Consider the following 45,297-nt stretch of genomic DNA (forward strand, 5'->3'; position numbering starts at 1 on the left):
CTTGCGTGGAATGACCACGCGGCGTCGGCCACGCCTAGCCCTGCGGCCCGGCAACAGCCTTCGCGCCCCTTCCTCATTCTGAAATGGGTTCCAAGTGAAGATTGCCGCGCGTGTTGTCGCAACAAGCCGGCCCCGCAGTTGAACATTTTCTGGCTCTGTATTTTACGATCGTATAATATAAACTCCGTGGCTAGCGGTTGGGGGCGAAGCTCCCCCGCAGTACCCTGGAGACAAGTATGACGATGCAGCTGGAGACGTCCCGGCATGAGACTGGAGCGACCTTGCCCGCCAACGGGCTGTCCTATGCGAAGGGAGACACTTCGCCGCCGCTGAGCGAGCAGACCATCCCCGCACTGCTCGCGGAGACGGTAAAGCGGTTCGGCTTGCGGCCCGCGGTCATCTTTCGCGAGCAGGGCATTCGCTGGAACTGGCAGGAATTCTCCGACGCCGTGAATGCGATGGCCGCAGGCCTTCACGCACTCGGCCTGCGCCGGGGCGACCGCATCGGTATCTGGTCGCCCAATCGCTTCGAGTGGACCGTGACACAGTTCGCCACGGCCCGCCTTGGCCTGGTACTGGTCAATATCAATCCGGCCTATCAGCTTGCCGAGGTCGAGTACGCACTGAACAAGGTGGGCTGCAAGGCGATCATCGCGCCCGAGTCCTTCAAGACGTCGCGCTACCTGGAGATGCTGCAGACGCTGGCTCCGGAACTGCAGCACTGCGAGCCCGGCGCGCTGCAGGCGGCGAGACTGCCGGCACTGCGCTGGGTCATTCGCATGGAGAACGTGGCCACGCCCGGCATGCTGACCTGCCTGGACGTGGTGGCGCGCGGCGCCGGCGTGGACGTCAGCGAGCTTGACGCGATTTCGGCCGGACTCGATCCGCGCGATCCCATCAACATCCAGTTCACAAGCGGCACGACCGGCGCGCCCAAGGGCGCGACCCTCACGCACCGGAACATCGTCAACAATGCCCGCTACGTCGGCATGGCGATGAATCTGCGGGACGATGACCGGCTATGCATTCCCGTGCCGCTATACCATTGCTTCGGCATGGTCATGTCTGTCCTGGTGTGTACCTTCACCGGTGCCTGCATGGTCTTCCCGGGCGAAGCGTTCGACCCGGTGGCGACAATGGCAGCGATCAGCGAAGAGCGTTGCACCGCCCTCCACGGCGTGCCTACCATGTTCATCGCCCAGCTCGATCACCCGGGTTTCGCGAGCTACGATTTTTCGAGCCTGCGTACCGGCATCATGGCCGGCGCTCCCTGTCCGATCGAAGTGATGAAGCGGGTGGTCGCCGACATGCACATGACGGAGATCACCATTGCCTACGGCATGACCGAGACGAGTCCTGTCTCGTTCCAGAGCGCGACGGATGACCCGCTCGACCGGCGCGTCTCCACCGTGGGCCGGGTGCAGCCACATCTGGAGTGCAGGGTGGTCGATGCGGACGGTCAGACCGTAGCGGTTGGCGTCACGGGAGAGCTGTGTACGAGAGGCTACTCGGTCATGCCCGGCTACTGGGACGACGAGCCACGCACGCGCGAATCCATCCGCGACGGCTGGATGCATACGGGAGACCTGGCCACGATCGATGCCGAGGGATACTGCAATATCGTCGGCCGCGTCAAGGACATGCTGATCCGCGGCGGCGAGAACGTCTATCCGCGCGAGATCGAGGAGTTCCTGTTCCGCCATCCCAAGGTGCAATCCGTCCAGGTTTTCGGGGTGCCCGACCCCAGGTATGGGGAGGAGATCTGTGCGTGGATCGCACTCCGGCAGGGTCAGGGCGCGACCGAGGAGGAGATCCGCGAGTTCTGCCGGGGCCAGATCGCCCACTACAAGATTCCGCGCTATATCCGGTTTGTTGACGAGATGCCCATGACGGTCACCGGCAAGGTGCAGAAGTTCGTCATGCGCGACAGCATGATTCGAGAGCTCAACCTGAGCGAAGGAAAGACTGCCTGACCCGGCTGGAAGTCACTGAGTACCGTTGGTCGCCCGGAGAACGCCCGGGCGTACCAACGGTGCCAACTGTCTGCATCGACTAGGCGTTGTCCGTTGCCGCACGGAGGAAACCGGCCACCTGCTGCTGGGCGGTGGCGGCGGCATCGATGAGGCCGCGCATGCTGTAGAACGTATGCAGCATGCCCTGGTAGCGGACGCATGTGGCCGGAACACCCGCCTCGGCCAGCCTGGCCGCATAGGCTTCGCCGTCGTCGCGGACAGCGTCGCACTCTGCGCTGATGACGAGCGCAGGCGGCAGGCCGGCATGGCTTGCTGCGAGCAGGGGTGAAAGCTTCCATGCCGACGGCAATACGCCATGCCGGAGTGCATAGGTATGGAAGGCATATTCGACATCGGCCTTGCGCTGCATGAAGCCTTCCGCGTAGGTGTTCAGTGAATCTGCCTGAAGACGCGCATCCGTAGCGGGATAGACGAGCGCCTGCGCCAGGATGCGGGGGTGCGCCTGGTCCCGTGCAAGCAGGCAGACGACCGCAGCGAGATTGCCCCCGGCAGATTCGCCGAACACCGTCATCCGTCCTGTCGGGAGCCCGAGTTCGGCGCCGTGGGAAGCGATCCAGCGGGTCGCGTCCCACGCGTCGTCCACGGCCGCAGGAAAGCGGTGCTCGGGCGCCAGTCGATAGTCGACGCTCACGACGGCAAGCCCGGAATCGTTGGCGAGGTGCCGGCATACGGCGTCGAAGCTGTCGATGCCGCCCATCAGCCACCCGCCACCATGGAACGCCACGACAACGCCGTTAGCCTCGCTGGGTTGGTAGATGCGCAGGGGAATTTCGCCTCCGGCGCCCGGGATGCGGAGATCGAAGACCTTGTCGATGTGGGGACCACGCGGACGGGCATTGGTCCGTTCGGCAATGCCCGCACGTGCTTCCTCGGGACTCACTTCTGCCATGCTCGGCCTTGCCGCGGCCGCGGCGGCAAGAGGCCGAAGGGAAGGGTGAATCCCGTCTTGAGGGTGAGAGGCTTTCATCGTACTCAGGGGGTCGGCGTCGCCGAGGGAGCGAACGTGATCTTCGGCACAGCGGCCATGACGCCCAGGCCACCATCGACATTGACGATCTCCCCGGTCATGTGGGCGCTCAGGTCCGAGGTCAGGAATAACAGGTGCCCCGCAATTTCCGCCGGCGTGGCTGCGCGTCCGAGGGGTATGGCGTTGCCGACGTTCGCCCACGTCGCTTCGTCCAGCCGCTGGTTCAGCCGCGGCGTGCGAACGAAGCCCGGCGAGACGGCATTGATGCGGATGTTGTGCCGCCCATACTCCACCCCTGCGGAGCGGACGAAATGGTGCAATGCTGCCTTCGATGCGGCGTAGGCGACTTCATTCGGCACCACGCGCTCACCCGCAAGCGAGCCGACAAACGCAAAGGTGCCGCCGCCATCGGCCTTCATCATCTCGCCGGCGATCTGCACTGCCAGGAAGGCGTGGCGCACGACCACGTCGAACTGCAGGTTCCACGCCTCGTCGTCAAACTCGGCCAGCGGCTTGACACCCGCGATGCCGATGATATCGACCACGCCGTGGATGCGGCCGAAGTGTCGGCGTGCCGTGTCGAACACGCGCTGCATATCGGAGCGCGAGGTCGCATCGGCCGTGCAGGGGATGCCGCCGGTCTTGTCGGCAATGCTCCTGGCAAGGTCTTCGTCCCGATCGACGCACAGCACGCGGGCACCGGCCTGGGCCAGTGCGCGGACGGTCTGTTCGCCAATTCCCTGGCCGGCGCCGAGGACCACGATCCCTCGTCCATCGAGTCGCAGGAGGGACAAGTAGTCCGGGGTGTGGTCGTGGTTCTGGTTGGTGTCAGTGTTCACGGCATGCTCTCCTTATGCGGCTTCGGTCCGGCGATGCGACGGCAAGAGGTCTTGCCACGCCGCTCCCTCTTCCAGTTGCGAATCACAGGCGCCCACGCCGCTCAGGTCGAGTCCGAGTGCGGCCGGTTGCTGGTTCTGCATGGCGCGCCGGACCGATTCCAGCAACACGCGACGCACGCGCACGACCGCCTGGTCCGCCGGGACGAGGTGTTCGCGCGAACGGTCATAGAGGGGGCCCTGCGACAGGGCGATCGTCGCATCCTCCACCTCGACGCCTCGCAAGCCGGTCCAGCTTTCCCGCATCAGCTCCCGGTTCTGGCCGAACGAGTCCGCCCAGCTTGCCGTAAAAGCGCAGTTCTTGCGATCGTAGTAGCGCTGGTCGTTCAGGCCCAGCAATCCAATGATCGTCTCTTCGGTCACAGGAGCGTTACCGTGCACAACGATGTAGGTGCTGGTGTGGGTGTCGTCTTCGGGCACTTCGAGGACGGTAAAGAGAAACTCCGGTGCGGGAATGATGCGGCCGTACGGGACGATGAACGGGACCACGCGGGCATTGCGGATGCGCGGATCATCCGTCTTGCGCAGCGCGACATACTGGAAGCCGAAAGCCGTCTCTTCGATCTTCAGCGCGGGCTCCAGGTCGTTCGAGGCGAGCGCGGCGGGGTTGACCACGTCGGGATTGCGCGAGAACTCATTGTCCTTCCAGCCCGGTCGCGCCATGTTGGTGTGCAGCACACCAACATGGGAGCTGTCCTCGCCACCTTCCACCAGCTGCAGGTAGTTGCACGCCACGTTGATGCGCAGGACTACGCGGTGCGCGGGTTCGGCATCCATGAATGCGTAGCGCGAGAACGCGGGCTGCAATTCCCTGGGGCCGACGTAAGCCCAGATGATTCCGCCTTCCTCGCGAACGGGAAAGGCCGGTGCCTTCATCCGTGCGGCGTACTTCGGGTCTGCATGGTTGGGCGTCTCCATGACCGCGCCTGACGCGTTGAATTTCCAGCCGTGATAGAGGCAGCGGATGCCGCCTTCCTCGACACGGCCAAGCGCCAGCGAGGCGCCCCGGTGCATGCAGAGCTCTTCCATAAAGCCGACCTGCCCATGCGTGTCGCGAAAGGCGACATAGTCCTCGCCGAGCAGGCGCACGCGCAGCGGGGCGCAGTCCGGGTGCGGCAACTGGGCGGACGTACATACCGGGTGCCAGAAGCGGCGCATGAGGGTGCCGCCCGGCGTGCCCGGGCCGACATGGCAAAGCATGTCGTTGTCTTGGTGGGTCAACATATCAGTACTCCTGCTGTTCAGATTTCGCGATTGGGCTTACTCGGCGCGCACGCGCACGGGTGAAACGATCCGGTGATGGGGGACCAGCTGGCGCCAGTCCTCATCGGCGCCAATCTCGGCGGACACGCCGATAGCGCGACCCGCCTCGGCACGCAGCGCCGGAATTTCCTTGTGATCCCGCGCGGCGCGGGCGCACGCGAGCAGCGTGCGTTGAAGACGGCTGATCGCGATGTCGGCGGTGGACAGCAGTTCGCGGGAACGGTCGCGGATCGTGCCGCTGGAAATGCTGCACGCGGCGTCCTCCTGGGTAATGCTGTCGAGTCCGGTGAAATGGCCGTTGCGCTGGCGGGCGCGGTCCTGGCCGAATCCGTTGGCGAGGGACATGGCGGCCGGCGAGTCGCACGTGTCGGCGGTCATGCCATATTTGCGCAGCGTCGGCTCGTCCAGGCCGACGAAGGTCAATTGATGACTGCGCAACGGCTCTTCTCCAACGGGCTTGTCGGCGTCCCACCATACGTGGAAGAACCGGCAACGCTCATCATTGATCGGGACGATGGCGAGCCAGACGTCTCCGTTCGCATTGGCGATGAAGCACGGGGTGGCGAACGAGGTGACGCGCGCCATGCGCGCGCCGTCGGTCTCGCGGATGGCGACATAGTGGAAACCGAAGTCCGTCTCGTCCGCTTCGATCGTCGGCGATGCATCGAACTGCATATGCGAGATGTTCTTCGCATAGTCCAGGTCGGAGTCGTTGGTTTGCGCGAGGGCCGATCCGTGCAGTACGGTCAGGTGCGACGAATCGACGAGCCCTTCCATGACCTGGACGAAGTTGCAGTTGACGATCGCGCAGGCATTGATGCGGTGCGCGTCCGGTTGATCCATGAACGCCCAGTGAGGAAAGGGCGGCTCTTCGTCCTCCGGTCCCAGATAAGCCCAGACGAGCCCGCCCGCCTCGCGTACCGGATAGGTGCGACCCTTGATGCGCGCCTTGAATCCCGGGTCGCTGACATTGGGCGTTTCGAGCACCGTGCCATCGACCGCGAATTTCCAGCCGTGATAAATGCAGCGCAGGCCATCCCCCTCGGCGCGGGCCAACTGCATGGACGCACCCCGATGCAGGCACCCCTGCGCATAGAGTCCCGGGCGTCCCTGTCCATCACGCCACACGACAAAGTTCTCTCCAAGCACTTCGATGGTCTGCGGGTCCCCGTTTGGCAGCGGCATCTCGGCAGACTGCGCCACGGGGAGCCAGAACCTGCGCATGGCATCGCCCATGGCGGTGTCCCGGCCGGTTCTGCACATCAGTTCGTTATCCTGCCTTGTCAGCATGTTGGTTTCCTCATCCTTCAGAAATGGCGGCTGGCGGATTCAAAGATCGACGACCAGTCTTGGAGTCTTTGCGCGGGAGCAGCAGGGCATGAAGCTGTCGTTGCGTTCATGCTCATCGCTGGTGAGATAGAGATCCCGGTGGTCCGGCGTGCCGGACAACACCCTGGTCGCACAGGTGCCGCAGACGCCTTGCTCGCAGGAAAGCGGCAGATCGAATCCGGCCTCCAGGAGTGCGTGGGCGGCGCTCTGCTGTGCGGCAACCTGGATAACCCGGCCGCTGCTCCCGATCTCGATCTCGAAGGGCTGGTCGCCCGTATGGTCGATCGGGCCTGCGGCGAAGTACTCGCGATGCAGGTGTTCTTCATCCCAGCCCAGCTCGCTTGCCGTCTCGAGGATGTGGTTCATGAAACCCGCGGGTCCGCAAACGTAGAGATGCCTGTCCGGGGATGGGAGGCCTATTGCGGCGCGGGCATCCAGTTGCTGCTCCGGGGCGCCGTCATCGACATGCACGTGCGCCCGGTCGCCAAAGCCCTCTTCCCGCAGGCGGTCTGCAAATGCCATGCGCGACAGGGTGCGGCCGCAGTAGTGCAATTCAAACGGTCGGTCGTCGCGTGCAAGCTGCTGCGCCATGCAAAGAATCGGCGTAATGCCGATGCCGCCAGCGAACAGGACGGTGTCGACGTTCCCGCCGTGGAGGGGGAAGTGATTCCCGGGGGCGCTGATCGAAAGCGTGTCGCCGTCACGAATCGTATCGACAAGTGTGCTGGAGCCACCGCGGGATTCCGGTTCACGCAGCACACCGATTCGATAGCAGGTCTGTCCGGGTGACAGCTCGTAGAGCGAATACTGCCGGACCAGGCCTCCGGGCAGATGCACATCGATGTGCGATCCCGCTTCGAATGCCGGCAGGGTGTATCCCGCTTCGGGTCGTAACTCGAAACCCGCAATGCCGTCGGCCAGCGTCGTCCTCGCGGCAACTCTCACTTGCAATAGCGTTTCCATCATCGTTCCAAAAATATCTTCCGTGGAAGATTGATAGGCAAAAAAATTAGCGGGTCGCGGGAATCCTGCGCTGGAGTACGACCGGCGAGCCTCCCAACTGTTGCTGGACCAGCCAGCGTGCAAGACCCTGGTCCATCACGCGCACGTGTTCCGGAAACCAGCCGGCCAGCGCGCGTGCGAACTCGCGAACCACGTGAGTCTGCCCTTGCGCAAGCAGTGCGCGCACTTCTGAGGCCGACTTTAGGACTGCCGCATGTTCATCGATGTGGCATCCGGCCGATCCGTAGGCGGTGTCGCGCATTGCGGCGTCTTCCTCGCCAAAGTGGCGATGCGCATGCTCGGTGAAGCCATCCAGCGCCAGCGCGAGTTGAGTGTCGTCGGCTGTCAACAACGCCTGCACGCATTCGACAAATTCCCGATGGGTTTCGTCCATCGCGTGATGGTTGAGCGAGAAATCGTCATGCCACGTAAATCCGGGGAACTCCGTCATATGCATCCTTTATCACAACTGCTGTGTCATCAGCGCTTCATCGGGCGCTTGCCGTCGTCCGACAAAAAAATACTTCCACGGAAGAATAGTAAGAGGTCGAAGGCATGTCGAGGTAGGGAAAATACCGAGCATGGCGCTGATAGGTCGATCCACTGTTGACTTCAAGCGTAGCCATCAACTATCTTCCACGGAAGATTAAAGGTAGATGGCAAAAGGAGGAGAGAAGGAGATGGAACAATGGTCAACCCGGCGCAATCGCTGGCGAGGATGGACGGCGCGCAGCGCTCTGGCGCTAGGGGTCATGTTCGTCAGCGCAGGTGCGCAGGCCTATGACGGGGGCGCGCTGACACCCGGCCTCACGTTGTACGGCCTGATCGACACAGGCATCGAGTACGTGAACAACATCGGTGCGAAGAAGTCCAGCGTGGTACGCATGCCGTCTCTCACAGCGTCATATCCGTCGCGGTGGGGGTTGCGGGGCGTCGAGGATCTGGGGGGCGGCTACAAGTCGATCGTCGTGCTGGAATCAGGCATTGCGCCGGACCAGGGGACAACGAACCAGAATGGCCGGCTGTTCGGAAGGCAGGCCTACGTAGGCCTGATCGGGCCTTGGGGGACCGTCTCGCTTGGGCGCCTGTATTCGCAGATCTACTACTCGCTGATCGGCGATACCCTGGGCCCGAACATCTTCGCCGCAGGCCTGCTGGATCCCTATCTGTCGACCGCGCGCGTGGACAATGCGATCGACTACACCCTGACCTTTGCCGGCTTCACGGTGGCTGCTACGTACTCCCTTGGCCGGGATGCCGTGGCGCCCGCGGTTGCTGGAGGATGTGCGGGCGAGTCCCCCACGGACCATCGGGCGTGCAAGGCGATTTCGGTCTTGCTGAAGTACGAAGCGGCGAGCTGGGGCGTAGCAGGCGCGTTCGATCGAAACTATGGCGGAGGAGGGACGGGCTCGCCGCTGCCGGGCAGTTCGCAGACCGACACGCGCAGTCTTGTCAACGGCTACGTGAAGTTTGGCGGAGCCACGGTTGGCGCGGGTTATCTTCGCCGGGACAACCGTGGCCTTGTAGCGCCCGGCGTGACGGACAAGACCAGCGACTACTGGTGGATTGGCGGCACCTATTTCCCGGTTCCGCAAGTCTCTCTCGATCTGCAGTATGGTCATCTGGACGTGAGGGGAACGGAGCTGGGTGCGTCGGTTATCGCTGCGCGCGTGTCGTACCTTTTCTCGAAGCGGACAACGGCGTACGTCACCGCAGGGCGTGTGTTCAATCAGCGGGACGCTTCGATCACCGTCGATGGGGGTTCCCTGCCGCCGGCCTCCAACCCGTTGCCCGGCGTAGACCAGACAGGGGTGATGGTCGGCCTTCGTCATAAGTTCTGAAGCCGGGTCGCGCGTCGTTGCTCGCCGGAACTGTGACTGGCCGAACCGTCAGTTCGCAGTTCCGGCTGGCAGGCTCGGCCGCTTAGTCGGCCGCTTAGTCGGCCGTTCAGCTCGCCTTCAGATCTGCCGTGCGGGAGGCGGACTGTGAGGAACGGGCATCCAGGCTCCATGGGCCCGCGCCGAAGTAGGCGATCTGAAGGAGACCGCCAGCCATCATCACGTTCTTCAGGAAGTGAATCATCTGGTTCTGGTCGGCGAAGTTGTGGTGGAAGAAGATCGCCGTGGCCAGGGAAAATGCGGCCATTACCAGCGACGCCCAGCGGACCTTGTACCCGCCCAGCAGCATCAGGCCACCGCCCACCTCGATCGCTACGGCAAGGATGTACGCGAGCGGGGCCGCAGGCAGGCCGACGGCGGAGATGTAGCCGACCGTGCCGCCGTAGGCTGCCAGCTTGCCCAGTCCGCTCATGACAAAGGGCGCTCCGAGCAGGATGCGGCCCAACAGGGGAAGATATTTGTTGCTTTCCATGACGATCTCCTTTGAACGAAAAAATGAAAGCGCATTGGTGGATAGAGACATAGAGGCTCAGCCGGTTTCCACCATCACCAGCTCAGATTCTTCGAGGGCGCATACGTCGAGCGCCGCTGCGTTGGTGAGCGCGGCGCCGTCGCGCGGGCCCATGGGCTCACCGTCGACCGTGATCCGGCCCGAGGCAACGACGAGGTACGCGCTGCGGGATGGGGCAAGCTGGTGCCGGATGCTGTCGCCAGCCTTCAGCGTGGCACCGAGCACGCGCGCATTCGCGCGGATCTGCAATGCGTCCGGGTCGCCGGCAAAACCGCTGGCGAGCACGGCGAATCGTCCGGAGCGGTCGATCCTTGGAAACGACCTGGTGGCCCACTGCGGCTTTGCCCCGGTCTCGCGGGGCAGCAGCCAGATCTGGTAGACCTTGAGCGGCACGTCGCCCTGGTTGAATTCGGCGTGGCGGATGCCGGTGCCGGCGCTCATCACCTGGATATCGCCCGCGTGGATCGTGCCTTCCCAGCCCAGGGTGTCCCGGTGACCGAGAACACCTTGCCGGACGTAGGTAATGATCTCGATGTCGCGGTGCCCGTGCATGGGAAATCCGCCGCCAACGGCGATCTCATCGTCGTTCCAGACGACCAGGGAGTCGAGCGGTCGATGCGCGGGGTTGCCGGCGGCATTGACCCGGAAATGGAATTTCGCGCGGAGCCAGCCGTTATCAGCCTGGTCCAGTGAATTCCAGCGCCTGTGCACGAGCATCCCAATCTCCTGGTTCGGCCGCCTGATACGAGGCGGCGGCTATAGCGACCGATCGAAGGCCGATACGCTGTCTTGTCAGGGCGGATGCTATTGGGGCAACAATTCCTTGCATAGCTCCGGATATGGAATCTATCTTTGCTTCAGATAGAACGATAGGGTCGGCCTGGAGCACGAAGCCATGAACCAGATCTCGGACCTCAACGATCTTCGGCTGTTTGCCGAGGTGGTCGAGCGCGGCAGCTTTACGGCGGCCGCCCGCAGTCTGGGCCTGCAGACCTCCAGGCTCAGCCGGCGCGTCCGTGCGCTGGAGGAGGAGATCGGGGTTCGCCTGCTCAATCGCACCAGCCGCAGCCTGTCCCTGACGGAAATCGGGCGGCAGTTCCATCAGCATTGCCTTGCGCTGGTCGCGGAATCCAGGGCGGCCAAGGAGATCGTCGACCAGACACGGAGCCAGCCACAGGGCACCGTTCGCATCAGTTGCCCGGTGGCACTGTTGAATTCCGGCATCGCGGAGATCATCTCCCGGTACATCCGGGACAATCCCCAGGTCCAGATCCTGGTCGATGCCACCAACCGCCAGGTGGATGTCATCGAGGAAGGACTGGACTTCGCCATCCGGGTCAGGTTTCCGCCGCTGGAGGACACCGACCTCGCGGTCCGGCAGTTGGGATCTTCGACGTTCGTTCTGGTTGCCAGCCCGGCCCTGGTGAAGCGATACGCGACGCCCGCATCGCTGGACTCCCTGAAAGACTGGCCGACCCTTGCCATGGCCAACAAGAGCGAGCGGTATATCTGGAATCTGGTCGACGCGCGCGGGCAAGTCGCGTCACTCGTACACCGGCCCCGATTCGCGACGGACGACATCGCCAGCCTGCGCATGGCAGCGACATCAGGCATCGGCGTAGCCATGCTGCCCAGGGAATTCGTGGAACGTGACCTGCAATCGGGGCGGCTGCAGCACTTGCTGCCGGACCTTGGATCAAAGCCCGGCCTGGTGCACGCCATCTTCCCGACGCGACGGGGGATGGTGCCGGCCGTGCGCCATCTCCTCGACGCGCTTGCCGCCGGCTACGAAGAGCTGGACTGAGCGTAGGCCGCCCCGGGTAAAGCGACCAACCTATTGGCTGGCAGCGTCCTGCGCGGCCTTGGCCATCGCTTCGCCGAGGCTCTCCGATAGAAATTCGGCGACGGCCGCCACGGCGGGCGGCACCGGCGGGCGGCTCGTGTAGACGAGCTGCAGGCCGAGGTCGGCGCTCGCGCGGCGATAGGTCGGCAGCACGCGTACCAGCTTGCCCTGCGCCATGTCTGGCTGAACCATCAGCTGCGGCAGCAGCGCGATACCGAGTCCGGCTATGCAGGCCTGCGCCAGCACTCGCATGTCGTTGACCGCGAACCGGCTGTTGACCGACACCTCCTGACTTCCGCGCGGGCCCTGCAGACGCCACGTATTGCGGCCCTGCCGACTGGAAATCGCCAGGCAGTGGTGTTCGGGCAGTTCACGCAGCGTGCGAGGTGCCGGGTGCCGTTCCAGATAGGCCGGACTCGCCGCGAGGATCATCGCGCTCGGCCCCAGCCGGCGTACCTTGAAGCCACTGCCGGTCTCGATGCCCATGCGCAAGGCCAGGTCGACGCGCTCGGCGATCAGATCGGTCGGCGTATCGTCGAGCAGGAAATCGATCCTGATGTGCGGGTGGCGCCCATAGAACTCGACCAGCCATTCCATGCCGATGAGTTCGAACAGGCCCGCCATCGCGGTGACGCGAACCGAGCCGGACAGTGCGTGTTCGTCCGCATGGAGCCGGCCGATCTCGAGAAGCTGGTCAAGCGCGGGCGCATAGCGCTCGAACAGTGCCTGGCCTTCCGTGCTCGGCGCGAGCTTGCGGGTCGAACGATGCAGCAGGCGTGTGCCGAGCTGCACTTCGAGTTGGTCGATGCGCCGGCTCAGCGTATTGGCGGGCATCCGCAGACGCCGTGCCGCCTCGGAGAAGCTGCCGGCGCGGACCACCTGGACGAACATCGCCAGATCATTCAGGTCGAGCATGGGATTTCTCCAAAAATGGATGAATCAAATCCTATTTTACCGCCTAGTGTGAGGCGGCTCCAATCTCCATACTTGAGGTGTCTCTACCGCCAGAGGACTTCCCTGGCATCACGGATATCAACTTCATTCGCACGCACCGCGTGGCGATGAGCCAGGAGATACGCGGTGTGGTCATAGCCTCGCGAAGCATGCGAGCGCCGCGCGAAGTCACTCCGCTTCCACCCATGCTCGCAGGAGAACAACCATGTCGGATATCAGGAAACTCATTGCCGTCGTCGGCGCAACCGGTCAGCAAGGCGGCGCCGTCGTGCGTGCGCTGCAGGCGAGTGGTCAATTCAAGGTGCGCGCACTGACGCGCAACCCTGCCGCGCATCCGAAGCTTGGTGACGAGGTCGTTCTGGCGGATTTCAATCGCCCCGAAACGCTCAAAACCGCGTTTGCCGGAGCACATGGGGCATTCCTGGTGACCAATGCCTGGGAAGCCGGCGCGGACGAGTCGAAGCAGGCAATCGCCGCTGTCAATGCCGCGAAGGACGCCGGCGTGCAGCACCTCATCTGGTCGACGCTCCCGAACGTGGAGACGATCAGCCGCGGCAAGATCGATGTCCACCATTTCACGGCCAAGGCAAAGCTCGAGCCTGTCGTGCGCGACGCGGGCTTTGCCCACCACACGTTCGTGATTGCGCCTTTCTACTATCAAAACCTGCTCGGCGCCATGGCCGCGCAGAAGCAGGTGGATGGCACCGTGGGTTGGGCGCTGCCGATCGATCCCGCGCGGCGGGTCTTCCATATGGGGGACATCACTGAACTCGGCCGCATCGTGGCCGGCGCGTTCGCGCAACCGGACCTCGCGGGTCACGGTGAACACCTGCCGCTGGTCGGCGATTTCCTGAGCTTCAACGAGATCATCGCCACGGTGAATGCCCAAGGAAACAACTTCACGTTCCGGCAAGTCCCGCGCGAGGTATTTGCCGGATGGTTTCCGGGCGCCGCAGGCATCGCGGCGATGCTCTCCTACTTCGAGGCGCACACCTATCTGGGCTCGGATTCGCGCGACGCGATCGCGCTGGCCAACAAAGTCTCCGGCCAGCAGCCGACGAGGTTTGCAGCCTGGGCCAAGGCCAACTTCGCACTTCACGCTGCCGCCTGAGAACGCAGCCGTCAGATCGCGAGGGAGTGCGTTCAGGAAACCACGAATAAGGTGATACCGATGAGTCGAATCCCCACCCATACCGTCGAGGACGCACCCGTTGCGTCGCGTCCGCTTCTGCATGGCATTGCCCAGTCTTCCCCGACCGGGCGCCCGCTGAACCTGCACGCCCAGATGGCGCATTCTCCTGCGGTGCTGGCGGCATACGCGTCGCTGCGCGCCGTAACGGCCGAGCATGGAACCCTCGGTCCGAAGGTGAGTTGGGCATTGAACCTTGCCACTGCCGCTGCGGTTGGCAATGGCTACATGATCGGTCTCGCCAGTCGGTTCGCCCGCATGAGCGGATGGACCGTGGCGCAGGTTGCCGCCCTGGAGGCAGGTGCCAGGACGAACGACCCCAGGACCGACGCGCTGGCCAGCCTGGTCAGGGAAGCCGCTGCCAATGCGGGAAAGGTTCAGGACGCCACGTGGAAGTCTGCCCAACAGGCAGGCTGGAGCGATGAGCAACTGGTTGAGGCGTTCGCATTCCTGGGGCTGACGGTGTTCGCAGGGTACTTCCTCAACTACGCGCAAACCGATACAGACCTCTGACCAGGCACCTCATCTTTCGCCATTCAAATACTGGAGAGCGCCCCATGAATTCCGTCATCGAAACGCCGCCCACCCCCGTCGCCAGCGTGGGCCGTACCGTAGTCTTGCGCACGCACGGCCATGCGCACGGGACGATCGTTCGCATGGCCAGTCCCGGGGACGTCGGCAAGCTGATCAAGCCGTTCGTCTTCCTCGATCTCATCGATACGCAGGAGGCGATCGGCCAACAGGGTATCGGCTGGCATCCGCATTCCGGCATCGCCACCTTGACCCTGGCAATAGAGGGGCAAGGCGGCTATGTCGAGTCGACCGGCCACGAAGGAACGATGACGGCGGGCGATATCGAATGGATGAGCGCCGGTCGCGGCGTCTGGCATTCCGGCTTCGCCGAGCCCCCGATCAAGGCCTTCCAGCTATGGGTGGCCCTGCCGCCCGAGCGCGAACTGGCTCCCGCCTTCAGCCAGCATCTGTCGGTCAATGAAATCCCGTCGGACGGCCCGGCGCGCGTGCTGCTCGGCCGCAGCGGCGAGGCCGTCAGCCCGATCGATGCCCCGGCGGGCATCAACTATCTCGTGGTACAGCTCAAGGCCGGCCAGCGCTGGACCTGCCAGCCGCCGCAGGGTCACCGGGTCGGCTGGATCGCCGTGATGGACGGCAGCCTGCGCACGCCCGACCCGGTCGGCAAAGGCGAGCTGGCCGTATTCGACCATTCCGATGCGGCAATCGGGTTCGAAGCCGTGACCGATGCGCGTTTCGTGCTCGGTACGGCGATCCCGCATCCGCACGATCTCCATCTTGGCTACTACTCGGTGCACACCAGCGCCGCAGCGCTGATCGAAGGCGAGCACGAAATCGCCCGCATTGGTCGCGAGCTGCGCGCCAGGGGCCTGGTGCGTTGAGCGTTGATGCGCACTAGAACCGAGACCATCTACTTATCCGGAGCACATCATGACCGTTATTTCCGTCATCATCGGAAGCGTCCGTCAGGGACGTTTCGCCGAGAAGCCTGCACGCTGGATTCTCGACCATCTGAAGAAGCGCGAAGGCATTGACGCGCGCCTGCTCGACCTCGAAGCCTTTCCGATGCCGTTCTTCGACGCGCCGATCCCGCCGGCGATGCCGGGCCGGCCGGCGTACGAGGACGACGTTGTGAAGCGCTGGACCGAGGCGATCGCGGCATCCGACGGCTTCATCATCGTTTCACCCGAGTACAACCACGGACCGTCAGCGGTGCTGAAGAACGCGATCGACTGGGTCTACCCGGAATGGAGCCGCAAGGCGGTCACCTTTGTCGGCTACGGCAGCGTCGGCGGCGCGCGCGCCATCGAGCAGTTGCGCGAGATCGCGATCGAGATACAGCTTGCACCGATCCGATCGGCGATCCACGTTCCGGCTGCAGCGATCTATGCGCATTTTCAAGGCCAGGACGTCACTGCGCACCTGGCTGAACTGGATGCCGCCGCCGGACAGACGATCGACGACCTGCTGTGGTGGACCAACGCGCTGAAGACCGCGCGGGAAAGATGACGAGGCTCGAATGATTCATGCGAGTCGGCCTGGCCATCAGCGGTGAAGCCGGCTCTTCATACCGAACGCTGCGCAATCTCCAACAGCAAGCATCCGGCCGGCCACCTACCTCGCTCTGGCCCGCAGCGCCCGTATGGCCGCCGGTGCGCCGTTCAGGAACATGTCGACCTTCTGCCGGACCACGGCTTCCATGTCGGCCGGTACCTTGAGCCCATAGATCCACTTGCGCACGCCGAGATAGAAAATGGCGGCGTGCAGGCCCCAGATCATCTCGATCTCGGCTTCGGTTTCCGCCGCATCGCGTGGTGCGGGAATGCCGAACTCTTCCCTGACCTCGGCCAGCACGGGCAGGAACACCTTGCTGCGCAGCTTGCCCAGGTACTTCTTGTTGATGCCTTCGTGCGTGAGTCCGGCGAAGATGAACAGCCGGATCCATTCTTCGCGAAGGATCACCGACGAATAGTCGAGGTAGAACGCGTAGAGCCGGTCTGTCAGCGACATTGAGCGGTCGGCGATCTGCCGGTCCCAATCCGGGCGCCACTGGAAGACCTCGTTGTAGACGCGTTCGATCAGTGCATCCTTGCTCTCGAAATAGCGATACAGCAGTGGCTGCGTGACGCCGATCTGCCGTGCCAGCTCGCGCGTGCTGCCGCCGAAGCCATTGCGGGTGAAGTGTTCGATGGCCTTTTCGACGATCTGCTGCTCGCGTTCCTCCGGCAACAGCCGCCTGGTGCCCTTGGCGGCGGCGTCTTCCATGTCGGGTACGTGGCTTGTCTCCATGACGTCTCTTTCGCCATTGCGATGCGGATGATGTCCGGATTGTACCAACCGCCCGATCCATGAGAAGCGGGGCGGGCGCGGTCGCCCGCGACCGCCCGGCGGCCCGGCGAGCGCGCGGGCCTAGCTCGCGGACTGGTTTCCCATGCCCAGTTCGCAGGCGACGCGCTGGTTCTGATAGGCGGCTCGCTCCCAGGCGCCGCGCGCCGAGCGGTCGGTCACCGAGAACACGTAGATCCCGGCGAAGGCCGCAAGCATCGAGAACAGCGCGGGGTACTCGTACGGATAGACCGGCGCAGCATGGCCCAGCACCTGCACCCAGACGGTGGGGCTGAGGATCGTCAGGACGACCGCCGTCACAAGTCCCATCATGCCGCCAAGGACGGCGCCGCGCGTAGTCAGGCCGCGCCAGTAGATCGACAGCAGCAGCACGGGGAAGTTGGAGCTGGCGGCAATCGAGAATGTCAGGCTGACGATGAAGGCAATGGTCTGCTTCTCGAACAGGATCCCGAGGAGGATCGACAGCACGCCCAGCACCAGCGTGGTGATGCGCGACACGCGCATCTCGTCCTTGTCGGAGGCCTGGCCCTGGCGGATGACCGTCGCATACAGGTCGTGCGAGATGGCCGACGATCCCGCCAGCGTCAGCCCCGCCACGACGGCGAGAATGGTCGAGAATGCGACGGCGCAGATGAAGCCGAGGAAGACGTTGCCGCCGACCGCATGGGCAAGGTGCACGGCCACCATATTGACGCCGCCGATCACCGCGCCTGCGCCGGTGTGATAGAGCGGATCCGGTGCGACCAGCGCGATCGTGCCGAAGCCGATCACGATGATCATGGCATAGCCCGCGCCGACGATGCCGGTGGCATAGAGCACGCTCTTGCGCGCGGCCTTGACGTCGGCGACGGTGAAGAAGCGCATCAGGATGTGCGGCAGGCCCGCGGTGCCGAAGATCAGCGCCAGTCCCAGCGACACGGCGGAAACCGGATCGGAGACCAGGCCGCCGGGCCGCATGATGGCGTCATGCTTGCCGTGCGCCGCGATGGCGTGCTCGAACAAGGTGTCCAGGCTGAAGCCGAAACGGCTCAGCACCATGAATGCCATGAACGCGCACCCGGCCAGCAGCATGACCGCCTTGATGATCTGGATCCACGTGGTGGCCAGCATGCCGCCGAAGAACACGTAGACCACCATCAGGACACCGACCAGCACGACCGCGGACGTGTAGTTGAATCCGAACAGCAGTTCGACCAGCTTGCCGGCGCCCACCATCTGCGAGACCAGGTACAGCAGCACGATCACGATCGAGCTCGATGCCGAGAATGCGCGGATCGGGCGCTGCCTGAGACGGTAGGAGAGCACGTCGGCCAGCGTGTAGCGACCCAGGTTGCGCAGCGGCTCGGCGATCAGGAACAGGATGATCGGCCAGCTTGCGAGGAAGCCGATCGAATAGATCAGGCCGTCGTAGCCGCTGGTGAAGACCAGTGCCGAGATCCCCAGCAGCGACGCGGCCGACATGTAGTCCCCCGCAATGGCCCAGCCATTCTGCATGGCCGTGATCTTGCCGCCGGCGGCGTAGTGGTCGGCCACGCTGTGGTTGCGCCCGGCGGCCCAGCGCGTAATGGCAAGCGTCGCCGCGACGAATGCCAGGAACATGGCGATCGCGATCAGGTTCAGGCCCTGGCCGACGGGCGGCGTGGCCGCCCAGGCCGGGGTGGCCGCCGCAAGCGCGGCAACCGTTGTCAGCAGGCGCTTCATGATTGCTCTCCGTTGCGGATGTCCGCGATCATCCGGTCGTAGACGGTGTTGCTGCGGTATACGTAGATCGCTACCAGCGCGAAGGTGAAGGCGAACATGCCGAAGCCGATCGGGATGCCGACGCTCATCGGCCGGCCCGCCACCAGAGGCAGGGCGAGCAGGTCCGGCCGGAAGGCCAGCGTCAGGATGAAGCCGAAGTAGACCAGCAGCATGGCAGCGGTGAGCGACCATGAGAAGCGCCGGCGCATGCGGTGCAGGCGTTCAAAGGCAGGCTCGCTCAGCATCGGGTGCGGCACGACCGGCGTGTCGGTCCCGGCAAGGCCGAGGCCAGTCGGGCAGGGGGCAGCTTGGGGCATGATGTTGTCTCCCAGTGGTTGTGGTTCCGGATGGTTTCAGAACCGCCGCGATACGGCGGTGTCGCGCATGACGGCCTCCGGGGTGCGATAGCGTTCGGCCATTTCGCGGTCCTGCTCGCTCCTGAGCTGTGCCTGCATATAGGCGCCAAGTTGGCGCGCATGCTCGACGACCGCCTGGCCGACCTGCACGCGCTCGGCGCTGTAGGCTTCGAGCGCGGTTTCGACCGACGCGTGGCCAGCGAGCGCGCGGACCAGCGCAATGGCGTCGCCGGCCGCCTTTGTGACCCCCATGCCGCAATGCGGACGCGCCACAAAGGCGGCATCGCCGAGCAGCGCGATCCGGCCGAAGGCCATGCGCGGCACGGTCAGGTCGTAGATCGGCTGGAACAGCGGCTGAGGCGTCCTGGCGACGACTTCGGCGAACTGCGGCGCCAGCAGATCGCTGGCGGCGCTTTCCATGTCGGCCAGCACATCGGGACGGATCAGGCCCGGCGGGATGCCATTGGCCCAGACCTTGCCCGTGGCGTCGGTCAGCAAGTCCGGAAGCTGATCGTCTTCCCGCGTCGCGCGGTACCACACAAAGTTGTAGCGGCGCCGGCCCGGTTCGGTGCTGTTGCCGTCGCCCGCCACCGGGTAGCCGAGGATCTGCTCGTGCGGTGGCAGGCAGAACGCAAACTTGCCGAAGATGGCCGCATGCGTGTCCGGAGACAGCCGTGCTTCGTCAACCAGGCCGCGCCAGGCAATGTAGCCCGCATACTCCAGGCCCGCCGATGGCAGCAGGCGCTCGCGCACGGCGGAGCGGAAGCCGTCCGCCGCGACGACGACATCGGCGCGGTGCGTCGACCCGTCCTGCAGCGTGACCACGGCGTGGTCGGCATGCGAATCGACCGCGGTCACCATGGCCGCCGTGCGATAGGCGCCGGAGAAAGCCTTGCCCAGCACGTCGTACATCTTGCCCCAGGCGGTCAGCGTCTGCGGCATCTCGCGTTCGGAGACGGCGGCGCCGTCGCGCGAAAGCGTGACGCGGGTATCGACGCGAACGCCGATGCTGTCGTCGACCACCACGCCGGCGGCGGCAAGCGCATCGAACAGTTCCGGGTGGGTGACGATGCCGGCGCCGCGGCCCGTCAGGGCCTCGGGCGTACGCTCGAAGATCTCGACGTCCCAGCCATTGCGCTGGAGCATGTTGGCGGCAAACAGCCCGCCGAGCGAGCCGCCGACGACGATTGCCCTGGGTTTCTGGTGCGGTGCGGTGTTCATGCCATGACTCCGGTTGTTGCCTGTGCCGCGTGCGGCAGTTCCAGGCCGGCGACTTCGTCGGCCGGATAGTTCAGTTCGATCGTCACGCCCGAAGGGTCTTCGATGAAGACCTGGTGCAGGCCGAGACTCGGCACCGTACGGTCGCGCCAGGGAATGCCTTCGGCGCGCAACGTTGTCCACATCTGCTGCACGCCGGTGGCCAGGAACGCGATGTGGTCCAGCGTGCCGGTGCCCGACGCGGGCAGCGACTTGTCGCCGAGATAGGCCGATAGTCCCGCGGCGTTGTCCGGATCCACGCCAATGATGTGCACGGTGCCGTAGTCGCGCTCGTCGTCGCCCATATAGAGCCACGCGCCGGGGAAGTCGAACGGCGGACGGTAGCCGCGGCGGAAACCCAGGATGCGTTCGTAGAACGCGCAGGACCGCTCCAGGTCGGTGGTGCGGATCGAGAAATGTGCCAGCCTGGTCAGTGCCATCGTTGCCTCCTTAAATTATCAGACGATCAATGATCGTGTGATAAATAATAGAGCGGAAGGTCGAATCGGCCAAGGGTGGAGAGGGTGGTATTAACCCTGATCCCGGGGCGGTGCCGTGGAGGGCGGCGGGGCCGCTGCAACGCCGCTAAGGCGTGCCGCCGGCGGCGCTGAGGCATCGCGGGCCAGGACATGGCATCATCCGGCGACGTGCAACGTGCGGGACGGACCGCATGGACCCATCCATCCGGACAGAGGCAAAGATGGACAAGCTGCTTGCTTTGAAGATGTTCGTGGAGACGGTGGATGCCAAAGGCTTTTCCGCCGCGGCGCGCCGCTTGAACCTGGCCACATCGTCGGTCACGCGCGCGCTGGATGGCCTGGAGGATGCGCTTGGAGCGGTCCTGCTGAACCGCTCGACGCGGCAGATTACGGTCACCGAAGCCGGCGCCGCTTACTATCAGCGGGCCCGCAGGATCCTGGATGCGGTCGAGGAGGCCGACGCACTGATCGCTGACCGGGGTGAGGAGCCTGTCGGGCACCTGCGTGTGTCGCTACCGGTCGCTTTCGGGCGCCGATGCATCGCGCCTTATCTCGGCGGCTGGCTGGCGAAGTACCCGCAGCTCGAAGTTGAAGTGACGCTGACCGATGACATCGTCGACCTGCTGGGCGAACGGATAGACCTGTCCGTGAGGCTGGGCAGTCCGGCATCCTATGACAATGTGGTCGCACGGGAGATTGGCGCCTTCCGCCGCCGCGTCGTGGCCAGCCCCGCCTATCTGGAAGGCCACGGCATGCCGGTCGAACCGGTCGACCTGGTCAATCATCGCTGCATCCGTTTCAGCTATGGGTCGCGGGACCAGGTCTGGACCTTCCGGCAAGGAGAGAGCGAGACCCGGGTCCCGGTCAGCGGCCACTTCCGCAGCAACAACGCCGAGGTATTGCGCGAGATCGCGCTGGCGGGCGGCGGCATTGGCCTGCTGCCCGACTGGCTGGTCGACGACGACATCGACAGCCAGCGGCTGACGGTGCTGTTCGACGCCTGGTCGGTCAATCCGGATCAGGCGAGTTCCACGATCTCCGCGCTGTATCTGCCGAACCAGCGCGGTTCGCGAAGAATCGGCGCATTCCTGGAGTTCCTGGCCGCGCTGCCCGGGCCGACCCGCCGCCGCGAGTGACGCGGACCCGGGTCCCTGCCGGTGTGCGCAATCACGCCACGGGTTGCCCGGTGGCCAGCAACTCCGCCAGCGCCTCGCGGAAGCGCTCCGGTTTTCCGAAGTATCTGCCGGTCGGCGCTGACGGCGCCGGGTAGTTCACGCGATCGTTCACACGGACGGCGGCCTGCCTTCGAAGGCGTCTTGCAGCAATTGCCGGATGCCGTCACGCTCGAGCGGCCGCGGATTCGGATACTGGTCGCGCAGCGCCAGGTCGCACGCGCGTTCGAGGTCCGCTTCGGACAGCCCCAGGTCGCGCAACGATGTGGGCGCCCCCAGCTTCACCGCCAGTTCGAATACGGCGCGCGGGCCGCTGCCGTGGCTGGCGTCCAGCGCTTGCGCAATGGCGGCCATTGCCTCTGGCGCAGCCGGGGCGTTGTAGGCCAGCGCATGGGGCAGCACCACCGTGTGGACGTCGGCATGGGGCAGGTTGAACGTGCCGCCCAGCGTGTGGCAAAGCTTGTGATGCAGTCCCGCCGTCACGCTGCCGAGCACGGCGCCGCACAGCCAGGCGCCGTAGAGTGCGTCGCTGCGTGCGTTGCGCAGCGTGTCGTCGGCGCGGTCCGCCGTCGCCGCGGCAATGACCGGGAGTGCCCGGCCAAACGCGGCGATGCCCTCGCGCGCCATCCACTGGCTCACCGGGTTACGGTCGGCGGCATAGAGCCCTTCGGCCGCATGGGCGATGGCGTTCATGCCGCTGGTCACGCTGACCATGGCGGGCAGCGCCAGCGAGAGGTCCGGATCGTAGAGGATCGTCCGCGGGAGCACGCGCGGGTCGCGTCCCGTGCGCTTCAGGCCGGCATCGGTGAGCCCGTAGATCGGCGTCATTTCCGAACCGGCGTAGGTCGTCGGCACGGCGATGATCGGCAGGCCGGACTCCAGCGCGATGGCCTTCGCCAGCCCGATGGTCGAGCCACCGCCGATCGCGAGGGTACAGTCGGCGCCTAGCCGCTGGGCCTGTTCGCGCGCAAGCCGTGCCTGCTCGATCGGCACATGCATCACGGCGCCGTCGAAGATGCCGGCACTGTGTGCGCCCAGCGCGGCCGCCGCGCGCTCGGCAAGTGCGCGCTGGCCCGGCGTGCACAGCACAAGGACGCTGCGCACGCCTAGCGCTTCGGCTTCTTGGCCAAGCCGTGCCAGGCTGCCGGAGCCAAAGACGATGCGTTGCGGTTGAGTCTGGTAGGCAAAGGGGACCATTGCTGAATGTCTCTCGGGGAAGTATGAGGACTGGCAGAATCCAGTGCGCGCACGGTCAGTCGACCGCGATATGGCGGGCCTTGATCAGCCGTCCCCAGCGGGCCGATTCGTCCTGGATCAGCTTGTTGGTCTGTTGCGCGTCGCCGGCCACCACTTCGAAACCGCCGTCCGTCAGCTGCTTCGTAATCGCCGGGTCGCGCAGCGTCGCGGTCATTGCCGCGGCGAGCTTGCCCAGCACTTCCGGCGGTGTCTTTGCCGGCGCGATCATCGCGACCCAGGAATAGGCCTCGAAGCCCTTGTACGCTTCGGATACCGCCGGCACGGCGGGCAGCCTGGTGTCGCGCTGGCGGGAAGTCACGGCCAGCGCCCGCAGCTTGCCGGCCTGCACATAGGGCAGTACCAGCGGCAGGCTGGCGATCATCGAGTCGACATGGCCGCCGAGCAGGTCATTGATGGCCGGGCCGCCACCCTTGTATGGGGTATGGATGCCAGTGGTGCCGGCCGCTTCATGGAACGCTTCGGCCACGAGCTGATTCGAGCTGCCGTTGCCGACGGATGCATACGACACCTTGTTCGGCACGCGCGCCGCTGCCACGTAGTCCTGCACGGTCTTGTACGGCGACGCGGCAGGGACCACGAGCACCATCGGCGAGCGCACCAGGTAGGAAACGCCGGTCAGGTCGCGATGCGACGCATAGGGCAGCCTGGGGTAAAAGTGCGGTTCGGTGGCAAAGCTGTCGAACACCATGCCGACGGTGTAGCCGTCGGCCGTGCTGCGGGCGATTTGCCCCGTGCCGATCGTTCCGCCTGCACCGGCCCGGTTGTCGATCACCACCGTCTGCGCCAGTCGCGTGCGCAGGCCTTCCTGGACTTGGCGCGCGACCTTGTCGACCGTGCCGCCGGCGGCGTAGGGGACGATGATCGTGACCGGCTTCGCCGGCCACCTGTCCGCGCGGGCCAGGCCCGGCGCCAGTGCGCAGGCAAGCGCCAGCAGCACGGCTGACTTCCGGGTGCGTCCGCGCATCGCACGGATTAGAGGGGCGAAAGCCGTAGTCATTGCGGAACTTGTCTCCATGGATGGCACCTTCCGATCGGTTCGTGTCCGTTCTGCAGACAGCGGGCGCCTGCTTCTTTGCATCTTCCGCAAAAAGGCTTGCGACGCGGTCCGTCGTGTCGATACTATGTCCTAGTCGCAGTAACGGGAAGCCTTTGCTTCCGCGCAATGCTTTTGCGGGAAACGCACAAATGGACTTTATCCGTTTTGCCGAGAACCTGGCCATCTTCGTCGATGTGGCACGCGCCGGCAGCTTTTCGGCGGTGGCCCGGCGCAGGGGCCAGGTGGCCTCGTCGGTGGCTCGCCAGATCGACGCGCTGGAGCGGGAAATGGGCGTGGCCTTGTTCACGCGTTCCACGCGCGCCCTGGTGCGCACCGGCGCCGGAGACCTGCTGTTCGACCGCGCCACGCGCATCCTGCAGGAGCTGGCCGAGACACGCGACGCCGTGACCGCGCTGGAGCAGGGCGTCAGCGGCAGGCTGCGCATTGCCTGCCTGCCGGCCTTCGCGCGGCGCCACGTGGTGCCCCAGCTTGGCAGTCTCTATGCGCAGTATCCGGGGCTCGCCGTAGAGCTGGAACTCACCGACCGCGTCGTCGACCCGGTACTGGAGCGCTTCGACCTGGTCATCCGCGTGGGGCAGCAGGCCGACAGCAAGCTGATCGCCCGGAGTATCGCCAGCCAGCGCTACATCATCTGTGCGACGCCCGCCTATCTTCAGGCCCACGGGCGTCCGGTGCATGCTCAGGAACTGGCGCACCACCGGCTGATCGACCGCGGCCACAGCACCAGCATGCGCGGCTGGCGGGAACTGCTGACTCCCGTCCATGCCGCCGGGGCGGTCTTTGCGCTCGAATGTGATGACTGCGATACGCGCCGTCTCGCGGTGCTGCAAGGGCTGGGCATCGCCCTGATGCCCGACTGGTCCGTCGGCGAAGATATCGGCGCCGGCCGCCTGGTGGAATTGCTGCTGGACGGCGTATTGCCGCAGGCGCAGGGCGGAATCTACCTGGTGCGGGCCGCGCCGCGCGCTTCGGCCAAGCTGAGGGCATTTTCCGCGCACTTGCTCGACAGCATCGGGACCCCGCCCGGCTGGCAGGTCGCGATGACGCGTGCCGGTGGTCCCGCCGGGCGCGATGCCGCCTGAGAGCCATGGCGGACCGCAGGGGCCCGCGCGGATCGGGCGTGCCCGCCAGCCATCCCGCTCACGCCAGCGCCGGATAGTCGGTGTAGCCGATCGCGCTGCCGCCGAAGAACGTGGACGGGTCCGGCGCGTTCAGTGCGGCCCGGGTCCGGAGGCGGTGCGGCAGGTCGGGGTTGGCAAGGAAGGGCCGGCCGAACGCGATGAGATCGGCGCGCCCGTCGGCGATCGCCTGTTCCGCCGAACTGGCGTCGTAGCCGCCGGCGAGCATCAGCACGCCGCGGTACGCGGCGCGCATGGCGAGGATCATGCGGTCCCAGCGCGGATCGGCGACCTCGTCCCTGACGGTGCCGACCATCGCCGGCTCGACCAGGTGCAGATAGGCCAGTGGCCAGTCGTTGAGGCGGCGCGCGATATAGCCGAACGTGGCTTCGGGCGTCGCATCGCCCATCCCCATGAAGCGACCCATCGGCGTCAGCCGTACCCCCACGCGTTCGGCGCCCACCTCGGCGGTCACGGCTTGCACCACTTCGAGCAGGAAGCGGACGCGGTTCTCGCTGCTGCCGCCATAGGCGTCGGTGCGCTGGTTGCTTTCCGAGTTGATGAACTGGTCCAGCAGGTAGCCGTTGCCGGCGTGGATCTCGACGCCGTCCATGCCCGCATCGATGGCATTGCGCGCGGCCTGCCGGTAATCCTGCACGATTGCCGCAATCCCCTCCGCGGTCAGGGCCTGCGGTGTCGGGATTTCGCTCCACACACCGCTGCCGTCCGCGTCGACGATGAACGTCTTGCCGGGGACCGGCAATGCGCTCGGGGCGACGGGCAGGGCGCCGCCGGGCTGGAAAGAGGGGTGGGACACGCGCCCGACATGCCAGAGCTGCAGGAAGATGCGACCGCCGTCGGCATGCACGGCGTCGGCCACGGCGCGCCAGCCATCGACCTGCTCGGCGGTGTGGATGCCGGGCGTCCAGGCATAGCCTTGCCCCTGCTGGGAAATCTGCGCGGCCTCGGTGATGATGAGCGCGGCCGACGCGCGCTGCCGGTAGTACTCCACGTTGAGGGCGCCGGGCACATTGCCTGGCTGGTCGGCGCGCGAGCGCGTCAGCGGTGCCATCGCCACGCGGTGGTTCAGGGCCAGCGTACCGATGGTGATGGGTGCAAACAGTCGGGATGTCATGATGGGAACTCCTGTTGAAGCGATTCGAAAGAGCGCTTTCTCAGCGCCGCGAGGCAAGTGCAAGCGCAGCCAGCGAGAGCAGCGCCAGGCCGCTGCCGGCAACGACGACGCCGGTCCAGCCGAGGTGCGTGTAGAGCGTGCTGGCCAGCGCGGATCCGACCGCGCCGCCGGCAAAGATTGCGGTCATGTACAGCGCATTCAGGCGTCCGCGGCTGGCGGCATCGAGCGCATAGATGGCGCGCTGGCCCAGCACCATGTTCATCTGCACGGCGAAGTCGAGCACGACGCCGGTCAGCGCGAGCCAGTACACGCCGCCTGCGCCGCCGGCAATGCCGGGGATAAAGCTGAGCGCCGCCGCGACCATCGCAAGGTATGAGGCGATGCGGGTGTAGCCCGCGTCGGCCAGGCGCCCGGCCACCGGCGCCGCGATCGCGCCCAGTGCGCCGACCAGGGCGAAGATGCCGATCTGCGATTGCGACAGTCCGTAGCGGCCGGCCAGTTCCAGCGGCGCGGCGGTCCAGAACAGGCTGAATGCCGCGAACAGCAGTCCCTGGTACAGCGAGCGCTGGCGCAGCACCGCGTGGCGCGTGAACAGGTGCCACAGCGAGGCGATCAGGCCCGCATACGTGGCGCGATGCTCGGGCGTGCGGCGCGGCAGGGTCGTGACGATGATCGCGACCGTGACCAGCGTCATCGCGGCGGCGATATAGAAGACGGCCCGCCAGCCGAAGTACTGTGCCAGCATGCTCGACAGCGGACGCGACAGCAGGATGCCGGAAAGCAGGCCGCCCATGATCGTGCCGACGGTGCGGCCGCGCAGCGCTTCGGGCGCCAGGTGCGCAGCCAGGGGAATCAGGATCTGCACGCTGACCGAGCTCAGGCCGAGCAGCAGCGATACCAGCAGGAACATGCCCGGCTGCGAAGCCGTGGCAGCCCCCACCAGGCTGACTGCCGCCGCCACGCCGCTGATGGTCAGCAGGCGCCGGTTCTCGAGCAGGTCGGCCAGCGGCACCAGGAAAAACAGGCCGATGGCGTAGCCGATCTGGGTCAGCGACACGATCACGCTGGCGCTCTGGGCGGACAGGCCCACGGCCGGCGCAATCATTTCGATGATGGGCTGGGCGTAATACAGGTTGGCGACCAGCACGCCGGCGCACAGCGAGAACAGGGCGACCAGCGCGCCGGACATCGGTGCGGCCGCCGGGCGAGCGCCGTTCATGCCAGGGGAATTTGTGGAGTTCATGATTTCGGTATCGAGTGCCGGGTTGCAATGCCCAAAGCTTAGGGGGCGGCAAGGGCAAGTTGAATCACAACGGGAAGCAAGTCAGCGTTGCGCGGCGCGCAACGCCTGCAGTCCCGGCAGGCGCGAAATGGTCACTCGATAAATGAACGGCGTGTGCGGGCACACGTCGGCCGGCTTCGTGCGGCGCCGGGGGGCGTGCCGCCAAGCATCAGAGGCCCCCGGCTAACGCCAGGGGCGGTACGGAAGGGCGTGCGTCGTGAGGCAGGCTAGCCGCGACGCTTTTGCGTATCGCTCGGCAATTCGCTGAAGCGTGCGGCGTAGTAGCCGGCAAAGCGGCCCAGGTGGCCGAAGCCGTACTCGAGCGCGGTTTCGGTGATGCTGGCCGCGGGGTCGAGCAGCAGCCGGCAGCGCACCGCGTCAAGGCGCGCGTTGCGCAGCAGCTCCATCGGGGACAGGCCGAAATGGCGCTGGCACAGCGCATTCAACGTGCGGCTGCTGACGCCGGCGGCCCGCGCAAGGTCTTCGAGCGAGACTGGCGCACTCAGGCGCGAATCGATGTAGGCCGCCACCGCATCCATCTGGCGCAGGCCGCGGCTCGCGGCCTCGGGGGCCGCCGGGTCATGCAGGGCGTCCTGCAGCGGAGCGGGCAGTGGGGAGGGACTCACGGGCTGGTGCAGCAGGAGGAATAGCGCCAGGTTTCTTTCGACATGCCCGACCCAGTTGGCATGGACGGGAGAACTGTCCGCGCACGAGAGCAGATTCAGCAAGGAATGGGCGATGAGCTCCCATTGCGTTTCCAGTGCGCGCGGCAGCAGGAAGCCGGGTGCGAGCATGGCGGGGGAATCGGCGGGAATGCCGCCAGCCTCGCGGATCAGGCTGTGCGGGACCCGGACGATGAGCTGCTGGTTGCCCGGGCTCCAGCGCAGGCGGATACGTGTCTTGGGGGAAAGGACTGCCGTGCGGCCTTCCGCCACCCACAGCCGTTCACCGTCGCAGTCGATTTCCGCGCCGGCGCCGATCGAGGTGTGCACGAGAGAGAAATCGTCGAACGGTCGTGCGGATACTTCGACTTCGGGGCCATAGCGCAGGGCATAGACCTTCAGTCGATCGAACTCGCCCTTGAACATCGCGGCATCGGGTGCGCCGGACTTCCAGCGAAGCGCATGGTCTGTCAGTTCGCGGGCGACATGGTCATGCGCTTCCACGCGCACATCCGATTGAAACAGCGGATGGCTGTACAGCGTGGCGAGCGCGGGGGTCCGTGGTGAAAGCGGCATGTCTTGTCCCCGATGTCTTGTGCCCGTATTCCGGCTTATTCGGCGGTTTCCGGCCATGGCGCGGCAGGCTGAATCCGCCGTGAAGACCCCTGTTCATCCGCAGGGGTCGCAGGCCCCTTTTCCATTTCGCCGATCTTGCCACAGTGCCCTCGCCATGGATAGCACACCACGGCCGGACCGGGCCGGCCATGCCTGAACCGGATAGCCGGCGACTGGCGGCCTGCCATTTCCGGATAGTGCGGCCCGTGGCTGCCAGAACCGGATTCCCGCTGCGCGAAAGTTCACGGATTCCGGCTAGTCCCGCGCGGGGGCGCCTTCCTACACTGCGTCCATTCCCACACCAACAACCCAGCGGAGACAGCGATGTCAGACTCCCCACAGATGGCCGGGCGCACCAGCAGCCGGCAGGTGTCCTTCCCACAGCCGGATGGCTCCTGTGTTCCCTACAGTGTGTTCAGTTCGCAGGATGTCTATGAGCGCGAACAGGAGCGGATCTATCGCGGACCTCACTGGAGCTTCGTGGCCCTGGCCTGCGAAATCCCGAATCTCAACGACTTCAAAAGCACCTTCGTCGGCGACACGCCCGTGGTCGTGACGCGCACGGCGAACGGGTTTTCCTGCTGGGTCAATCGCTGTGCGCACCGCGGTGCCATGGTATGCCGCGAGAAGCATGGCAACGCCGCTTCGCATACCTGCGTCTACCACCAGTGGAACTACTCATGCGAGGGCGATCTCCAGGGCGTGCCGTTCCGCCGCGGACAGAAGCAGGGCACGATCGCGCTTGCCGGCATGGCAAAGGCGTTCGACCCGTCCCGGCACGGCCTGCAGAAGCTGCGCGTGGAGGAGTACCGCGGCCTGCTGTTCGCCACGTTCAGCAGCGAGGCACCGCCGCTGGCCGACTACATCGGCCCGGAGATGCGGCCGTGGGTGGACCGCGTCTTTCACAAGCCCATCGTTTACCTGGGATGCACGCGCCAGTATTCGAAGTCGAACTGGAAGCTCTACTTCGAGAATGTCAAGGACCCGTACCACGCGAGCCTGCTGCATCTGTTCCACACCACCTTCAATATCTTCCGCGTCGGCATGAGCGCGCGCTCGGTTCCCGATGCCACGCATGGCCTGCACAGCCTCATCACGGTGACCAAGCCCAAGGCGGACACCAATACCGCGGCGGCCTACACCGACCAGAAGATCCGCTCGATGCAGGACGGCTTCGCGCTGGAGGATCCGTACGTGCTGGGCCAGGTTTCGGAGTTCGAGGAAGACTGCACCAACCACATCCAGCCGATCTTCCCGCAACTGGTCATCCAGCAGATCCACAACACGCTCGTGGCCCGCCAGTTGCTGCCCAAGGGCCCGAACAATTTCGAGCTGGTGTTCCACTTCTTCGGCTACGAGGACGACACGCCCGAACTGCGCGAGCTTCGCCTGTTGCAGGCGAACCTGGTCGGACCTGCCGGCTATATCTCGATGGAGGACACCGAGGCCACCGAACTGGTGCAGCGCGGAACCGTGCGCGATGGCGACAAGACCTCCTACATGGGCATGGGCCTGGATGCGCCCGAACAGACCAACAGCAACATCACGGAAAACCTGATCCGCCGCTTCTGGGCCGGCTATCAGCGTGCAATGGGGTACTGAGATGGAAACCAACCTGCAGCTCTGGATGGAACTGAGCGCGCTGCAAAGCCGCTATGTCCACGCCATCGACAACGACCTGCTCGAGACCTGGCCGGGCTTCTTCACGGAGGATGGCACGTACACCATCATCTCGCGCGAGAACGCCGACCGTGGCCTGCCGGTCCCCATCATCCATTGCCGCAACCAGAAGATGATGCGCGACCGCATCGTCGCACTGCGCCACGCCAATATCTTCGAGGCACACGGCTACCGGCATGCGCTTGGCGGGCTGGTGATCGAATCGGCGACAGACGATGAGATTCGCACCGTGTCGAGCTACATCGTCGTCAACACCGGCGCCGCGGGCGATTCGGTGGTCTACCAGGCGGGCGTCTACCGCGACACCGTCGTCCGCCAGGACGGCGGGTGGCGCTACCGCGAGAAGCGGGTCATCTATGACACCTCGCGCGTCCAGACCCTGCTGGCCACGCCGATCTGAGGAGAGCATCACCATGAGCACCTGGCACGATGTCGGCGCGGCCGACGAATTCGTTGAAGACGAACCGCGCGCCGTCGAGGCGGCGGGATTGTCGATCGCGGTATTCCGCGTCGGCGAGGAGTTGTTCGCGTTGCACGACCTGTGCACGCACGAGCGCGTCCCCCTGTCCGAGGGGTTTGTCGAGGACGGCTGCGTCGAATGCCCGCTGCACCAGGGACTGTTCGACCTGCGCACCGGCGAGGCGCGCAAGGCGCCCTGCACGACACCGGTCCAGACGTATCCCGTGCAGGTGAGCGAGGGCCGGGTGCGCATCCAGGTGCTCCCGCCCGTGGTGGTGATGTCCTGAATGCGGGGGAGTGTCATGCATACGGAATCCACCACCATTGTCATCATCGGCGCAGGGCAGGCCGGCGGCTGGGCGGCGCGCACGCTGCGCGAAGAGGGCTTCGCGGGCCGCGTGGTGCTGATCGGTGACGAAGCGCACCCGCCCTACGAGCGCCCGCCATTGTCCAAGGCTGTACTCGCCGGCGAGGCCACGCCTGAAAGCGTGCATCTGCTTGATGCGGCAGCGATCGCTGCCTTGTCGATCGACTGGCTCGCCAGCGCACGCGTCGCCAGCATCGATCGGAACGCAAGACAGCTCATGCTCGCGGACGCAAGCGCGATCCGCTATGACAAGCTGATCCTCTGCACCGGGGGAAGGGCACGCGAGCTCGATGTTCCGGGTGCCGGCCTGCCCGGCGTGCATACGCTGCGCACCATCGACGATGCGCAGCGCCTCGGCCCTGCGCTGAAACGCGACGCACGCGTGGCCGTGGTCGGCGGCGGCTGGATCGGCCTGGAAGTCGCGGCCACGGCGCGCCAGCGCGGCGCCGCGGTGACCGTGATCGAGACCATGCAAAGGCTGTGCGAGCGCAGCGTGCCCCAGGCGCTGTCTGCCTACCTGCAGGCATTGCACGCCGCACAGGGAGTTGAAGTGTTGCTGGGCGCCGCGGTGACGAGCTTCGTGCCGGCCGCGTCGGGTGGCCTCGACGTGATGCTCTCCGATGGGCGCAGCATTCCCTCTGACGCGGTCGTGGTCGGCATCGGCCTCGTGCCCAATGACGAACTGGCGCGCGCCGCCGGGCTGGAGTGCGACGGCGGCGTGCTGGTCGACGCGCAGTGCCGCACCTCGGACCCGGACATCTTCGCCGCCGGAGATGTTGCCGTTGCGCGCAATAGCTGGGCCGACCGTCGCCTGCGGCTGGAGTCCTGGCAGAACGCGCAGGAGCAGGGCATCGCCGCGGCCAGGTCGGCACTGGGGCGCGATATCCACTATGACCCGCTGCCATGGTTCTGGTCGGACCAGCACGGCACGAACCTGCAGATCTATGGCGTGCCGTCGCCATCGCACCAGATGGTCGTGCGCGGCGACCCGGAGACCGGCAGTTTCGTCTTCTTCTACCTGGACGGCGAGCGGCTGGTGGCCGCGCTGGGCGGCAATGCCGCGCGCGACCTGCGCTTCGCCCGCCGCCTGATCGAAAGGCGGACCCAGGTGAGGGCGCAAGACCTGGCCGATCCAGGCGTATCCCTGGCAAAGCTCTGAGCCACTAGGCCGGTGTTCCAGGGCGAGACCTACAGAAACGGAGGAGACAATGCGGCAGATTGACATTCAGAGAATGGCCGGCGAGGCCAGACTCAATCGGTTTCACTACGGCGTGCTGGGCTGGTGCGCGCTGATCATCATCTTCGATGGCTATGACCTGGCCGTGGCCGGCATTGCACTGCCGTCGATCATGAAGGCGATGCAGATCGAGGCCAGCCAGGCGGGCTTGCTCGTCAGTACGGCGCTGGTCGGCATGATGTTCGGCAACATCGTGCTGGGCACCATTGCAGAGCGGATCGGCAGACGCGTGGCGATTGCAGTGTGCGTCGGCCTGTTCAGCGTGTTCACCGCCGCTGCCGGCTTTTGCAGCGATCCGCTACTGTTCGGTGCGGCGCGCTTCGTGGCCGGTATCGGCATCGGCGGCGTGATGCCCAACGTGATCGCGCAGATGACCGAATACGCGCCGCGGCGCGTGCGCAGCACGATGGTGACGCTGATGTTCAGCGGCTATTCGGTCGGCGGCATGCTGGCGGCCGTACTGGGCAAGAACCTGATCGAGAGCTATGGCTGGCAATCGGTGTTCATCGCGGCCGGCCTGCCGGTGCTGCTGATCCCGCTGATCCTGAAATGGATGCCGGAGTCCGTGCCGTTCCTGGTCCGGCGCGATCGCACCGATGACCTGAGGCGCCTGGCGCTGCGCATCGACCCGGGCTACCGGGCGCAAGCCGGCGACCGCTTCGTCGTGGTCGAAGCAGAGGTGGCCGCCGGCGCGCCGATCAGCCAGCTCTTCCACCAGGGCCGTGCGCTGAGCACGCTGATGTTCTGGCTGTCGTGCTTCATGTGCCTGTTCATGGTCTACGCACTCAGCTCATGGCTGACCAAGCTGATGGCCAGTGCCGGCTACAGCCTGGGCTCCGCGCTGACCTTCGTGCTGGTGCTGAACCTCGGCGGGATGATCGGTGCCATCGGCGGTGGCTGGCTGGCGGACCGGTTTCATATCAAGCATGTGCTGATCGGCATGTATGTGCTGGCGGCAGTGTCGATCACGCTGCTTGGGCATCCCGTGCCCACGGCGTGGCTGTACGTGCTGGTCGCGCTGGCCGGCGCTTCGACCATCGGCACGCAGATCGTCGGCTGTGCCTATGCGGGCCAGTTCTATCCCCTCGGCATCCGCGCCACGGGCATCGGCTGGACGCTGGGCATGGGCCGCGGCGGCGCCATCCTCGCGCCGATCCTGATCGGCTTTCTCGTCGCGATGGGCCTGCCGCTCGCGCAGAACTTCATTGCCATCGCCGTGCCAGGACTGGCAGCGGCATTGGCTGTCCTCATGATCGACCACGGTCGGTCCGCCTCGTCCCTGGCAGGGCCGGGCGAAATCCGCGGCGATGCCGGCATGGCAGATGTGCCGCAGCACCCCGCAAAAACCCACCCCTAAGGAGACAGGCATCATGGCCGAATATACCCCTTCCGAATTGCTGGAGCTGGTCAATTCCAACCAGGTCGGCGCCGGCGACGAACGTGTCCGGGCCATTACCGGACGCATTGTTGCCGACCTTTTCCGCACCATCGAGACCTACCACGTCACCCCTGACGAGTTCTGGTCCGCCATGAAATGGCTCACTCGCCTGGGGCAGACGGATATGGTCGGCCTGGTCACGGCGGGCCTCGGCTTCGACCGCCTGCTCGACATCCTCGAGGAGGAGGCCGACCACGCGCAGGCGCGGTCGCAAGGCACGCCGCGCGCGATCGAAGGTCCGTTGTACATACCGGGCGCGCCGCTGTTCCAGCGCGAAGTGCGCCTCGATGAAGGCAACGAAGGCAAGGGCGAACTGTTCGTCATGGAAGGCCGCGTGTTCGGGCTGGACGGCAAGCCCGTGCCACACGCCAAGGTCGACGTCTGGCATTGCAACGAACTGGGACGCTATTCGCACTTCGATCCCTCCCAGCCGGACTACAACCTGCGCCGCTGCATCGAGACGGATGCCGAGGGCAATTACCGCTTCCGCAGCTTCCTGCCCCCCGGCTATGCGATCCCGCCCGACAGCCCGGTCTCGGAACTGTTCGCGTTGCTCGGCCGCCATGGCAACCGGCCCGCTCACATCCATTTCCTGGTGTCCGGCGGGGGCAAGCGGGCGCTGACCACGCAGGTCAATATCCCCGGCGATACCTTCCTGGACGACGATTTCGCGTTCGCGACGCGCGACGGACTGGTCGTGTCGCTGGAGAAGGTCGAACGCTCGGCGGAATATGCGTCGCTCGGCGTGGAAGGCCCGTTCACCCGGGTGCGCTTCGACTTCGTGCTGCAGGATGCACTGAATGAAGCGGAAACCATCGCGGCGAGCCGCTACCAGACGGTGGGGAGCGCGGGCTGACCGCCTGTTCATGGGGCAGCCACGCCGGCTTCGCGCGCCCAATGCGCGGAATCCGGCGGCAGCGCGTTCGACCGTGTCGGCAATGTCCTGGATAATCGGCACGGGTCAGCAGCTCGAGGCCCGCCCCTCCGTCGGAACTGAATCAGTTGCCAGCTCCTCAATGACTCCCTTTCGCGGCAAGCTCCGGGCACGGCATCTGGAGGTGATCCTGTCGGTGGCGGACCTGGGCAGCCTTTCGCGGGCGGCCGAACAGCTCCACATGACGCAGTCGGGGCTGTCCCGCGCCGTCGCGGAGGTCGAGGAAATCATCGGCGGGAAACTGTTCGAGCGGACCGCGAAGGGCATGGCCGCCACCGCGCTGGGCACGGCCATGTGCCGCCATGCGGCACTCCTGCTCGGCGACATGCACAAGGCGGAGGCGGACCTTTCCGCGGTAGCCGCGGGCGGCGCCGGCACGCTGTCGGTGGCCTGTTTCTCCATGTTCGCGAGGTGGCCGATGGCCGAGGCCATCCTCCGGTTCCGGCGGCAGAATCCGGCCGTACAGATCACCGTCGAGGTCGGACCCCACGAGAGCCTGATCGAGAAGCTCGATGCCGGCGCGGTCGACCTGCTGGTCAGCCGGAATCCCAGATCGCTGCACGGAGCCACCTACAGGGCGGTCGAGCTCATCGACGACGGCATCATCCTGGCTTGCGCGCCCGACCATCCCCTGGCATCGACAGCGGCCGATCTTGTCGATTGCCTGGCCTATCCTTGGATATCGTCGCCTCCCGGCAGCCATATGCGCGAGCTGCTGCTCACTGAGGTACGCGACAAAGGATTGGAACCACCGCAGATTGTCGGTGCGCTGTCGCTGGAACTTGGCCGCGAACTCACGCTGTCGGGCCAGTTTCTCTGGCACCTGCCGGGCAGCATCGGGCGTTATCTGGCGTCGCGCGGGGAGGTGGTGGTGCTGCCCGTGTCATTCGACCTGACCGTGGGCCCGCTGTCGGCCATCTGGCGGCGGGACCGCAGCAGCAGCCGGGCGTCCCGGTCGTTCATTGTTGCGTTGCGGGAAACGGTCGGCGCCATGGAGGGCCACTGAAGAGGGCCGCTGAACGCGGCACAAAAATTTCGGAGATTTCCTGTTCCGCCGCACGGCCGGCAAAACGTTTGCCGGCCGCCGGCCAGTCATGGCAACCGGGCAAAGTCCTCGGGAGTGATCAGGCCCGTTTCCCAGCGGCGCGCCGAGACACCGCTGTCCTGGAATTCGCTGATCCGGGAAGCGAGCGGGGAATAGCGTTGCCATGGCTCCCCGGCAGCGCTCTGGGGAGTGCCGTCCGAGACGAAGCCCCCGACCGCCGAGCGCAGGTCCGCGCCCGCGCGTTCAAACACGGCATCCGACACGCGGGCGATCATGGGCGCGTCCGACCAGCCCTGCCGGTTTCCGAACAATAGCGGCAGCTCGAGGCAGTGCGGGCTCATCAGGTCCGGTACATGACTCTGCACGTTGAACAGGAAGGGATAGGCGGCCCTCCCGGCTTCATGAAATGCCTGGCAGAGATGCTCTACGCCAGCCCCGAACATCTTGAAACTGCTTCCGTCCACAAGCTGCGTATAGGGACTATGTCCCGGCCTGCGCCTGGCCAGCTCGGCGTAGACTCGCGCCGACTGGTCCGCGTACTGCCGACCATACCATTCGCGTACCGTGGCCTCGTCGGCGCCCACCAGCGGCGGTTCGATAAACATGAACGCAGCGCTTTCCTCCGCCGTGGATCCCACCAGTGTTTCGCCGACATGGGCTTCGCGGGCGGCGCGACGGAAATCGAACAGCCATTCCGGTACGAGTCCCTCTTCAAAAGCCGGCCTGAACGCGACCGCCACCTCACCGAATGCCATGCGCGAGCGCATGACAGCCACCTGGGCCGACAGGATGTCGTCAGTCGACAGCGCGTCGAATTCCCGACCGCCTGCCTGCTCCATGAACTCGCGACTGGTATGACGCGCTTCGTCGTGGTTCATGGGAGGCACGATCGGAAGGCTGAAGAGTATGTTGCGGCGGAGCATGCCCCGGGCCGCGGGACTCACGCCCAGCAGCCACGCGTACCACGCTCCCGCCGACTGGCCGCTGACCGTCACGTCGGCGGGGTCTCCACCGAACTGCGCGATGTTCTGCTGCACCCATTCGAGTGCGCGCAGCAGGTCGCGTACTGGCCTGTTGGCTCCAGCCGGGTCGCCTTCCTTTGCACAGTGCCCGAAAGCGCCCAGGCGATAGTTGACTGTCACCACGATGAACCTGCCGTCGCGTGCCAGGCGCTCGCCGTCGTACCATGGCGCGGAACCGCCTCCGGTCATGAAGCCGCCACCGTGGATAAAGACGAAGACAGGCAGCGAATTGCCGGACACCGGCGCCCAGACGTTGAGCACGAAAGCGTCCTCGGACTGAGGATTGGCGCTGATGGCATCGCCCATCACGACTGCCAGTCGCGAGCGGCGCTGGGGAAACACGGCGCCTGGCATCGTGGCATCGAGTTCGCCATGCCACCATGCCGGTGGCCTGATATCGGAGTAGCGGCTGGTCGAATCGATACGCTCGCCATAAGGTATTCCCCTGAACGCGCACACGGCGTCACGCACGGTGCCGCGCACCAATCCGCCTTTCAATCCAGCAATGGCTGTTTGCCCTTCGAGTTTCATGAGTCGATTTCTCCAGAATTTCGCATGTTGCGAGACAACAGAAATGCAATCTGTGAACAGGCCAGGACGGTACCGCCAAGGCCGGCCATGACCCCGCGTCAGAACAGGTGCTCGACGAACACGCCGGCAAGCATTTGCCGCGACGAGCCGGATGGAGCGGACGCGCCGTTGATCCATGCCCTGGCATCTTGTCCACCCGCCCATTGGTAGACCGCCTGGAGGTACACGCGCGACCGCTTGGAGAGCGAGGTCTCGGCAACCATGAGCAACTGATGGGCGTATCGGTCCAGCAGGACGGCGTTTCCCTTCATGTACTGGTAATGCACGGTCAGTCCGTACCGCTCTCCGAACGATCTGGTTGCGCCGATACCGAAGTTGTTGATGACCCCGCCCGTATTGGCGTTCTCCGTTCGAGAGTAGGTCCCCGCCAGGGTCCAGTCATCGGCAGTCCATTTGCTTCCCACCCCAAGCGTACGAATGTGTGCGGTGCTGGTTGTTGTGGTCCCGTCACGAAAGTCGATGTATGCGACCGTCGCACTGAGCTTTCCGGACTGATACAGGCCCCCGAGGCTGTAACTACTGCCACTGTTCACGGAACCCGGTCGTTCGCCAAAGGCGTACATGGCCCCGACTTTCAGCGGGCCAAACTGATTGGTGTACTTGGCGCCGTTGGCTACCAGCTCTCCGTTGGAGCGGTCATAGTCGAAGGAGCCGCCGGGGAAGGGCCCGTTCACACCCCCGAAGTTTGTGAAAGGGCCCTGGCTGGCGCCCCATATGCCGCCATGCCATGCACCACTGAAGCCGCCAGCGGTGAAGTAGTCGAACATGAAGTCGCGCATCAGGCCGAGCGACAGGTCGCCGAACTGTCCGCGCAGGCCGATGATCGAGTTGGCGTTGAACAGCTGGCCAATCAATTGCCCGGTGTCCGACAAAAATCTGCCGGAAAGACGAAAGTAGGCTGACGTGCCGTCCCCCAGGGACTCCGAGCCATTGAAAGCCAGGTAATTGGGGCGGTTCGGTGCCGCGTCCAGGCTATATCGCGCCGCGCCCGAGGCGTTGGACGTATAGGTCGGCCCTGCACCCACAAGGCCACTGATCGTCAGTCCGTCCGCGTGCGAAGCAACGCTTGCGACTGTGGCCATCATTGCACCCGCGACTTGCACCGTCCGTAGCCGAATGCCACGGTGACATATGAAGTTGCGGGCAACACGCCGTCGGCCCTTGGCTGCATCCAGGTACATCCTTCTCCTCCGCCTGCTCTGATTGAATTCGAATTGGCGCTTCACCAGATAAGGTGAATCTTTGACATCTGCGGCTTGGCTGGGACAGCGACACGCAGGTGCACCAATCGTAGTGGCGGGCGGCAGGCCTTAGGCATGCGAGCTTTGAGAACCCTCATGCCAGTTGCTCATGGCATGAATCGGCACTCGGAAACAGGGTTTGTGCATGCCATGGGCACGCACAAGGGCAGGCCGGGGAAACTTGCCTCGGGCGCCTGGAGCCACGGGCTGCTCCGGCATCTGGCGCCTGACCGGCCGCAGGCCGAAGCGTGCATTCTCCCTATTAACGCAATTAACCGACAGGCGAAAGCGCCAAACAAAAACGCGCCGGATTTCTCCGGCGCGCCATTTGCTGCCAGGCCTGAAGGGCCGGCAACCTGCCAAAACCTGGGGACCTGCGTCCCCGGGTTTCAGTACTTCCACATGATCTGCTGCAACTGCTTGCTGTCGTTGGTCTTGGTCAGCGCCAGGGCCGTCAGGATGCGCGCTTTCTGCGGCAACTGGTCGTCCGTGACGACCCAGTCGTACTTGTCGTCCGGCTGCTCGGCGTTGCGGACCACCACGCCGCTGCCGGTGCGCGAGGCACGCACGATCTGCACGCCCTTGGCGCGCGCGGCCTTGAGCGGCTCGACCATGTAGTCCCCGACGCTGCCGTTGCCCGTGGCGGCATAGACAATGGCCTTGGCGCCGTTCTTCACCGCGGCATCGATGCTGGCCGGATTCACGTTGCCGTAGGCATAGACCACGGCCACTTCAGGCAGCTTGTCGATCTTGTCGATGTCGAACTCGGTCTGCGTGGTGTGCGGGCGGGCAGGCAGGCGGTAGAACAGCGTGCGGCCTTCCACCACATAGCCAAGCGGGCCAAACGGCGAACGGAAGGTTTCCGCCTTGAAGGTGTTGCCTTTGGTCACGTCGCGGCCGGTGTGGATCTCGTCGTTCAGCACAGCCAGCGTGCCTTTGCCCCGGGACGCGGGGTTGGAAGCCACCACCACGGCGTCGTACAGGTTCAGCGCGCCGTCCGCGCCCAGTGCCGTGCCCGGACGCATCGAGCCAACCACCACCACGGGCTTGTCGCTCTTGAGCGTCAGGTTCAGGAAGTAGGCCGTTTCCTCGATGGTGTCGGTGCCGTGGGTGATGACGATGCCGTCCACGTCAGGCTGCTTGAGCAGTTCCGAGACACGCTTGCCCAGCTTCAGCAGCCGCTCGTTGTTGAAGCTCTCCGAACCGATCTGGAAGATCTGCTCGCCCTTGACGTTGGCGACCTTCGAGATCTCCGGCACCGAGGCGATGATCTTGTCGACCGGTACCACTGCGGACTGGTAGGCCGCCGTGTTGGTGGCCGAAGCGCCGGCGCCGGCAATGGTGCCGCCCGTGCCGATGATGACGATATTGGCCTTGCGGGCCTCTGCCTGGGTCGCGGCGGGCGTGCCCGATGGCTGTGCGGCCGGGGCAAGCTGGGCGTGGGCGGTGCCGGTGATCAGGCTGGCGGCAAGCAGGGCGGCGGCCAGTGTCGTGGTGCGGGCAAGACGTCTCATGATTCTCCTCGGTGGCGGAACGGCATGACGCGCCTTTTGGGCAGGACGCCGCCGTCCATATCTGGTCAGTGACTGCCGAACAGGAACTGGGTTTCAGGGCCGCTGTCGGCAGCGGCTGCAACTATAAGGGAGGAGAAATAGCCGCGGGAGGGGCGATACCCGGGTTATGCCGATTCGGCATGACCCGGGCATTTTGATAACTCAACTCACATAGAAAGCGAGAAGGTCATGCGGCAGCGTCGCTGACGGACGTGCCTGATGTCCGGCAGGCCGCGTGGCGGCCTGCGGCAAGAGCCGCCGGGACGGGATCCCGGCCTGCCCATGTCAGAACGCGTCGCCCGGCACGCGCACCCAGCCTTCCATCAGCACACGGGCGCTGCGGCTCATGATGGCCTTGGTGACGGTCCAGTCGCCGTTGGACTGGCTGGCCTCGGCGCCAACCCGCAGCGTGCCCGACGGATGGCCGAAGCGAACCGCATTGCGTTCGCCGCCACCGGCCGCCAGGTTGACCAGCGTGCCCGGAATGGCCGCCGCGGTACCGATGGCCACGGCTGCCGTGCCCATCATGGCATGGTGCAGCTTGCCCATCGATAGCGCGCGCACCAGCAGGTCCACGTCGCCGGCGCCAACCGGCTTGCCGCTGGACGCGACATAGTCCTTCGGCTTCGCGACAAAGGCGACCTTGGGCGTGTGCTGGCGCTTGGCGGCTTCGTCGACGTTCTTGATCAGGCCCATGCGCACAGCGCCATAGGCACGGATGGTCTCGAACATCGCCAGCGCCTTCGGATCGCCATTGATGGCCTCCTGCAGTTCGGTGCCGGTGTAGCCGATGGCTTCCGCATTGACGAAGATCGTCGGGATGCCGGCATTGATCATGGTCGCCTTGAACGTGCCGACGCCCGGCACTTCGAGATCGTCGACCAGGTTGCCGGTCGGGAACATCGCGCCGCCGCCGTCGCCTTCTTCGTCGGCGGCCGGGTCCATGAATTCGAGCTGCACTTCGGCGGCAGGGAAGGTCACGCCATCCAGTTCGAAGTCGCCGGTCTCCTGCACTTCACCGTTGGTGATGGGAACGTGGGCGATAATGGTCTTGCCGATATTCGCCTGCCAGATGCGCACGACCGCCGTGCCGTTCTGCGGAATGCGCGACGCATCGACCAGGCCGCCGCTGATCGCGAACGGGCCGACCGCGGCCGACAGGTTGCCGCAGTTGCCGCTCCAGTCGACGAAGGGCTGGTCGATCGAGACCTGGCCGAACAGGTAGTCGACGTCGTGGTCGGGCCGGCTGCTCTTCGAGACGATCACGGTCTTGCTGGTGCTCGACGTCGCGGCTCCCATGCCGTCGATCTGCTTGCCGTACGGATCGGGGCTGCCGATCACGCGCATCAGCAGCGCGTCGCGCGCCTTGCCGGGGGCCTGGGCGGTCTCGGGCAGGTCCTGCAGGCGGAAGAACACGCCCTTGCTGGTGCCGCCGCGGATATAGGTGGCGGGAATCTTGATCTGGGGTACGTGGGCCATGGAAATATTGTCCTGGTCAAACTGCAGCGGGCGGTACGTTGCCGCACCGCCCGCCTCAAGTTGCTACTTACGCAGCCGCTTTCGCGGACTCAAGGAAGTCTTGCGCGAAGCGCTGCAGCACGCCGCCGGCTTCGTAGATCGACACTTCCTCGTCGCTGTCCAGCCGGCACGTCACCGGCACTTCCACGCGTTCGCCGTTGCGGCGGTGGATCACCAGCGTCAGGTCGGCGCGCGGCTTGCGCTCGCCGGTCACGTCGTAGGTTTCGGTGCCGTCCAGGCCCAGCGTCAGGCGGTTCACGCCCGGCTTGAACTCCAGCGGCAGCACGCCCATGCCGATCAGGTTGGTGCGGTGGATGCGCTCGAAGCCTTCGGCGACGATGACTTCCACGCCTGCCAGGCGCACGCCCTTGGCCGCCCAGTCACGCGACGAGCCCTGGCCGTAGTCGGCACCCGCGACGATGATCAGCGGCTGCTTGCGCTCCATGTAGGTCTCGATGGCTTCCCACATGCGCACGACCTTGCCTTCCGGCTCGACGCGGGCCAGCGAACCCTTCTTGACCTGGCCGTCGACCACGGCCATCTCGTTGATCAGGGTCGGGTTGGCGAACGTTGCACGCTGCGCGGTCAGGTGGTCGCCGCGATGGGTTGCGTAGGAGTTGAAGTCCTCCTCCGGCAGGCCCATCTTGGCCAGGTACTCGCCCGCGGCGCTGTTGGCCAGGATCGCGTTCGACGGCGACAGGTGGTCGGTGGTGATATTGTCGCCGAGCACTGCCAGCGGACGCAGCCCCTGCAGCGTGCGCTCGCCGGCCAGCGCGCCTTCCCAGTACGGCGGACGGCGGATGTACGTGCTCTGCGCGCGCCAGTCGTACAGCGGGCTGGTCTTCTCGCCGCTTTGCGCGGTGATGGCGAACATCGGCTCGTAGACCTTGCGGAACTGCTCCGGCTTGACGCTTTGCGCGACGATGGCGTCGATCTCTTCGTCGCTCGGCCAGATGTCCTTCAGGTATACCGGCTTGCCGTCCTTGTCCGTGCCCAGCACATCGCGCTCGATGTCGAAGCGCATGGTGCCGGCGATGGCGTAGGCCACCACCAGCGGCGGCGATGCCAGGAAGGCCTGCTTGGCGTACGGGTGGATGCGGCCGTCGAAGTTGCGGTTGCCGGACAAGACTGCCGTGGCATACAGGTCGCGGTCGATGATTTCCTGCTGGATCTTCGGATCGAGCGCGCCGGACATGCCGTTGCAGGTGGTGCAGGCGAAGGCGACGATACCGAAGCCGAGCGCTTCCAGGTCCGGCAGCAGCTTCGATTCCTCGAGGTACAGCTCGACGGCCTTCGATCCCGGCGCCAGCGACGACTTCACCCACGGCTTGCGGGTCAGGCCGCGCGCGTTGGCGTTGCGCGCCAGCAGGGCCGCGGCGATCACGTTGCGCGGATTGCTGGTGTTGGTGCAGCTGGTAATGGCCGCGATGATCACGGCGCCGTCAGGCATCAGGCCCTGGGCTTCCTGGGCTTGTGCCTGCTCCAGGTTCACGGCGATGCCGCGCTCGGCCAGTGCCGAGGTCGGCAGGCGCTTGTGCGGGTTGGACGGGCCGGCCATGTTGCGCACCACGCTCGACAGGTCGAACTTCAGCACGCGCTCGTACTCGGCGTGCTTCAGCGTGTCGGCCCACAGGCCGGCGGTGCGGGCATAGGTCTCGACCAGCTTGACCTGCTCGTCCTCGCGGCCGGTCAGGCGCAGGTAGTCCAGCGTCTGGTCGTCGATGAAGAACATCGCGGCCGTGGCGCCATATTCGGGAGCCATGTTGGAAATCGTGGCGCGGTCGCCCAGCGTCAGGCTGGAGGCACCTTCGCCGCGGAATTCCAGATAGGCGCCGACGACCTTTTCCTTGCGCAGGAACTCGGTCAGGGCCAGGACGATATCGGTGGCGGTAATGCCGGGCTGGCGCTTGCCGGTCAGCTCGACGCCGACGATGTCGGGCAGGCGCATCCACGAGGCGCGGCCGAGCATGACGTTCTCGGCTTCCAGGCCGCCCACGCCGATGGCGATCACGCCCAGCGCGTCGACATGCGGCGTGTGGCTGTCGGTGCCCACGCAGGTATCGGGATAAGCCAGGCCCCGCCCTTGACCGTCAACCTGGGCGTGGATCACGGGCGACATCTTCTCCAGGTTGATCTGGTGCATGATGCCGTTGCCCGGCGGGATCACGTCGACGTTCTCAAAGGCCTTCTTGGTCCAGTTGATGAAGTCGAAGCGGTCCTCATTGCGGCGATCCTCGATGGCGCGGTTCTTGGCGAAGGCGTCGGGGTCGAAACCGCCGCATTCCACGGCCAGCGAGTGGTCGACGATGAGCTGCACCGGCACCACGGGGTTGACCTTGGCGGGGTCGCCGCCCTGGTCGGCAATGGCGTCGCGCAGGCCGGCCAGGTCCACCAGGGCGGTCTGGCCCAGGATGTCATGGCATACCACGCGCGCCGGGAACCACGGGAAATCCAGCTCGCGCTTGCGCTCGATGAGCTGTTTCAGCGAATCGGTCAGCGTGGCCGGGTCGCAGCGGCGCACGAGGTTCTCGGCCAGCACGCGCGACGTGTAGGGCAGCTTGTCATAGGCACCCGGCTGGATTGCCTCGACGGCTTCGCGCGCGTCAAAGAAATCCAGCTTGGTGCCCGGCAGTGGTTTGCGATGTGCAGTGTTCATGGCGTGGGGAGGAATACGGGGTGATGCACAGGGAACCGTGGAGCAGGGCACAGGCGCCCCGATCCACGTTCTCCAGTCAGCGCGGTGTGATCAGCGCTTCTCGATTGGCACGAACTCCAGGTTCTCAGGACCAGTGTAGTTTGCGCTCGGGCGGATGATCTTGTTATCGATGCGCTGCTCGATGATGTGGGCAGCCCAGCCCGAGGTGCGGGCGATCACGAACAGCGGCGTGAACATCGCGGTCGGCACGCCCATCATGTGGTAGCTCACGGCGCTGAACCAGTCCAGGTTCGGGAACATCTTCTTGATGTCCCACATCACCGTCTCCAGGCGCTCGGCGATGTCGAACATCTTCATCGAGCCGGCATCCTTGGACAGATTGCGCGCGGTTTCCTTGATCACCTGGTTGCGCGGGTCGGCAATGGTGTACACCGGGTGGCCGAAGCCGATCACGACTTCCTTGTTCTCGACGCGGCGGGTGATGTCGGCCTGGGCTTCGTCGGGGCTGTCGTAGCGCTTCTGGATCTCGAACGCGACTTCATTGGCGCCGCCATGCTTGGGGCCGCGCAGCGCGCCGATCGCGCCGCAGATGGCCGAGTACATGTCCGAGCCCGTGCCGGCGATCACGCGGCCAGCAAAGGTGCTGGCGTTGAACTCGTGCTCC

At 65.4% G+C, this 45,297-nt stretch carries 41 protein-coding genes; 16 read left to right on the forward strand and 25 right to left on the reverse strand.

Features of this window, described 5'->3' with window-relative positions; translation table 11 throughout:
- Positions 1–236 precede the first annotated feature (236 nt).
- Positions 237–1,973, forward strand: a complete 1,737-nt coding sequence (locus tag KHO22_RS30225; RefSeq protein WP_211950863.1) for an AMP-binding protein — start codon at positions 237–239, stop codon at positions 1,971–1,973.
- 79 nt (positions 1,974–2,052) lie between these two features.
- Here the strand turns inward: KHO22_RS30225 and KHO22_RS30230 are convergent, their stop codons facing one another.
- From KHO22_RS30230 to KHO22_RS30255, 6 genes are read right to left on the reverse strand one after another with little or no spacing between them, the layout of a single operon-like run.
- Positions 2,053–3,000: an alpha/beta hydrolase gene (locus KHO22_RS30230; RefSeq protein ID WP_230427090.1), complete on the reverse strand. Its 948-nt coding sequence runs from the start codon at positions 2,998–3,000 to the stop codon at positions 2,053–2,055.
- 5 nt (positions 3,001–3,005) lie between these two features.
- Complete coding sequence (locus KHO22_RS30235) at positions 3,006–3,839, reverse strand: SDR family NAD(P)-dependent oxidoreductase (RefSeq protein ID WP_211950864.1); 834 nt, start codon at positions 3,837–3,839, stop codon at positions 3,006–3,008.
- A gap of 12 nt (positions 3,840–3,851) precedes the next feature.
- Positions 3,852–5,120, reverse strand: coding sequence for a Rieske 2Fe-2S domain-containing protein (locus tag KHO22_RS30240; protein WP_211950865.1), 1,269 nt, complete (start codon positions 5,118–5,120; stop codon positions 3,852–3,854).
- A 36-nt stretch (positions 5,121–5,156) separates the two neighbouring features.
- Positions 5,157–6,449 (reverse strand): Rieske 2Fe-2S domain-containing protein, encoded by a 1,293-nt coding sequence (locus tag KHO22_RS30245; protein ID WP_211950866.1) that lies wholly within the window; start codon positions 6,447–6,449, stop codon positions 5,157–5,159.
- Between the two features lie 39 nt (positions 6,450–6,488).
- Positions 6,489–7,451: a PDR/VanB family oxidoreductase gene (locus KHO22_RS30250; RefSeq protein ID WP_211950867.1), complete on the reverse strand. Its 963-nt coding sequence runs from the start codon at positions 7,449–7,451 to the stop codon at positions 6,489–6,491.
- Between the two features lie 46 nt (positions 7,452–7,497).
- Positions 7,498–7,941 carry a bacteriohemerythrin gene (locus KHO22_RS30255; RefSeq protein WP_211950868.1) on the reverse strand — a complete coding sequence of 148 codons (444 nt, stop codon included), beginning with the start codon at positions 7,939–7,941 and terminating at the stop codon, positions 7,498–7,500.
- Positions 7,942–8,170: 229 nt separating this feature from the next.
- On the opposite strand from KHO22_RS30255, the gene KHO22_RS30260 reads away from it, so the two are divergent.
- Positions 8,171–9,331 carry a porin gene (locus KHO22_RS30260; RefSeq protein ID WP_211950869.1) on the forward strand — a complete coding sequence of 387 codons (1,161 nt, stop codon included), beginning with the start codon at positions 8,171–8,173 and terminating at the stop codon, positions 9,329–9,331.
- 106 nt (positions 9,332–9,437) lie between these two features.
- Here the strand turns inward: KHO22_RS30260 and KHO22_RS30265 are convergent, their stop codons facing one another.
- Together KHO22_RS30265 and KHO22_RS30270 are read right to left on the reverse strand one after the other, a co-directional pair.
- Positions 9,438–9,860, reverse strand: coding sequence for a DoxX family protein (locus KHO22_RS30265; protein ID WP_211950900.1), 423 nt, complete (start codon positions 9,858–9,860; stop codon positions 9,438–9,440).
- A gap of 57 nt (positions 9,861–9,917) precedes the next feature.
- Positions 9,918–10,616, reverse strand: a complete 699-nt coding sequence (locus KHO22_RS30270; protein WP_211950870.1) for a pirin family protein — start codon at positions 10,614–10,616, stop codon at positions 9,918–9,920.
- Between the two features lie 178 nt (positions 10,617–10,794).
- Between KHO22_RS30270 and KHO22_RS30275 the strand changes: the two genes are divergently transcribed.
- Complete coding sequence (locus KHO22_RS30275; RefSeq protein ID WP_211950871.1) at positions 10,795–11,703, forward strand: LysR substrate-binding domain-containing protein; 909 nt, start codon at positions 10,795–10,797, stop codon at positions 11,701–11,703.
- A 30-nt stretch (positions 11,704–11,733) separates the two neighbouring features.
- Here KHO22_RS30275 and KHO22_RS30280 read toward each other — a convergent pair whose 3' ends face one another.
- The gene (locus KHO22_RS30280) at positions 11,734–12,657 is read right to left on the reverse strand and encodes a LysR family transcriptional regulator (protein WP_211950872.1); all 924 of its coding nucleotides are present in this window, start codon (positions 12,655–12,657) and stop codon (positions 11,734–11,736) included.
- A 244-nt stretch (positions 12,658–12,901) separates the two neighbouring features.
- On the opposite strand from KHO22_RS30280, the gene KHO22_RS30285 reads away from it, so the two are divergent.
- From KHO22_RS30285 to KHO22_RS30300, 4 genes are read left to right on the forward strand one after another with little or no spacing between them, the layout of a single operon-like run.
- Positions 12,902–13,807, forward strand: a complete 906-nt coding sequence (locus KHO22_RS30285) for an NmrA/HSCARG family protein (RefSeq protein WP_211950873.1) — start codon at positions 12,902–12,904, stop codon at positions 13,805–13,807.
- Positions 13,808–13,867: 60 nt separating this feature from the next.
- Positions 13,868–14,398, forward strand: coding sequence for a carboxymuconolactone decarboxylase family protein (locus KHO22_RS30290; RefSeq protein ID WP_211950874.1), 531 nt, complete (start codon positions 13,868–13,870; stop codon positions 14,396–14,398).
- 44 nt (positions 14,399–14,442) lie between these two features.
- Positions 14,443–15,297, forward strand: coding sequence for a pirin family protein (locus KHO22_RS30295; protein WP_211950875.1), 855 nt, complete (start codon positions 14,443–14,445; stop codon positions 15,295–15,297).
- A gap of 49 nt (positions 15,298–15,346) precedes the next feature.
- Positions 15,347–15,925 (forward strand): NADPH-dependent FMN reductase, encoded by a 579-nt coding sequence (locus KHO22_RS30300; protein WP_211950876.1) that lies wholly within the window; start codon positions 15,347–15,349, stop codon positions 15,923–15,925.
- A gap of 105 nt (positions 15,926–16,030) precedes the next feature.
- On the opposite strand, the gene KHO22_RS30305 is transcribed toward KHO22_RS30300, so the two are convergent.
- The 5 genes from KHO22_RS30305 to KHO22_RS30325 all read right to left on the reverse strand — a co-directional run bounded on the left by KHO22_RS30305 (position 16,031) and on the right by KHO22_RS30325 (position 20,555).
- A complete protein-coding gene (locus KHO22_RS30305; RefSeq protein WP_230427091.1) occupies positions 16,031–16,705 on the reverse strand; it encodes a TetR/AcrR family transcriptional regulator in 675 nt (224 codons plus the stop codon).
- A 120-nt stretch (positions 16,706–16,825) separates the two neighbouring features.
- Positions 16,826–18,463, reverse strand: coding sequence for a cation/acetate symporter ActP (gene actP / locus KHO22_RS30310; protein WP_211950877.1), 1,638 nt, complete (start codon positions 18,461–18,463; stop codon positions 16,826–16,828).
- On the reverse strand, positions 18,460–18,819 hold the full coding sequence (locus tag KHO22_RS30315; RefSeq protein WP_211950878.1) for a DUF485 domain-containing protein: 360 nt from the start codon (positions 18,817–18,819) through the stop codon (positions 18,460–18,462). The genes actP and KHO22_RS30315 overlap by 4 nt, the downstream gene beginning before the upstream one ends.
- Positions 18,820–18,855: 36 nt before the next feature.
- Positions 18,856–20,079, reverse strand: coding sequence for an FAD binding domain-containing protein (locus tag KHO22_RS30320; RefSeq protein ID WP_211950879.1), 1,224 nt, complete (start codon positions 20,077–20,079; stop codon positions 18,856–18,858).
- A complete protein-coding gene (locus KHO22_RS30325) occupies positions 20,076–20,555 on the reverse strand; it encodes a VOC family protein (protein WP_211950880.1) in 480 nt (159 codons plus the stop codon). The genes KHO22_RS30320 and KHO22_RS30325 overlap by 4 nt, the downstream gene beginning before the upstream one ends.
- A gap of 260 nt (positions 20,556–20,815) precedes the next feature.
- Here KHO22_RS30325 and KHO22_RS30330 point away from each other — a divergent pair, with 260 nt between their 5' ends.
- A complete protein-coding gene (locus tag KHO22_RS30330) occupies positions 20,816–21,730 on the forward strand; it encodes a LysR family transcriptional regulator (protein WP_211950881.1) in 915 nt (304 codons plus the stop codon).
- Positions 21,731–21,877: 147 nt separating this feature from the next.
- On the opposite strand, the gene KHO22_RS30335 is transcribed toward KHO22_RS30330, so the two are convergent.
- Together KHO22_RS30335 and KHO22_RS30340 are read right to left on the reverse strand one after the other, a co-directional pair.
- On the reverse strand, positions 21,878–22,963 hold the full coding sequence (locus KHO22_RS30335) for a maleylacetate reductase (protein WP_211950882.1): 1,086 nt from the start codon (positions 22,961–22,963) through the stop codon (positions 21,878–21,880).
- A 55-nt stretch (positions 22,964–23,018) separates the two neighbouring features.
- On the reverse strand, positions 23,019–24,020 hold the full coding sequence (locus KHO22_RS30340; protein ID WP_230427092.1) for a tripartite tricarboxylate transporter substrate-binding protein: 1,002 nt from the start codon (positions 24,018–24,020) through the stop codon (positions 23,019–23,021).
- Between the two features lie 188 nt (positions 24,021–24,208).
- Between KHO22_RS30340 and KHO22_RS30345 the strand changes: the two genes are divergently transcribed.
- On the forward strand, positions 24,209–25,162 hold the full coding sequence (locus tag KHO22_RS30345; protein WP_211950884.1) for a LysR family transcriptional regulator: 954 nt from the start codon (positions 24,209–24,211) through the stop codon (positions 25,160–25,162).
- 58 nt (positions 25,163–25,220) lie between these two features.
- On the opposite strand, the gene KHO22_RS30350 is transcribed toward KHO22_RS30345, so the two are convergent.
- The 3 genes from KHO22_RS30350 to KHO22_RS30360 all read right to left on the reverse strand — a co-directional run bounded on the left by KHO22_RS30350 (position 25,221) and on the right by KHO22_RS30360 (position 28,853).
- Positions 25,221–26,333 carry an alkene reductase gene (locus tag KHO22_RS30350; protein WP_211950885.1) on the reverse strand — a complete coding sequence of 371 codons (1,113 nt, stop codon included), beginning with the start codon at positions 26,331–26,333 and terminating at the stop codon, positions 25,221–25,223.
- 40 nt (positions 26,334–26,373) lie between these two features.
- A complete protein-coding gene (locus tag KHO22_RS30355) occupies positions 26,374–27,576 on the reverse strand; it encodes an MFS transporter (protein ID WP_211950886.1) in 1,203 nt (400 codons plus the stop codon).
- A gap of 266 nt (positions 27,577–27,842) precedes the next feature.
- Complete coding sequence (locus KHO22_RS30360) at positions 27,843–28,853, reverse strand: AraC family transcriptional regulator (protein ID WP_211950887.1); 1,011 nt, start codon at positions 28,851–28,853, stop codon at positions 27,843–27,845.
- A gap of 363 nt (positions 28,854–29,216) precedes the next feature.
- Between KHO22_RS30360 and andAc the strand changes: the two genes are divergently transcribed.
- From andAc to KHO22_RS30395, 7 genes are all read left to right on the forward strand, one after another.
- Positions 29,217–30,494, forward strand: coding sequence for an anthranilate 1,2-dioxygenase large subunit AndAc (andAc, locus tag KHO22_RS30365; protein WP_211950888.1), 1,278 nt, complete (start codon positions 29,217–29,219; stop codon positions 30,492–30,494).
- A gap of 1 nt (position 30,495) precedes the next feature.
- Positions 30,496–30,972, forward strand: coding sequence for an anthranilate 1,2-dioxygenase small subunit AndAd (gene andAd / locus KHO22_RS30370; protein ID WP_211950889.1), 477 nt, complete (start codon positions 30,496–30,498; stop codon positions 30,970–30,972).
- A gap of 13 nt (positions 30,973–30,985) precedes the next feature.
- Positions 30,986–31,318, forward strand: coding sequence for an anthranilate 1,2-dioxygenase ferredoxin subunit AndAb (gene andAb / locus KHO22_RS30375; protein WP_211950890.1), 333 nt, complete (start codon positions 30,986–30,988; stop codon positions 31,316–31,318).
- Positions 31,319–31,333: 15 nt separating this feature from the next.
- Positions 31,334–32,557 (forward strand): NAD(P)/FAD-dependent oxidoreductase, encoded by a 1,224-nt coding sequence (locus KHO22_RS30380; RefSeq protein WP_211950891.1) that lies wholly within the window; start codon positions 31,334–31,336, stop codon positions 32,555–32,557.
- A 49-nt stretch (positions 32,558–32,606) separates the two neighbouring features.
- Complete coding sequence (locus tag KHO22_RS30385; RefSeq protein WP_211950892.1) at positions 32,607–33,992, forward strand: MFS transporter; 1,386 nt, start codon at positions 32,607–32,609, stop codon at positions 33,990–33,992.
- 13 nt (positions 33,993–34,005) lie between these two features.
- Positions 34,006–34,929: a dioxygenase family protein gene (locus tag KHO22_RS30390; RefSeq protein ID WP_211950893.1), complete on the forward strand. Its 924-nt coding sequence runs from the start codon at positions 34,006–34,008 to the stop codon at positions 34,927–34,929.
- 82 nt (positions 34,930–35,011) lie between these two features.
- Positions 35,012–36,013 (forward strand): LysR family transcriptional regulator, encoded by a 1,002-nt coding sequence (locus KHO22_RS30395; RefSeq protein WP_230427093.1) that lies wholly within the window; start codon positions 35,012–35,014, stop codon positions 36,011–36,013.
- Between the two features lie 86 nt (positions 36,014–36,099).
- Here the strand turns inward: KHO22_RS30395 and KHO22_RS30400 are convergent, their stop codons facing one another.
- The 6 genes from KHO22_RS30400 to KHO22_RS30425 all read right to left on the reverse strand — a co-directional run.
- A complete protein-coding gene (locus tag KHO22_RS30400) occupies positions 36,100–37,782 on the reverse strand; it encodes a carboxylesterase family protein (RefSeq protein ID WP_211950894.1) in 1,683 nt (560 codons plus the stop codon).
- Positions 37,704–38,846, reverse strand: coding sequence for a porin (locus KHO22_RS30405; protein WP_211950895.1), 1,143 nt, complete (start codon positions 38,844–38,846; stop codon positions 37,704–37,706). Before KHO22_RS30405 ends, KHO22_RS30400 begins: the two co-directional genes overlap by 79 nt.
- 449 nt (positions 38,847–39,295) lie before the next feature.
- Positions 39,296–40,420 (reverse strand): asparaginase, encoded by a 1,125-nt coding sequence (locus tag KHO22_RS30410; RefSeq protein ID WP_211950896.1) that lies wholly within the window; start codon positions 40,418–40,420, stop codon positions 39,296–39,298.
- A 324-nt stretch (positions 40,421–40,744) separates the two neighbouring features.
- Entirely contained in the window at positions 40,745–41,938 is a 1,194-nt protein-coding gene (gene prpF, locus KHO22_RS30415) for a 2-methylaconitate cis-trans isomerase PrpF (protein ID WP_211950897.1), read from the reverse strand.
- Between the two features lie 67 nt (positions 41,939–42,005).
- Entirely contained in the window at positions 42,006–44,633 is a 2,628-nt protein-coding gene (gene acnD, locus KHO22_RS30420) for a Fe/S-dependent 2-methylisocitrate dehydratase AcnD (protein WP_211950898.1), read from the reverse strand.
- 90 nt (positions 44,634–44,723) lie between these two features.
- Positions 44,724–45,297 (reverse strand): citrate/2-methylcitrate synthase (locus KHO22_RS30425; RefSeq protein ID WP_275950848.1); only part of this gene is annotated, 574 nt, incomplete at its 5' end.

It is taken from the genome of Cupriavidus yeoncheonensis, from assembly GCF_905397275.1.
Taxonomy (GTDB): Bacteria; Pseudomonadota; Gammaproteobacteria; order Burkholderiales; family Burkholderiaceae; genus Cupriavidus; species Cupriavidus yeoncheonensis.

Coding starts and splice junctions, on each gene's coding strand:
- KHO22_RS30285 (WP_211950873.1), top strand. CDS start 12,902: ATGTCGGATATCAGGAAACTCATTGCCGTCGTCGGCGCAACCGGTCAG.
- KHO22_RS30335 (WP_211950882.1), bottom strand. CDS start 22,963: ATGGTCCCCTTTGCCTACCAGACTCAACCGCAACGCATCGTCTTTGGC.
- KHO22_RS30295 (WP_211950875.1), top strand. CDS start 14,443: ATGAATTCCGTCATCGAAACGCCGCCCACCCCCGTCGCCAGCGTGGGC.
- KHO22_RS30240 (WP_211950865.1), bottom strand. CDS start 5,120: ATGTTGACCCACCAAGACAACGACATGCTTTGCCATGTCGGCCCGGGC.
- KHO22_RS30255 (WP_211950868.1), bottom strand. CDS start 7,941: ATGACGGAGTTCCCCGGATTTACGTGGCATGACGATTTCTCGCTCAAC.
- andAd (WP_211950889.1), top strand. CDS start 30,496: ATGGAAACCAACCTGCAGCTCTGGATGGAACTGAGCGCGCTGCAAAGC.
- KHO22_RS30270 (WP_211950870.1), bottom strand. CDS start 10,616: ATGCTCGTGCACAGGCGCTGGAATTCACTGGACCAGGCTGATAACGGC.
- KHO22_RS30345 (WP_211950884.1), top strand. CDS start 24,209: ATGGACTTTATCCGTTTTGCCGAGAACCTGGCCATCTTCGTCGATGTG.
- KHO22_RS30330 (WP_211950881.1), top strand. CDS start 20,816: ATGGACAAGCTGCTTGCTTTGAAGATGTTCGTGGAGACGGTGGATGCC.
- KHO22_RS30410 (WP_211950896.1), bottom strand. CDS start 40,420: ATGAGACGTCTTGCCCGCACCACGACACTGGCCGCCGCCCTGCTTGCC.
- acnD (WP_211950898.1), bottom strand. CDS start 44,633: ATGAACACTGCACATCGCAAACCACTGCCGGGCACCAAGCTGGATTTC.
- KHO22_RS30230 (WP_230427090.1), bottom strand. CDS start 3,000: ATGAAAGCCTCTCACCCTCAAGACGGGATTCACCCTTCCCTTCGGCCT.
- KHO22_RS30275 (WP_211950871.1), top strand. CDS start 10,795: ATGAACCAGATCTCGGACCTCAACGATCTTCGGCTGTTTGCCGAGGTG.
- KHO22_RS30290 (WP_211950874.1), top strand. CDS start 13,868: ATGAGTCGAATCCCCACCCATACCGTCGAGGACGCACCCGTTGCGTCG.
- KHO22_RS30250 (WP_211950867.1), bottom strand. CDS start 7,451: ATGGAAACGCTATTGCAAGTGAGAGTTGCCGCGAGGACGACGCTGGCC.
- KHO22_RS30325 (WP_211950880.1), bottom strand. CDS start 20,555: ATGGCACTGACCAGGCTGGCACATTTCTCGATCCGCACCACCGACCTG.
- KHO22_RS30395 (WP_230427093.1), top strand. CDS start 35,012: ATGTCCTGGATAATCGGCACGGGTCAGCAGCTCGAGGCCCGCCCCTCC.
- KHO22_RS30320 (WP_211950879.1), bottom strand. CDS start 20,079: ATGAACACCGCACCGCACCAGAAACCCAGGGCAATCGTCGTCGGCGGC.
- KHO22_RS30390 (WP_211950893.1), top strand. CDS start 34,006: ATGGCCGAATATACCCCTTCCGAATTGCTGGAGCTGGTCAATTCCAAC.
- KHO22_RS30260 (WP_211950869.1), top strand. CDS start 8,171: ATGGAACAATGGTCAACCCGGCGCAATCGCTGGCGAGGATGGACGGCG.
- andAc (WP_211950888.1), top strand. CDS start 29,217: ATGTCAGACTCCCCACAGATGGCCGGGCGCACCAGCAGCCGGCAGGTG.
- KHO22_RS30280 (WP_211950872.1), bottom strand. CDS start 12,657: ATGCTCGACCTGAATGATCTGGCGATGTTCGTCCAGGTGGTCCGCGCC.
- andAb (WP_211950890.1), top strand. CDS start 30,986: ATGAGCACCTGGCACGATGTCGGCGCGGCCGACGAATTCGTTGAAGAC.
- KHO22_RS30405 (WP_211950895.1), bottom strand. CDS start 38,846: ATGTACCTGGATGCAGCCAAGGGCCGACGGCGTGTTGCCCGCAACTTC.
- KHO22_RS30305 (WP_230427091.1), bottom strand. CDS start 16,705: ATGGAGACAAGCCACGTACCCGACATGGAAGACGCCGCCGCCAAGGGC.
- KHO22_RS30225 (WP_211950863.1), top strand. CDS start 237: ATGACGATGCAGCTGGAGACGTCCCGGCATGAGACTGGAGCGACCTTG.
- KHO22_RS30265 (WP_211950900.1), bottom strand. CDS start 9,860: ATGGAAAGCAACAAATATCTTCCCCTGTTGGGCCGCATCCTGCTCGGA.
- prpF (WP_211950897.1), bottom strand. CDS start 41,938: ATGGCCCACGTACCCCAGATCAAGATTCCCGCCACCTATATCCGCGGC.
- KHO22_RS30380 (WP_211950891.1), top strand. CDS start 31,334: ATGCATACGGAATCCACCACCATTGTCATCATCGGCGCAGGGCAGGCC.
- KHO22_RS30400 (WP_211950894.1), bottom strand. CDS start 37,782: ATGGATCAACGGCGCGTCCGCTCCATCCGGCTCGTCGCGGCAAATGCT.
- KHO22_RS30360 (WP_211950887.1), bottom strand. CDS start 28,853: ATGCCGCTTTCACCACGGACCCCCGCGCTCGCCACGCTGTACAGCCAT.
- KHO22_RS30300 (WP_211950876.1), top strand. CDS start 15,347: ATGACCGTTATTTCCGTCATCATCGGAAGCGTCCGTCAGGGACGTTTC.
- KHO22_RS30355 (WP_211950886.1), bottom strand. CDS start 27,576: ATGAACTCCACAAATTCCCCTGGCATGAACGGCGCTCGCCCGGCGGCC.
- KHO22_RS30245 (WP_211950866.1), bottom strand. CDS start 6,449: ATGCTGACAAGGCAGGATAACGAACTGATGTGCAGAACCGGCCGGGAC.
- KHO22_RS30385 (WP_211950892.1), top strand. CDS start 32,607: ATGCGGCAGATTGACATTCAGAGAATGGCCGGCGAGGCCAGACTCAAT.
- KHO22_RS30350 (WP_211950885.1), bottom strand. CDS start 26,333: ATGACATCCCGACTGTTTGCACCCATCACCATCGGTACGCTGGCCCTG.
- actP (WP_211950877.1), bottom strand. CDS start 18,463: ATGAAGCGCCTGCTGACAACGGTTGCCGCGCTTGCGGCGGCCACCCCG.
- KHO22_RS30340 (WP_230427092.1), bottom strand. CDS start 24,020: ATGACTACGGCTTTCGCCCCTCTAATCCGTGCGATGCGCGGACGCACC.
- KHO22_RS30315 (WP_211950878.1), bottom strand. CDS start 18,819: ATGCCCCAAGCTGCCCCCTGCCCGACTGGCCTCGGCCTTGCCGGGACC.